The sequence below is a fragment of the Psychromonas ingrahamii 37 genome (assembly GCF_000015285.1).
Lineage (GTDB): Bacteria > Pseudomonadota > Gammaproteobacteria > Enterobacterales > Psychromonadaceae > Psychromonas > Psychromonas ingrahamii.
This window is the reverse complement of the sequence record NC_008709.1, coordinates 4,210,017-4,267,687: the sequence shown is the minus strand read 5'-3', so window position 1 is coordinate 4,267,687 and position 57,671 is coordinate 4,210,017. Positions and strand designations below refer to the sequence as shown.

Annotated in this window: 48 protein-coding genes and 3 tRNA genes (2 of these 51 cut by a window edge); 32 read left to right on the top strand and 19 right to left on the bottom strand. The window is 41.3% G+C overall.

Annotated features, from left to right (window positions below; translation table 11 throughout):
• The 16 genes from secE to tuf all read left to right on the top strand — a co-directional run.
• Positions 1 to 117, top strand: the end of a protein-coding gene (gene secE / locus PING_RS17845; protein WP_011771688.1) for a preprotein translocase subunit SecE. Its footprint begins 264 nt before the window's first position; the window shows 117 of its 381 coding nt (coding positions 265-381); its start codon lies beyond the left edge, outside the window; its stop codon occupies positions 115 to 117.
• Between the two features lie 9 nt (positions 118 to 126).
• Positions 127 to 678, top strand: a complete 552-nt coding sequence (nusG, locus tag PING_RS17840) for a transcription termination/antitermination protein NusG (RefSeq protein WP_011771687.1) — start codon at positions 127 to 129, stop codon at positions 676 to 678.
• A 159-nt stretch (positions 679 to 837) separates the two neighbouring features.
• Entirely contained in the window at positions 838 to 1,266 is a 429-nt protein-coding gene (gene rplK, locus PING_RS17835; RefSeq protein ID WP_041766687.1) for a 50S ribosomal protein L11, read from the top strand.
• Positions 1,267 to 1,270: 4 nt separating this feature from the next.
• Positions 1,271 to 1,975, top strand: coding sequence for a 50S ribosomal protein L1 (gene rplA, locus PING_RS17830; RefSeq protein ID WP_011771685.1), 705 nt, complete (start codon positions 1,271 to 1,273; stop codon positions 1,973 to 1,975).
• A gap of 284 nt (positions 1,976 to 2,259) precedes the next feature.
• Positions 2,260 to 2,763, top strand: coding sequence for a 50S ribosomal protein L10 (rplJ, locus tag PING_RS17825; protein ID WP_011771684.1), 504 nt, complete (start codon positions 2,260 to 2,262; stop codon positions 2,761 to 2,763).
• Positions 2,764 to 2,802: 39 nt separating this feature from the next.
• Complete coding sequence (gene rplL, locus PING_RS17820) at positions 2,803 to 3,168, top strand: 50S ribosomal protein L7/L12 (protein ID WP_011771683.1); 366 nt, start codon at positions 2,803 to 2,805, stop codon at positions 3,166 to 3,168.
• Between the two features lie 239 nt (positions 3,169 to 3,407).
• Positions 3,408 to 7,448, top strand: a complete 4,041-nt coding sequence (gene rpoB / locus PING_RS17815) for a DNA-directed RNA polymerase subunit beta (RefSeq protein ID WP_011771682.1) — start codon at positions 3,408 to 3,410, stop codon at positions 7,446 to 7,448.
• A gap of 73 nt (positions 7,449 to 7,521) precedes the next feature.
• Positions 7,522 to 11,742, top strand: coding sequence for a DNA-directed RNA polymerase subunit beta' (rpoC, locus tag PING_RS17810; RefSeq protein ID WP_011771681.1), 4,221 nt, complete (start codon positions 7,522 to 7,524; stop codon positions 11,740 to 11,742).
• Positions 11,743 to 11,945: 203 nt separating this feature from the next.
• The gene (locus PING_RS17805; protein WP_011771680.1) at positions 11,946 to 12,335 is read left to right on the top strand and encodes a RidA family protein; all 390 of its coding nucleotides are present in this window, start codon (positions 11,946 to 11,948) and stop codon (positions 12,333 to 12,335) included.
• Positions 12,336 to 12,438: 103 nt separating this feature from the next.
• A complete protein-coding gene (gene tusD / locus PING_RS17800) occupies positions 12,439 to 12,840 on the top strand; it encodes a sulfurtransferase complex subunit TusD (protein WP_011771679.1) in 402 nt (133 codons plus the stop codon).
• An 18-nt stretch (positions 12,841 to 12,858) separates the two neighbouring features.
• Positions 12,859 to 13,221, top strand: a complete 363-nt coding sequence (tusC, locus tag PING_RS17795) for a sulfurtransferase complex subunit TusC (RefSeq protein WP_011771678.1) — start codon at positions 12,859 to 12,861, stop codon at positions 13,219 to 13,221.
• Positions 13,222 to 13,385: 164 nt separating this feature from the next.
• A complete protein-coding gene (gene tusB, locus PING_RS17790) occupies positions 13,386 to 13,676 on the top strand; it encodes a sulfurtransferase complex subunit TusB (protein WP_011771677.1) in 291 nt (96 codons plus the stop codon).
• A 204-nt stretch (positions 13,677 to 13,880) separates the two neighbouring features.
• Positions 13,881 to 14,255: a 30S ribosomal protein S12 gene (gene rpsL, locus PING_RS17785; RefSeq protein ID WP_011771676.1), complete on the top strand. Its 375-nt coding sequence runs from the start codon at positions 13,881 to 13,883 to the stop codon at positions 14,253 to 14,255.
• An 83-nt stretch (positions 14,256 to 14,338) separates the two neighbouring features.
• Positions 14,339 to 14,809 (top strand): 30S ribosomal protein S7, encoded by a 471-nt coding sequence (rpsG, locus tag PING_RS17780; RefSeq protein WP_011771675.1) that lies wholly within the window; start codon positions 14,339 to 14,341, stop codon positions 14,807 to 14,809.
• Between the two features lie 72 nt (positions 14,810 to 14,881).
• Positions 14,882 to 16,975, top strand: coding sequence for an elongation factor G (gene fusA, locus PING_RS17775; RefSeq protein WP_011771674.1), 2,094 nt, complete (start codon positions 14,882 to 14,884; stop codon positions 16,973 to 16,975).
• Between the two features lie 74 nt (positions 16,976 to 17,049).
• Positions 17,050 to 18,234 carry an elongation factor Tu gene (tuf, locus tag PING_RS17770; protein WP_011771673.1) on the top strand — a complete coding sequence of 395 codons (1,185 nt, stop codon included), beginning with the start codon at positions 17,050 to 17,052 and terminating at the stop codon, positions 18,232 to 18,234.
• Positions 18,235 to 18,521: 287 nt separating this feature from the next.
• Here tuf and PING_RS17765 read toward each other — a convergent pair whose 3' ends face one another.
• The 5 genes from PING_RS17765 to PING_RS17745 all read right to left on the bottom strand — a co-directional run bounded on the left by PING_RS17765 (position 18,522) and on the right by PING_RS17745 (position 24,107).
• Positions 18,522 to 19,286 (bottom strand): phosphoadenylyl-sulfate reductase, encoded by a 765-nt coding sequence (locus PING_RS17765; RefSeq protein ID WP_011771672.1) that lies wholly within the window; start codon positions 19,284 to 19,286, stop codon positions 18,522 to 18,524.
• Positions 19,279 to 20,967, bottom strand: coding sequence for an assimilatory sulfite reductase (NADPH) hemoprotein subunit (gene cysI, locus PING_RS17760; RefSeq protein ID WP_011771671.1), 1,689 nt, complete (start codon positions 20,965 to 20,967; stop codon positions 19,279 to 19,281). The genes PING_RS17765 and cysI overlap by 8 nt, the downstream gene beginning before the upstream one ends.
• The gene (locus PING_RS17755) at positions 20,967 to 22,769 is read right to left on the bottom strand and encodes an assimilatory sulfite reductase (NADPH) flavoprotein subunit (protein WP_011771670.1); all 1,803 of its coding nucleotides are present in this window, start codon (positions 22,767 to 22,769) and stop codon (positions 20,967 to 20,969) included. The genes cysI and PING_RS17755 overlap by 1 nt, the downstream gene beginning before the upstream one ends.
• Positions 22,770 to 23,003: 234 nt before the next feature.
• A complete protein-coding gene (locus PING_RS17750; RefSeq protein WP_011771669.1) occupies positions 23,004 to 23,633 on the bottom strand; it encodes a TIGR04219 family outer membrane beta-barrel protein in 630 nt (209 codons plus the stop codon).
• Between the two features lie 36 nt (positions 23,634 to 23,669).
• On the bottom strand, positions 23,670 to 24,107 hold the full coding sequence (locus PING_RS17745) for a copper chaperone PCu(A)C (RefSeq protein WP_011771668.1): 438 nt from the start codon (positions 24,105 to 24,107) through the stop codon (positions 23,670 to 23,672).
• A gap of 141 nt (positions 24,108 to 24,248) precedes the next feature.
• Here PING_RS17745 and PING_RS20800 point away from each other — a divergent pair, with 141 nt between their 5' ends.
• The gene (locus PING_RS20800; RefSeq protein ID WP_157035404.1) at positions 24,249 to 24,389 is read left to right on the top strand and encodes a hypothetical protein; all 141 of its coding nucleotides are present in this window, start codon (positions 24,249 to 24,251) and stop codon (positions 24,387 to 24,389) included.
• A gap of 7 nt (positions 24,390 to 24,396) precedes the next feature.
• On the opposite strand, the gene ilvN is transcribed toward PING_RS20800, so the two are convergent.
• Positions 24,397 to 24,897: an acetolactate synthase small subunit gene (ilvN, locus tag PING_RS17735; RefSeq protein WP_011771667.1), complete on the bottom strand. Its 501-nt coding sequence runs from the start codon at positions 24,895 to 24,897 to the stop codon at positions 24,397 to 24,399.
• A complete protein-coding gene (locus PING_RS17730) occupies positions 24,890 to 26,614 on the bottom strand; it encodes an acetolactate synthase 3 large subunit (protein WP_011771666.1) in 1,725 nt (574 codons plus the stop codon). The genes ilvN and PING_RS17730 overlap by 8 nt, the downstream gene beginning before the upstream one ends.
• 570 nt (positions 26,615 to 27,184) lie before the next feature.
• On the opposite strand from PING_RS17730, the gene prfB reads away from it, so the two are divergent.
• The 7 genes from prfB (at position 27,185) to PING_RS17695 (ending at position 37,224) form a co-directional block, all read left to right on the top strand.
• Positions 27,185 to 28,283, top strand: a protein-coding gene (prfB, locus tag PING_RS17725) for a peptide chain release factor 2 (RefSeq protein ID WP_157035403.1) whose coding sequence is annotated in 2 segments (ribosomal slippage) — positions 27,185 to 27,259 and positions 27,261 to 28,283 — 1,098 coding nt in all. Because the reading frame shifts where the segments join, the coding sequence is not laid out codon by codon here.
• A 127-nt stretch (positions 28,284 to 28,410) separates the two neighbouring features.
• Positions 28,411 to 29,940: a lysine--tRNA ligase gene (lysS, locus tag PING_RS17720; RefSeq protein WP_011771664.1), complete on the top strand. Its 1,530-nt coding sequence runs from the start codon at positions 28,411 to 28,413 to the stop codon at positions 29,938 to 29,940.
• Positions 29,941 to 30,971: 1,031 nt separating this feature from the next.
• On the top strand, positions 30,972 to 31,904 hold the full coding sequence (locus PING_RS17715) for an ABC transporter substrate-binding protein (protein ID WP_011771663.1): 933 nt from the start codon (positions 30,972 to 30,974) through the stop codon (positions 31,902 to 31,904).
• Between the two features lie 247 nt (positions 31,905 to 32,151).
• A complete protein-coding gene (locus PING_RS17710; RefSeq protein ID WP_011771662.1) occupies positions 32,152 to 33,222 on the top strand; it encodes a quaternary amine ABC transporter ATP-binding protein in 1,071 nt (356 codons plus the stop codon).
• Positions 33,222 to 35,282 carry an ABC transporter permease gene (locus PING_RS17705; protein ID WP_011771661.1) on the top strand — a complete coding sequence of 687 codons (2,061 nt, stop codon included), beginning with the start codon at positions 33,222 to 33,224 and terminating at the stop codon, positions 35,280 to 35,282. The genes PING_RS17710 and PING_RS17705 overlap by 1 nt, the downstream gene beginning before the upstream one ends.
• 406 nt (positions 35,283 to 35,688) lie before the next feature.
• Positions 35,689 to 35,877: a hypothetical protein gene (locus tag PING_RS20795; RefSeq protein ID WP_157035402.1), complete on the top strand. Its 189-nt coding sequence runs from the start codon at positions 35,689 to 35,691 to the stop codon at positions 35,875 to 35,877.
• A 414-nt stretch (positions 35,878 to 36,291) separates the two neighbouring features.
• A complete protein-coding gene (locus PING_RS17695) occupies positions 36,292 to 37,224 on the top strand; it encodes a DHH family phosphoesterase (RefSeq protein WP_011771660.1) in 933 nt (310 codons plus the stop codon).
• 631 nt (positions 37,225 to 37,855) lie between these two features.
• Here PING_RS17695 and PING_RS17690 read toward each other — a convergent pair.
• From PING_RS17690 to rnr, 7 genes are all read right to left on the bottom strand, one after another.
• Complete coding sequence (locus PING_RS17690) at positions 37,856 to 39,595, bottom strand: P-loop NTPase fold protein (RefSeq protein WP_011771659.1); 1,740 nt, start codon at positions 39,593 to 39,595, stop codon at positions 37,856 to 37,858.
• A gap of 540 nt (positions 39,596 to 40,135) precedes the next feature.
• Complete coding sequence (gene rplI, locus PING_RS17685) at positions 40,136 to 40,588, bottom strand: 50S ribosomal protein L9 (RefSeq protein ID WP_011771658.1); 453 nt, start codon at positions 40,586 to 40,588, stop codon at positions 40,136 to 40,138.
• 16 nt (positions 40,589 to 40,604) lie between these two features.
• Positions 40,605 to 40,832, bottom strand: coding sequence for a 30S ribosomal protein S18 (gene rpsR, locus PING_RS17680; RefSeq protein WP_011771657.1), 228 nt, complete (start codon positions 40,830 to 40,832; stop codon positions 40,605 to 40,607).
• 9 nt (positions 40,833 to 40,841) lie between these two features.
• Positions 40,842 to 41,147, bottom strand: coding sequence for a primosomal replication protein N (priB, locus tag PING_RS17675; protein WP_041766680.1), 306 nt, complete (start codon positions 41,145 to 41,147; stop codon positions 40,842 to 40,844).
• A gap of 8 nt (positions 41,148 to 41,155) precedes the next feature.
• A complete protein-coding gene (gene rpsF, locus PING_RS17670; RefSeq protein WP_011771655.1) occupies positions 41,156 to 41,557 on the bottom strand; it encodes a 30S ribosomal protein S6 in 402 nt (133 codons plus the stop codon).
• A gap of 273 nt (positions 41,558 to 41,830) precedes the next feature.
• On the bottom strand, positions 41,831 to 42,571 hold the full coding sequence (gene rlmB, locus PING_RS17665; RefSeq protein WP_011771654.1) for a 23S rRNA (guanosine(2251)-2'-O)-methyltransferase RlmB: 741 nt from the start codon (positions 42,569 to 42,571) through the stop codon (positions 41,831 to 41,833).
• Between the two features lie 106 nt (positions 42,572 to 42,677).
• Positions 42,678 to 45,182 carry a ribonuclease R gene (rnr, locus tag PING_RS17660; protein WP_011771653.1) on the bottom strand — a complete coding sequence of 835 codons (2,505 nt, stop codon included), beginning with the start codon at positions 45,180 to 45,182 and terminating at the stop codon, positions 42,678 to 42,680.
• A 183-nt stretch (positions 45,183 to 45,365) separates the two neighbouring features.
• Between rnr and PING_RS17655 the strand changes: the two genes are divergently transcribed.
• From PING_RS17655 to PING_RS17645, 3 genes are all read left to right on the top strand, one after another.
• A tRNA-Arg gene (locus tag PING_RS17655) sits at positions 45,366 to 45,442 on the top strand.
• A gap of 41 nt (positions 45,443 to 45,483) precedes the next feature.
• A tRNA-His gene (locus PING_RS17650) sits at positions 45,484 to 45,559 on the top strand.
• 39 nt (positions 45,560 to 45,598) lie between these two features.
• A tRNA-Pro gene (locus PING_RS17645) sits at positions 45,599 to 45,675 on the top strand.
• Positions 45,676 to 46,585: 910 nt separating this feature from the next.
• Here PING_RS17645 and PING_RS17640 read toward each other — a convergent pair.
• Both PING_RS17640 and PING_RS21165 read right to left on the bottom strand, forming a co-directional pair.
• The gene (locus PING_RS17640; RefSeq protein WP_011771652.1) at positions 46,586 to 47,281 is read right to left on the bottom strand and encodes a hypothetical protein; all 696 of its coding nucleotides are present in this window, start codon (positions 47,279 to 47,281) and stop codon (positions 46,586 to 46,588) included.
• A 287-nt stretch (positions 47,282 to 47,568) separates the two neighbouring features.
• Complete coding sequence (locus PING_RS21165; protein ID WP_049752999.1) at positions 47,569 to 47,793, bottom strand: GpE family phage tail protein; 225 nt, start codon at positions 47,791 to 47,793, stop codon at positions 47,569 to 47,571.
• A gap of 1,460 nt (positions 47,794 to 49,253) precedes the next feature.
• Here PING_RS21165 and PING_RS17630 point away from each other — a divergent pair.
• From PING_RS17630 to PING_RS17610, 5 genes are all read left to right on the top strand, one after another.
• Positions 49,254 to 49,517, top strand: coding sequence for a hypothetical protein (locus PING_RS17630; RefSeq protein ID WP_198134720.1), 264 nt, complete (start codon positions 49,254 to 49,256; stop codon positions 49,515 to 49,517).
• A 2-nt stretch (positions 49,518 to 49,519) separates the two neighbouring features.
• Positions 49,520 to 50,884 (top strand): MotA/TolQ/ExbB proton channel family protein, encoded by a 1,365-nt coding sequence (locus PING_RS17625; protein WP_011771650.1) that lies wholly within the window; start codon positions 49,520 to 49,522, stop codon positions 50,882 to 50,884.
• A 66-nt stretch (positions 50,885 to 50,950) separates the two neighbouring features.
• Positions 50,951 to 51,580: a hypothetical protein gene (locus PING_RS17620; protein WP_011771649.1), complete on the top strand. Its 630-nt coding sequence runs from the start codon at positions 50,951 to 50,953 to the stop codon at positions 51,578 to 51,580.
• Positions 51,580 to 52,242 carry an OmpA/MotB family protein gene (locus PING_RS17615; protein WP_011771648.1) on the top strand — a complete coding sequence of 221 codons (663 nt, stop codon included), beginning with the start codon at positions 51,580 to 51,582 and terminating at the stop codon, positions 52,240 to 52,242. Before PING_RS17620 ends, PING_RS17615 begins: the two co-directional genes overlap by 1 nt.
• Positions 52,243 to 52,244: 2 nt before the next feature.
• Entirely contained in the window at positions 52,245 to 53,870 is a 1,626-nt protein-coding gene (locus PING_RS17610; protein WP_011771647.1) for an EH signature domain-containing protein, read from the top strand.
• Positions 53,871 to 54,314: 444 nt separating this feature from the next.
• Here PING_RS17610 and PING_RS17605 read toward each other — a convergent pair whose 3' ends face one another.
• The 3 genes from PING_RS17605 to PING_RS17595 form a co-directional block, all read right to left on the bottom strand.
• Positions 54,315 to 55,037, bottom strand: a complete 723-nt coding sequence (locus PING_RS17605) for a hypothetical protein (protein ID WP_157035401.1) — start codon at positions 55,035 to 55,037, stop codon at positions 54,315 to 54,317.
• Positions 55,038 to 55,119: 82 nt separating this feature from the next.
• On the bottom strand, positions 55,120 to 56,778 hold the full coding sequence (locus PING_RS17600; protein ID WP_011771645.1) for an alkaline phosphatase: 1,659 nt from the start codon (positions 56,776 to 56,778) through the stop codon (positions 55,120 to 55,122).
• A 9-nt stretch (positions 56,779 to 56,787) separates the two neighbouring features.
• Positions 56,788 to 57,671, bottom strand: partial view of an alkaline phosphatase gene (locus PING_RS17595; protein ID WP_011771644.1) — the 3' portion only. It continues 700 nt past the right edge of the window; 884 of the gene's 1,584 nt are visible here — the last part of the coding sequence; the start codon falls outside the window, past its right edge; it ends in the stop codon at positions 56,788 to 56,790.

Genomic DNA, 57,671 nt, shown 5'->3' with positions numbered 1-57,671 from the left:
GAAACAGTGCAGACAACATTAATTATCCTTGCCGTATCAGCAATTGTTGGTCTGATTTTATGGGGTCTTGATGGCGTACTTGTTCGCCTGGTCGCATTTATTACCACCGCAATTTAAGGATTTAATATGTCAGAAGAGCTACAAAAAAAGAGATGGTATGTGGTGCAAGCATTTTCAGGCTATGAAGGGCGTGTACAAAAAACATTACTTGAATATATTAAATTAAATGAAATGGAAGACTACTTCGGCCAAATTCTAGTCCCAACTGAAGAAGTTGTTGAGATGCGCGCCGGACAAAAACGTAAAAGTGAACGTAAATTCTTTCCAGGCTACGTGTTAGTTGAAATGGCGATGAATGATGATAGCTGGCATTTAGTGAAAAGTATTGACCGCGTGATGGGATTCATCGGCGGCAGTAAAGAGCGTCCAGCACCGATTTCTCAAAAAGAAGTGGATAATATTCTTAATCGTCTTCAAGAATCGCATGATTCTCCACGACCAAGAACATTGTTTGAAGCCGGTCAGATTGTACGTGTTACTGAAGGTCCTTTTGTCGACTTCACCGGAACGGTTGAGAAAGTTGACTATGAAAAGAGCCGTTTGAAAGTATCTGTTTCTATCTTCGGTCGTGCAACACCCGTTGATTTAGACTTTTCTCAAGTAGAAAAAGACAGTTAATTATTAGCAAAAGTGGTTTAAATAGCCTTAAAGGTTAAAAAAACAGCAAAAGATCTTGTGAAGGGTGGCAGATTACAGTTATAATCTGCCGCCCTTTTTAATCGGGAAGCTATTTTCATTCGGAAGATGGCGCTACACCCAAATATAGGTAGTAATATTATGGCTAAAAAAGTACAAGCATATATCAAGCTGCAAGTTAAAGCTGGTATGGCTAATCCGTCACCACCAGTAGGTCCTGCTCTTGGTCAACACGGTGTTAACATCATGGAATTTTGTAAAGCATTTAATGCAAAAACAGATGCCATGGAAAAAGGCGCTCCAACGCCAGTTGTCATTACAGTTTATGCGGATCGTTCTTTTACGTTCGTAACAAAAACGCCACCTGCATCTTTCTTACTTAAGAAAGCAGCTGGTATAAAATCTGGTTCTGCAGTTCCTAATAAAGATAAAGTGGGCAAAGTAACACAAGTCCAACTTGAAGAAATTGCAACAATTAAAGAATCTGATTTAACGGGTGCCGATCATGAAGCGATGGTACGTTGTATAGCGGGTTCGGCCCGTTCAATGGGTCTGGAAGTAGAGGGCTAATATCATGGCTAAATTATCAAAACGTATGAAACTTGTTCGCGACAGTGTTGACGCAAGTAAAGAATATGAAATCAATGAAGCTGTTGTTCTTTTACAAAAGCTAGCGACTGCTAAATTTACCGAAAGTATTGATGTATCAGTAAACCTCGGTGTTGATCCTCGTCGTAGTGATCAAAATGTCCGTGGCGCAACAGTATTGCCACACGGTACAGGCCGTACTGTACGTGTTGCTGTATTTACACAGGGTGCAAATGCAGAAGCTGCTAAAGCTGCTGGTGCCGATATTGTGGGTATGGACGATCTTGCTGCACAAGTTAAAGCCGGTGAATTGAACTTTGACGTCGTAATTGCATCTCCAGATGCAATGCGTGTTGTTGGTCAATTAGGTCAGATCTTAGGTCCTCGTGGACTAATGCCTAACCCTAAAGTTGGCACAGTAACACCTGATGTTGCAACAGCTGTTAAAAACGCGAAAGCGGGTCAAATCCGTTACCGTAATGATAAGAATGGTATTATCCATTCTACAATCGGTAAAGTAACGTTCACACCTGTACAAATCAGAGAAAACCTTGAAGCACTATTGGCAGCTCTTATTAAAGGCAAACCTTCAGGCGCTAAAGGTCAATTCTTGAAAAGAATTAGTCTATCTACAACGATGGGTGCCGGTCTAAAAGTCGATACATCATCAGTTAAAGCAACGGTAGCTTAATTTTTTTATACACTGCATATTTTTATTGAAATGTGATGTGTGTATACAAGGCGGTAAATTATCTGTATAATTTGTCGCCTTACTTTGGAGGGCCTTAGGTCCCTTCTGAGACCGTAGGTGTTTAGCCTTAAGTTAAACTTAATTTCCTACGTAGATGGTGCCGGACCCCAGACAGAATTATTCTACCTGGATCCGATTACCGAATTAGTGCCTCATTAATAATTTAATCTTGATGAGGGTGTTTAGCTGGGGTAAAACCCGGTGGAATCCAGGAGTAAAACCAAATGGCATTAGGACTCGAAGACAAAAAAGCTATTGTCGCTGAAGTCAACGAAGCTGCTAAAATCGCTTTGTCTGCTGTTGTTGCCAATTCACGTGGCGTAACAGTGGGTAAAATGAATGCACTTCGTGCACAAGCACGTGCAGAAGGTGTTAACTTACGTTTAGTACGTAACACATTAGCACGTCGTGCGCTTGAAGGGACCGATTTTGCATGTCTTGCAGATCTGTTTATAGGTCCTACGATCCTTGCTTTCTCAAACGAACATCCAGGTGCAGCAGCTCGTCTATTAAAAGACTTTGCTAAAGCTAATGATCAGTTTGAAATTAAGGGTCTAGCGTTTGAGGGTGAATTTATTGAAGCCGCTCAACTTGACCGTCTAGCAACACTACCGACATACGATGAAGCAATTGCGCAACTGATGGCGACTATGAAAGAAGCTGCAGCTGGCAAACTTGTACGTACTCTGGCTGCAATTCGCGACCAGAAAGAAGAATCTGCAGCATAATCGCTGTCATACTAATTATATTTAGATAGGAATTGAGTCATGTCTATTACTAAAGACCAAATCATTGATGCTGTTGCTGAATTATCAGTAATGGAAGTTGTTGAGTTAATCACAGCAATGGAAGAAAAATTCGGCGTATCTGCAGCAGCTGCTGTTGCTGGTGCCGCTGGCCCTGCTGAAGTTGTTGAAGAGCAAACTGAATTTGATGTTATAATGACAACATTCGGCGAAAACAAAGTTAAAGCAATCAAAGCCGTTCGTGCTGCTACAGGTCTTGGCCTGAAAGAAGCTAAAGACGCAGTTGAATCTTGCCCAGTAGCTATTAAAGAAGGTATCTCTAAAGCAGATGCTGAAGCTCTTAAAGCTGTGTTAGAAGAAATCGGCGCAACTGTTGAACTTAAATAAGCTATATTTTATAACTTATTAGCCATGTAAATGGCATTGGCTGGTGATTATTTAATCACCGGCCTTTTTGCGCTATAGGATACCGTAATTTCTCATTATTTTTTACGGTGTCGGACACTTAAGGTGATGTTAAAGAACGCATCATTAACACGAAAATAATGTTCGCCGTTGTCTAATAATAGAGGTCTAAAAATAGACCAGGACAGCTATGATCACTTATCAGCGAGCAAAGGAACCACATGGGTTACTCTTATACTGAGAAAAAACGTATTCGTAAGGATTTTGGTAAACGTCCACAGGTGATGGAAAAACCATACCTGTTGTCGATTCAACTAGATTCATTCAAACGATTCATTGAAGTCGATTTAACTGGAGAAGTTGGTCTTGAGGCTGCTTTTAACAGCATCTTCCCTATCGCCAGTTATTCCGGTACATCAGAATTGCAATATGTCAGCTACCGTTTAGGTGAGCCGGTATTTGATGTGAAAGAATGCCAAATCCGTGGAGTAACATACTCTGCTTCATTGCGCGTTAAATTACGTCTTGTTATTTATGATCGTGATGCACCAGCCGGCACGGTTAAAGATATTCGTGAACAAGAAGTATACATGGGTGAAATGCCACTCATGACAGAAAATGGTACTTTTGTAATCAATGGTACTGAGCGTGTTATCGTTTCGCAATTACATCGTAGTCCTGGTGTCTTCTTTGACCACGATAAAGGTAAAACGCATAGTTCTGGTAAAGTACTTTATAATGCACGCGTAATTCCATACCGCGGTTCTTGGTTAGACTTTGAATTTGATCCTAAAGATAACCTCTTTGTTCGTATTGACCGTCGTCGTAAACTCCCTGCAACTATTATGTTGCGAGCGCTTGAGTATTCGACACAAGAAATTCTGGCCATATTCTACGACACAACTAAATTTGACATCAAAGACGGTGTTATTTCAATGTCGCTAATTGCTGACCGCTTACGTGGTGAGATGGCGTTATTTGATATTGCAGCAAACGGCAAGATTTATGTTGAGCAGGGCAAGCGTATTACAGCGCGCCATATTAAACAGCTTGAAAAAGATAATATCAATACGCTTGACGTGCCAGTTGAGTACATTGCAGAGAAAGATCTGGTTGTTGCTAAAGATTATATCAGCAAAGAAACCGGTGAAATCATTGTTAGTGCCAACGACATATTAACGCTTGAAATATTAGCGGAACTGACTCAGTCAGGCATTACATCCTTTGATATTATTTATACTAATGAACTGGACTGCGGTTCGTTTATTTCCGATACATTACGTGTTGATAGTTCAAGTAATCGCCTTGAAGCGTTAGTTGAAATCTACCGCATGATGCGTCCGGGTGAGCCACCAACAAAAGACGCAGCAGAAGGTTTATTCCATAACCTGTTTTTTGCTGAAGAACGTTACGAGCTTTCTAAAGTTGGCCGTATGAAGTTCAACCGTCGTGTTGGTATTGATGGTGATGAAGGCGCTGGTATTTTATCCAAGGATGATATATTAAGTGTGATGAAAACACTGATTGCTATCCGTAATGGTGATGGCATTGTCGATGATATCGACCATCTTGGTAACCGCCGTATCCGTTGTGTTGGTGAAATGGCTGAAAACCAATTCCGTGTTGGTTTAGTCCGTGTTGAGCGTGCCGTAAGAGAACGTCTTTCTCTGGGCGATCTTGATGCGACTATGCCACAAGATTTAATCAATGCTAAACCTATTTCTGCTGCTGTTAAAGAGTTCTTTGGTTCATCACAACTGTCACAGTTTATGGATCAAAATAACCCGCTTTCAGAAGTAACCCATAAACGTCGTATTTCAGCATTAGGGCCTGGTGGTCTAACGCGTGAACGTGCCGGCTTTGAAGTACGTGACGTACATCCAACGCATTACGGTCGTTTGTGTCCAATCGAAACCCCAGAGGGACCAAACATTGGTCTGATTAACTCTTTGGCAACTTTCTCACGCACCAACAGTTACGGTTTCTTAGAAACACCTTACCGTAAAGTTGAAAATGGTAAACCAACAGATCAAGTTGAATACCTTTCTGCGATTGAAGAAGGTTCATTCGTCATTGCACAGGCAAGCGCCAGTATTGATGAAAATGGTTTGCTGGACGAAGAATTGATCCCTTGTCGTCATAAAGGTGAGTCTACCTTTTTGAGCCCTGCGGATATCGATTATATGGACGTATCACCACAGCAGATTATTTCTGTTGCGGCGTCATTGATTCCATTCCTAGAGCATGATGATGCTAACCGTGCCTTAATGGGTTCGAACATGCAACGTCAAGCCGTTCCAACACTACGTGCGGACAAACCGCTTGTAGGAACAGGTATTGAACGTCGTCTTGCAATCGATTCTGGTGTAACAATCATCGCTAAACGTAGTGGTGTTATTGATTATGTCGATGCATCACGTATTGTTGTTAAAGTTGATGATAACGAGCTCCTTCCTGGTGAAGCGGGTATCGATATTTACAATTTAACTAAATACACCCGTTCAAATCAGAATACCTGTATTAACCAAAAACCTACCTGTGAACCTGGCGAACCTATTGTTCGTGGTGATGTACTGGCCGATGGCCCGTCAACAGATATGGGCGACCTTGCTTTAGGCCAAAACATGAAGATTGCCTTCATGCCTTGGAATGGTTACAACTTTGAGGATTCAATCCTTATTTCTGAGCGTGTTTCACAGGAAGACAGATTCACTACAATTCATATTCAAGAGTTCTCATGTGTTGCACGTGAAACTAAATTGGGTAGTGAAGAAATTTCTGCCGATATCCCGAACGTTGGCGAAGCGGCACTAAGTAAACTTGATGAATCAGGTATTGTATACGTAGGTGCTGAAGTTAAACCTGGCGATATACTTGTTGGTAAAGTGACACCTAAAGGTGAAACACAGCTAACACCTGAAGAAAAACTATTACGAGCTATCTTTGGTGAGAAAGCATCAGACGTTAAAGACAGTTCTTTACGCGTGGCAGCCTCAACCTACGCAACGGTTATTGACGTACAAGTCTTTACTCGAGATGGTGTTGAAAAAGATAAACGTGCGCTTGAAATAGAAGAAATGCAGCTTAAAGCGGCGAAGAAAGATTTAACTGAAAAGTTCAAAATCTTAGAAAACGCAATTTATGAAAAAGCCTTAGCGATTCTTGTTGGTGCCGGTCAGGATGAAGCGCGTCTGCTACAGATGCCTCGTGCACAGTGGTTAGAAGTGCAGATTGATGATGAAACTAAACAGTCTTATTTAGATCAAATCATTACTCAATATGATGAAGTCAAAGCTGATTACGATAAAGAGTTTGATATCAAACGTCGCAAAATCACTCAAGGTGATGATCTTGCACCTGGTGTTCAGAAGATTGTTAAAGTGTATCTAGCTGTCCGTCGTCGCCTGCAACCTGGTGATAAAATGGCGGGTCGTCACGGTAACAAAGGTGTTATTTCAAACATCGTGCCCGTAGAAGATATGCCGCATGATGAGTTTGGTGTTCCTGTTGATATCGTACTTAACCCGCTGGGTGTACCGTCACGGATGAACATCGGTCAGGTTTTGGAAACTCACTTAGGTCTTGCTGCCAAAGGTGTGGGCGAAAAACTTGAGCGTATGATTAAATACCAGCGTGACATTGAAATTACTAAAGTGCGCGAATTCGTTCAGAAACTATACTCTTTCGGTGATGCGCCATGTCATGTTGATCTTAACGATTTTGATGATGAAGCGGTAATGCGTTTAGCTAAGAACCTGTACAAAGGGTTACCTGTTGCAACACCTGCATTTGATGGTGCCAACGAAGGCGAAATCCGTGAGCTGTTACGCATGGCTGATTTGCCTGAATCAGGTCAATTACAACTGACCGATGGCCGTACGGGTATTCAGTTTGAACGTCCTGTGACCGTTGGTTATATGTACATGCTGAAACTGAATCACTTGGTTGATGACAAGATGCATGCGCGTTCTACTGGCTCTTACAGCTTAGTAACACAGCAGCCGCTTGGTGGTAAAGCGCAGTTCGGTGGACAACGTTTTGGTGAGATGGAAGTATGGGCATTAGAAGCTTATGGTGCTGCTTACACTCTACAAGAAATGCTGACGGTTAAATCCGATGATGTTAACGGTCGTACTAAGATGTATAAAAACATCGTTGACGGCGACCATAGAATGGAACCGGGCATGCCTGAATCATTCAACGTATTGTTGAAAGAGATCCGTTCATTAAGCATCAACATTGAACTAGATGAAAGTAACTAAGCATTAAGCTGTAGTAAATATGTGGCGTCTTGAAAATTAAGGCGCCTAGTTTTAACTCCTATGGGAGAGTAGCGTGAAAGACTTATTAAAGTTTTTAAAGCAGCAAAATAAAACCAAAGAATTTGATGGTATTAAAATTGGTTTAGCATCACCTGAAATGGTCCGCTCATGGTCATTTGGTGAAGTTAAAAAACCAGAAACAATTAACTACCGTACCTTTAAACCTGAACGTGAAGGTTTATTCTGTGCGCGTATCTTTGGTCCAATCAAAGATTACGAATGTTTATGTGGCAAGTATAAACGCCTGAAACATCGTGGTGTTATTTGTGAAAAATGTGGTGTTGAGGTAACTCAGTCTAAAGTTCGTCGTGACCGTATGGGCCATATCGAATTAGCATCCCCTGTCGCTCACATTTGGTTCCTTAAATCATTACCGTCTCGTATCGGCTTAATGCTTGATATGACCCTGCGTGATATTGAACGTATCCTCTATTTTGAATCTTTCGTGGTGGTTGAACCCGGCATGACAGATCTTGAGCGTCGTCAAATTCTTCTTGAAGAAGAATATTTAGACATGCTTGAGCAGTGGGGCGATGAGTTTGAAGCTGTAATGGGCGCAGAAGCTATCTTCTCGCTATTAAAACAGCTGGATCTCGATCATGAGATTGCTGAAATGCGTGAAGAGTTGGGGACTACTAACTCTGAGACTAAGCGTAAAAAATTAACTAAACGTCTGAAACTGGTTGAGTCTTTCCACCAGTCTTCAAACAAACCCGAGTGGATGATCCTGACTGTATTGCCAGTGCTTCCGCCGGATTTACGTCCGCTTGTGCCACTTGATGGCGGTCGTTTTGCGACATCGGATCTAAATGACTTATACCGTCGTGTTATTAACCGTAATAACCGTCTAAAACGCCTACTAGATTTAGCGGCGCCAGATATCATCGTACGCAACGAAAAGCGTATGTTACAAGAGTCTGTGGATGCATTATTAGACAATGGTCGTCGTGGTCGTGCTATTACAGGTTCTAACAAGCGTCCTCTGAAATCACTTGCTGATATGATCAAAGGTAAACAGGGTCGTTTCCGTCAGAATCTACTCGGTAAGCGTGTAGATTACTCCGGCCGTTCTGTAATTACAGTAGGACCGACACTGCGTTTACACCAGTGTGGTCTTCCTAAGAAAATGGCACTTGAACTGTTCAAGCCCTTTGTTTACGGAAAACTGGAAGCATTAGGTCTTGCGACGACTATTAAAGCGGCTAAAAAGCTTGTTGATCGTGAAGGTGGTGAAGTTTGGGACATTCTGGAAGGCGTGATTCGCGAACATCCAGTACTGCTTAACCGTGCACCCACACTGCACAGATTGGGTATCCAGGCATTTGAACCCGTACTGATTGAAGGTAAAGCGATTCAGCTTCACCCGCTGGTTTGTGCGGCATACAACGCCGATTTCGATGGTGACCAAATGGCGGTACACGTACCGTTAACTATTGAAGCACAGCTTGAAGCTCGTACTCTGATGATGTCGACCAATAACATCCTATCGCCAGCAAATGGTGAGCCGATTATTGTTCCTTCTCAAGATGTTGTACTTGGCCTTTATTACATGACTCGTTCTAAGATAAATTCATTAGGCGAAGACATGTGGTTCCAAAGCGCGAAAGAAGCAGAAAAAGCGTATCGTGCCGGTGCTGTTGGTTTACAAGCTATTGTTAAAGTACGTATGAAACAAGTTCATATTGCTGATGACAAGAGCCGTACAGAAACAACTAATATTATCGAAACAACCGTTGGCCGTGCGATTTTATCGTTAATTATGCCAGAAGGTCTGCCCTTTGAGCTTGTTGATTTACCCATGGGTAAAAAGCAAATATCGACTGCACTGAATGCCTGTTACCGTCTATTGGGTATTAAGCATACGGTTATTTTTGCTGACCAATTAATGTATACCGGTTTTGAATATGCAACCTTGTCAGGTGCTTCGGTATGTATCGACGATATGGTTATTCCTACTACTAAGAAAACCTTAGTTGAAGCTGCTGAAGCTGAAGTTCAGGAAATTCACGAACAGTTCCAGGCAGGTCTTGTAACTGCCGGTGAGCGCTACAACAAAGTTATCGATATCTGGGCAAGTGCGAATGAGCAGGTTGCCAAAGCGATGATGGAAAACCTTTCTAAAGATACTGTTGTTAATAGCAAAGGTGAAGAAGTTCAACAAGATTCGTTTAACAGCGTTTACATGATGGCCGACTCAGGTGCACGTGGTAGTGCTGCACAGATTCGTCAGTTAGCGGGTATGCGTGGTTTGATGGCTAAACCCGATGGTTCAATCATCGAAACGCCGATCACAGCGAACTTCCGTGAAGGTCTAAACGTACTTCAGTACTTTATCTCCACGCACGGTGCACGTAAAGGTCTGGCCGATACCGCACTTAAAACAGCAAACTCGGGTTATCTAACGCGTCGTCTTGTTGATATCGCGCAAGATCTAGTTATCACTGAAAAAGATTGTGGTAGTGAAGATGGTCTGCTAGTTACACCGCTTATCCAGGGTGGTGATGTTGTTGAAGCACTTCGTGAGCGTGTGCTTGGTCGTGTTGTGGCTCAAGACATCATTAAACCGGGAACCAAGGGCGAAGTCCTAATTGCCCGTAATGTTCTGCTTGATGAAAAACTATGTGACCTTATCGAAGAAGCATCTGTTGACCAAGTTTGGGTACGTTCAGTTATCACTTGTCAAACAGACTTTGGTGCTTGTGCACAATGTTACGGCCGTGACCTTGCTCGTGGCCATATGGTCGGTCAAGGTGAAGCAATCGGTGTTATGGCAGCGCAATCAATCGGTGAGCCAGGAACACAGCTTACAATGCGTACCTTCCACATCGGTGGTGCTGCATCTCGTGCCGCTTCTGAAAACAATATTCAGGTTAAGAATACGGGTAAAATCAAACTGCATAACGCTAAGTTTGTAATTAACTCTGAGCAGAAAGTAGTTGTTACTTCCCGTTCAACAGAATTAACTATTATTGATAAATTAGGCCGTACTAAAGAAAACCATAGACTGCCTTACGGTGCCGTTCTTGAGAAACAAGATGGTGCTGAAATCACCTCTGGTGAAATCATCGCTAACTGGGACCCGCATACACATCCAATTATTACGGAAGTGGAAGGTACTGTTCAGTTCTTGGACTTTATCGAAGGTCTGAGCATTACTAAACAAGCTGATGAATTTACCGGTTTATCAAGTACTGTTATTATTGATCCGGCACAGCGACCTAATGCTGGTAAAGAATTGCGTCCGATGGTTAAACTTGTCGATCCACAGGGTAATGACTTGTTTATTCCCGGGACAGATGTTGCGGCTCAATATGCACTTGCTGCAAACGCCATCGTTAGTCTTGAAGATGGTGCAAAAGTACGAGTGGGTGATGCGGTTGCACGTATTCCTCAAGAAAGCTCAAAAACACGTGACATCACGGGTGGTTTACCACGCGTTGCCGATCTGTTTGAAGCGCGTACGCCAAAAGATGCAGCCATTCTTGCAGAAGTTTCTGGTACGCTTGCATTTGGTAAAGAGACTAAAGGCAAACGCCGCTTAGTTATTACCCAGGCAAACGGTGAAGCTTATGAAGAAATGGTGCCTAAATGGCGTCACCTGAACATCTTCGAAGGTGAGAAGATTGAAAAAGGTGAGGTTATTTCTGATGGTCCTGAATCACCACATGATATTCTTCGTTTACGTGGTATTAGCCCGGTTGCTAACTACATCACTAATGAAGTACAGGAAGTTTACCGCTTACAGGGCGTAAAAATTAATGATAAACACATTGAAGTTATCGTTAACCAAATGCTACGTAAAGGTACAATTACTGATAATGGTGATTCTGCATTCTTAGTAGGCGAACAGGCTGAAGTTGCACGTGTTGTGATTGAAAACCGCCGCCTGGTAGCCGAAGGTAAAGCAATTGCTACTTTTGATTATCAATTATTAGGTATCACGAAAGCATCTCTGGCAACTGAGTCGTTTATCTCAGCCGCATCTTTCCAAGAAACAACACGGGTTCTTACGGAAGCTGCTGTTGCCGGCAAGTGTGATCAATTACACGGCCTGAAAGAGAATGTTATCGTTGGTCGTCTGATTCCTGCCGGTACTGGTTTCGCTCATCATAGAGCAAGGGCCGCTGCGAAAGCTGCTGAACTGGCACCAAAAGTTGAAGAAACAATTGTAGATACGGGTACAGCTGAACAAAACTTAGCTGACTTGCTAAATGCTGTTGATTTTGGTGATTAATCACTAATTTCATCGTCTATAAAAAAGGTGCTTCGGCACCTTTTTTTTGTATCTGGGATACAGCTTTCGGCCGTTAGCTGTCGGCTGTCAGTTAGCCTCTGATCGCTGTTGGTTGACAGCTGATCGCTTTTTCCTATTGTTTTTCCTCATTATTTAATCCAATATATAGACACACTAATTAATCTATTAAGGATGATCGACAGATGACAACGAAACAAATAATAAGCACAACAAAATCACCGGCAGCAATTGGTGCATACTCACAAGCTGTAAAATTTGGCGAGTTAGTCTTTACTTCTGGCCAAATCCCTTTAATACCTGAAACCATGGAAATAGCGGAAGGCGGGATCAGTGAGCAGACTAAGCAGGTAATGGAAAACTTAATGGCTGTTTTAGCAGAAGCAAATGCAGATGCCAGCAGTGTTATAAAAACCACTTGTTATATTAAAAATATGAATGACTTTGCTGCTTTTAATACTGTTTACAGTGAATACTTCCCAGAGAATTCTCCAGCACGCGCTTGTGTTGAAGTGGCACGTTTACCGAAAGATGTTTTAGTGGAAATTGAAGCGATTGCTATTAGTAAAGCTTAAGGATTTTGAGCTTTGAGCTGCGAACTTCGTAACTCGGGGCTTGCAGCTGACAGCTGATAACTGACAGCTCGTAATTTGTAACCTATTAATAGAGTGTTTTAAAATGGAACAACAAAAAATTAAATTTTCAATTGTTGTATCTGGTGCGCCCTATGGTACAGAAAGCGGCAGTAGCGCTTATCAATTTTGTGCCGCTGCTATTTCGGCGGGACATCAAATTGCTGGTGTGTTTTTCTATCAGGAAGGGGTGTTAAACGCCAGTCAGTTAGTCAGTCCGGCGAGCGATGAAATTAACCTGCCGACATTGTGGGCAGCACTTGCTGGCGAATATCAATTCCCTTTGGAAGTGTGTGTCTCTGCGGCACTGCGGCGCGGTATCATCAATCAGCAAGAGGCTGTACAATTAGGGCTTACGCAGTTTAATCTGCAAGCGCCATTTGTTTTAAGTGGTTTGGGACAACTTGCCGAGCTTAGTGCAAATTGTGACCGTTTAGTGCAGTTTTAGGATTATAACGGGTATAAAATGGCGGAGAAAAAAGTAGGTGTTATCAATAGTAGTTCTCCACACGGTCGGGCAAATGGACGGGAATCCTTAGATCTGGCATTGGCCATGTCGGCATTTAATGAATCACTGTCACTTTTTTTTATTGATGATGGTGTATACCAACTCCTTAGCAAGCACGCTCCAGAGGCGATATTGCAGAAACATTATCAGCCACTTTTTAAAATGCTGGCACTCTATGATGTGGAAAATATTTATGTTTGTGACAGATCGCTTCGCGAGCGGGGACTCTCCATTGAGATGTTGGTGGTGGAAGTAACAGCTATCAATAAAGAACAGTTACAACAACAATTAAACGTCCAAGATCAATTGCTGAGTTTCTAATACCAATTCCACTAATTAGGTGGTCTATTTAGACGCCGGAAAAATGCATGAAAGCAAGGTATTGATTGAAGTAACTAGTTGTTCTAATTATTAAATCAATTACGAAGCTAGCATGCATTTTAACCAGTATAAATGAATATAAAATTAATGGATTTGGTATAATTATGATATTGCATACGGTAAAAACATCCCCCTTTCAAACATTGGCCATTAATAATTGTTTAAATCTATTGTCTGAACAAGATTCGTTATTATTAATGGAAGACGCGGTTATCGCAAGTCATGCTCAGCATGGTCAGTTTGCGCAACTAACATTACTTGCGCAACAAAATCGTCTGTTTGTTCTGCAGTCTGATCTTGATGCGCGCGGAGTGACCAATCTTATCGGTCAAGGCTGTGATTATGTTCAATTTGTCAATCTTGTGATTCAGCATAAAAGCCAGCTTGCGTGGTAAAAGTAGAGCTATCGGCCGTCAGTGGTCAGCTGTCAGTCTTTAACTGACAGCCAATAGCCGTCAGCTGTCAGCCTGTTTCCTCCTTTTGTGAGCAAAAACACAATTGCTTAATTATTGACTCCCTTTTGTATTCAGCGTAAACTCTTGCAACCCTTATTTAAGGGTTGATTTTTCACACACACACATTTTAGGAGCTATTTAAAGATGGCAACAATTTCACAATTGGTACGCAATCCGCGTAAGGACAAAGTTCAAAAAACTAGCGTTCCTGCGCTGGAAGCTTGCCCGCAAAAACGTGGCGTATGTACTCGTGTATATACAACTACTCCAAAAAAACCTAACTCGGCAATGCGTAAAGTTGCTCGTGTTCGTCTAACTAACGGTTTCGAAGTAACTTCGTACATCGGTGGTGAAGGTCACAACCTGCAAGAGCACAGTGTAATCTTGATCCGTGGCGGTCGTGTAAAAGATTTACCGGGTGTTCGTTACCATACAGTACGTGGTGCACTGGATACTTCTGGTGTAACTGCACGTCGTAAAGGTCGTTCTAAGTACGGTGCTAAACGGCCTAAAGCATAAGCTTTTCCGTAAGTAAGGCCAAACAAACACTATTTTATTTAATATGTTTTGGGTAAATTCCTGAAGCGCACGGAGAAAACAAGATGCCAAGAAGACGCGTCGTAGGTACTCGTAAAATCCTTCCAGATCCTAAGTTCGGATCAGAAGTTTTAGCAAAATTCGTTAACGTTGTAATGGTTGACGGCAAAAAATCTATCGCAGAAAAAATCGTATATGGTGCATTAGAAGCAGCTGCAAGTAAAAGCGGCAAAGTTGCACTGGATCTTTTTGAAGTAGCTCTTGAAAATATACGCCCAAGCGTCGAAGTTAAATCTCGTCGTGTTGGTGGTTCAACATACCAAGTTCCTGTAGAAGTTCGTCCTTCTCGTCGTAATGCGTTAGCAATGCGTTGGTTAGTTGAAGCATCACGTAAGCGTGGTGAAAAATCAATGGCATTACGTCTAGCTGGTGAGCTAGTTGATGCATCTGACAATAAAGGTTCTGCGGTTAAGAAACGTGAAGACGTTCACCGTATGGCTGACGCTAACAAAGCGTTTGCTCACTACCGCTGGTAGGAATCTAGCACAAGCTTTTGCTTGTGCTTTTCGTTTCGATAAAAGTTTAGTTATATTTAAAAGGACATCATTTTGTCACGTACAACTCCTATCGAGCGCTACCGAAACATTGGCATTGTTGCTCATGTCGATGCGGGTAAAACAACAACGACAGAGCGTGTATTGTTCTACACAGGTGTATCTCACAAAATGGGTGAGGTACATAATGGTGCAGCAACAATGGACTGGATGGAGCAGGAGCAGGAGCGTGGTATCACTATTACCTCCGCCGCGACGACGACATTCTGGTCAGGCATGCAGGGACAGTACGAACAACACCGTATCAATATTATTGATACTCCAGGACATGTTGATTTCACTATCGAAGTTGAACGTTCATTACGAGTCTTAGATGGTGCGGTTGTGGTGTTTTGCGCCTTGTCCGGTGTTGAACCTCAATCAGAAACCGTTTGGCGTCAAGCTAACAAATACCACGTTCCGCGTATTGTATTTGTGAATAAGATGGATCGGACAGGTGCTGATTTTGAAGCTGTAGTTGCACAAATCCAAGCTCGTTTAGGCGCAATTTGTGTTCCAATTCATTTGAATATTGGGGCAGAAGATGAGTTTAAAGGTGTCATCGACCTGATTAAAATGAAGGCGATTAATTGGATCGATACAGATCAGGGAATGACCTTTGAATATTACGACATTCCAGCTGATCTACAGGAGCGTGCAGAGCAACTGCACGAAGAACTTGTAGAAGTAGCGGCTGAAGCAAACGACTTTCTGACGGAAAAATACCTTGAAGAAGGTGCTCTTTCTATCGAGGAAATCAAAGCTGGTTTACGTATCCGTACGTTAAACAATGAAATTGTACTGGCAACCTGCGGCAGCGCTTTTAAAAATAAAGGTGTGCAGTCGGTGTTAGATGCTGTTATTGACTTTCTTCCTTCTCCTTCGGAAGTTGCCGCAATTAAAGGCATGGATGAAAAAGAGAATGAAGTTGAATGTCCAGCGACTGATGAAGCTCCCTTTGCTGCATTGGCGTTTAAAATTGCAACGGATCCCTTTGTGGGAACGTTAACATTTATGCGCGTATATTCAGGGGTGGTTAATTCAGGGGATCATGTTTATAACTCAGTGAAAATGAAGAAAGAGCGTTTTGGCCGTATCGTTCAGATGCATGCCAATGACCGTAAAGAGATCAAAGAGGTGCGCGCCGGTGATATCGCTGCTGCAATCGGCCTTAAAGATGTTACTACGGGCGATACGCTTTGTTCTCCTGAGCATAAAGTGATTCTTGAGCGCATGGAGTTTCCTGAACCGGTAATTCAAATCGCGGTTGAGCCTAGAACGAAGGCCGACCAAGATAAACTGACTATCGCATTAGAGAAGCTGGCTGCTGAAGATCCCTCTTTCCGTGTTGAAACGAATGAGGAATCCGGGCAGATCCTGATCTCCGGTATGGGTGAACTTCACCTGGATATTATCGTGGATCGTATGCGTCGTGAGTTTGGTGTGAACTGTAACGTGGGTCATCCACAAGTAGCGTATCGAGAAACTATCCGTAAAACGGTTTCAGTGGAAGGGAAATTTATTCGTCAGGGCGAAGGACCTAGCCATTATGGGCATGTCCATCTTAAACTTGAACCGCTTAAACCAGGTTCTGGCTTTGAATTTGTTAACGAAATTGTCGGAAAAACTATTCCAAAGGAATATATCCCGGCCGTTAGCAAAGGCTGTGAAGAACAAATGAACCAAGGTGTGCTTGCTGGATACCCAATGCTGGATGTGCGAGTGACTTTATTTGATGGTTCATTCCATGAAGTTGACTCAAGTGAGATGGCATTTAAGATTGCAGGTATGATAGGCTTTAGAAACGGGGCATTACAAGCTGATGCGACTATTCTTGAGCCTGTTATGAATGTTGAAGTAACTACGCCGGAAGATTGGATGGGTGATGTTGTGGGTGACCTTAGTCGTCGCCGCGGTATGATTGAAGGTATGGATGATGGCCTTGGCGGCGTTAAAATCGTGCATGCTAAAGTACCGCTTGCTGAGATGTTCGGTTATGCAACCGCATTACGCTCGGCAACTCAGGGACGCGCATCTTATTCAATGGAGTTTTCAGAATATGCGGACGCGCCTAAAAAAATAGCTAACGCAATTATTGAAGCGAAATAAAAAATAAATTAAACTATCATCTTTCCATGTGATGGCATGTGGAGAGGTATTAACTGATAAAGAAGGTACACACTGTGTCTAAAGCAAAATTTGAACGTAAAAAACCACATCTAAACGTTGGTACAATCGGCCACGTCGATCATGGTAAAACAACGCTAACAGCTGCTATCTCTGCTGTTTTAACTAAAGCACACGGCGGTGAAGTTAAAGATTTCGCATCTATCGATAACGCACCTGAAGAGCGCGAACGTGGTATTACAATCAATACCTCTCACATCGAGTACGATACTGATACGCGTCATTATGCACACGTAGACTGTCCTGGACACGCCGATTACGTTAAAAACATGATCACTGGTGCTGCACAAATGGATGCTGGTATCCTTGTTGTTGCTGCAACTGATGGTCCTATGCCACAAACGCGTGAGCACATCCTACTTTCTCGTCAAGTTGGTGTTCCTCACTTAATCGTGTTCATGAACAAATGTGACATGGTTGATGATGAAGAGCTACTTGAACTAGTAGAAATGGAAGTTCGTGAACTTCTTTCTGAATATGACTTCCCAGGTGATGACTTACCAGTTATCCAGGGTTCTGCTCTTAAAGCACTTGAAGGCGACCCAGTATGGGAAGCTAAAGTTATGGAACTTGCTGACGCTCTTGATACTTATATCCCGCTTCCTGAGCGTGATATCGACAAACCATTCATCCTACCAATTGAAGATGTATTCTCAATTGCTGGTCGTGGTACTGTTGTTACTGGTCGTGTTGAGCGCGGTATCATCAAAGTTGGTCAAGAAGTTGAAATCATTGGTCTACGTCCAACAGTTAAAACTACTTGTACTGGTGTTGAGATGTTCCGTAAACTGCTTGACGAAGGTCGTGCTGGTGAGAACGTTGGTATCCTTTTACGTGGTACTAAACGTGATGACGTTGAACGTGGTCAAGTTCTTGCTAAACCTGGTTCAATCAAGCCACACACTAAATTTGAAGGCGAAGTGTACATCCTAAGTAAAGATGAGGGTGGTCGTCACACTCCTTTCTTTAAAGGTTACCGTCCACAGTTCTTCTTCCGTACAACAGACATCACAGGTGCTGTTGAGCTTCCTGAAGGTGTTGAAATGGTAATGCCTGGTGATAACCTTAAGTTTGTTGTTGACTTAATTGGTCCAGTTGCTATGGATGAAGGTCTACGTTTTGCTATCCGTGAAGGTGGCCGTACTGTAGGTGCTGGTGTTGTTTCTAAAATCATCGAGTAATTTTTACTCCTTAGATTGAACAATGCAAGAAAGAGAGCTTAGGCTCTCTTTTTTTATGCGTGAAGGAAAATGAGAAAGCTGTCAGTCTTCTGCTTTCAGCTGTCGAGCTACGAGCTGTCGGTCTTCAGCTATCGGCTATTGGCTGTCTGCTGATGACTGATAGCTGTCCTTATTGCAGCGCTAAAAAAACGCCAGTTAAGGCGTTTTAAAATGTTGTGTTATGGCGGTAACGCTTCGAGCTGATGGCTTTCGGCTGACAGCTGACAGCCTTCAAGCCTTCCTGTTTTCTAAATCCCACTTCCTTGCTCTTCTACATCATCTTCATGCAGTCCGCATTCGCGTTTCAAACCAAAGAAGCGTGTTTCTTCTTCGCTCATGCCAGCTCCCAGAGGTTGAGACGTTTGCACATCGCCCACCGAAACATAACCTTGCTCCCAAAGAGGGTGGTACTCAAGACCATGATCGCTGAGATAGTAATGAACGTCTTTATTACTCCAATCAATAATAGGTAAAAACTTAAAACAACCATTTTGAATACTTAATACAGGCAGTTTTCCACGACTGGATGCTTGCGAGCGGCGTAAACCCGAAAACCAGGTTTTTGCATTAAGATCCTTAAGCGCGCGTTTCATTGGTTCAACTTTATTGATTAAGTTGTACTGAGTTAAGCCATCAACACCCTGCTCCCATAATTTACCATAGCGTGCTTCCTGCCAGGCACTGCTGTGCTCGGCACGATACGTTTTCAAGTTCAGATTTAATTTTTCAGTTAACGCATCAATAAACCGATAGGTCTCCGGAAACAGATAACCCGTATCTGTTAAAATAATCGGCGTATCCGCTTTTACCTGAGTAATTAAATGCAGGCAGACAGCTGCCTGAATGCCAAAACTTGACGATAAAACAAATTCACTTTCAAGGTGTTCAATCGCCCATTCAACGCGTTCACGGGCGGTTTTATTTTCAAGCAGGTCATTGGCTTCTTGTAAGGCTTCAGTCTGTTGCGCTTTATCTAAACTAAGTAGCTGGGTTAGATTCAATCTGTTAGTCATGAAAATCCTTAGAAGCGATAATAACTTCAGCTATGATAGCAGCGCGGATAACAAAATCACCAAAACATTCACCGCTTTCACGCTCATTTGCCCAACGACCAATTAACTCATCCATGGTCATTATAATGGCTGCTTCATCAATATTTTCTTTGTACATCTTAGGCAAGCGGGTACCGTTGGTATTACCGCCAAGATAAAGGTTATAACGGCCCGGCGCTTTACCTATTAAGCCGACTTCAGCAAGCAGAGGACGAGCACAACCATTCGGGCAACCCGTCACCCTTAAAATAATATGGTCGTCGCCAATACCATGCTTAGTGAGCAATGCCTCCACATCCGTGACTAACCCCGGCAGGTAGCGCTCAGCTTCCGCCATCGCCAGCGGGCAGGTCGGTAATGCTACACAGGCCATAGAATTAAAACGCTGCTTAGAGTGAGCATCATTGATCAGACCGCATTTACGCGCCAATGCTTCAATTTTTTCTTTTTCAGATTCCGGTACACTAGCAATGATCAGGTTTTGATTCGCTGTCATGCGGAAATCACCCTGATGAACTTTTGCAATTTCAACTAAACCGGATTTAAGCGGTTTACCCGGGTAATCCAGAATACGGCCATTTTCAATAAATACTGTTAAATGCCATTTCTTATCTGTCCCTTTTATCCAACCGATGCGATCGCCTCGTTCGGTAAATTCATAGGGGCGTGATGGCAAAAATTTAATGCCAGAGCGTGATTCCACTTCACCCTTAAATTTTTCTACACCATGAGTTTCTAAAGTGTATTTTGTACGTGCGTGAGAACGGCTAGTACGTCCACCTAAATCACGTTGGGTGGTGACCACTGCCTTGGCAATTTCTAAAATATCTTCTGCCGCAATAAACCCAAAATCATCTGCTTTACGCGGGAAAGTAGTTTTATCACCGTGGGTTATTCCTAAACCACCACCCACTAATACGTTAAAACCCACTATTTTTTCGTTTTCAACGATCGCCACAAAGTTAAGATCATTGGCGTGCACATCCACATCGTTAAAGGGAGGCAAAACAACGGTTGTTTTAAATTTACGCGGTAACATGGTTTCGCCATAAATTGGTTCTTGTTCGGTTTCATGCACTTTTTCACCGTCTAACCAAATTTCAGCAAAGGCATTACTGTGGGGTAATAACATTTCACTTATTTTCGTCGACCAGTCATATACCTCTGCATGCAGTTCAGACTGCATTGGGTTAGAGGTACAAATAACATTACGGTTAACATCACCCGCCGTAAAGATAGAATCAATGTTCGCTTTGAACTTAAGTTCCTGAAAAACTGACTTTAGATTGCGTTTATAGATGCCGTGATACTGGAACGTTTGACGGGTGGTCAAGCGGATACTGCCGGCATCGGTTAATTCACTGGCAATCCGGTCAATCTCTAATAACTGCTGTGGAGTAACAACCCCACCGGGTAAACGGGCGCGCAACAGAAAAGAGTATAAAGGCTCTAATTTCTGTTTTTTACGCTCAGCGCGATAGTCGCGATGATCCTGTTGATATAAACCATGAAACTTAACCAACTGAACATCATCAGGTATAAAGGCACCGGTAGTATTATCATTCAGTCCTTCCACTAATTTACCGCGAAGAAAGTTACTTTCAATTTTAATACGTTCGTTATCGTGTAATTTCTTGCTCATTAGTAGACATCCCTTTGGTAGCGTTTTGCTTGACGTAATTCAGTTAAATATTGCTCTGCATCTTCGAGGCTTTTCTTGCCTTGAGAGCCGATAATTTCGATTAATGTTTGTTGGACATCTTTGGCCATCCGGTTGGCATCACCGCAGACATAAAAATGTGCACCTTCCTGTAACCATTGATAAATTTCATGGGCATGTTCTTTAAGGCGATCCTGAACGTAAATTTTCTCAGCTTGGTCGCGAGAGAAAGCTAAATCCAGATTTGTTAATAAACCTGATTTTAAGAAACCTTGCCATTCTGTTTGATATAAAAAATCTTCAGTGAAAGTTTGCTCGCCGAAAAACAACCAGTTTTTACCCGTTGCCTCCGTTGCATCACGTTCCTGCAAAAATGCGCGGAAAGGTGCAATACCGGTGCCAGGTCCAACCATAATAACAGGTGTTTCCGGGTTGCTGGGTAAACGGAAGTTATGATTATCTTCGATAAACACCTTTACTTGTTGACCTTCCTGCAAACGATGCGCGAGGAATCCTGAAGCACCACCTTGGCGCACTTCACCCTCTTCATTCTCAAATGTCAGTGCAGCAACCGTAAGATGTACCTCCTGCTCGACTTCAGCTTGGCTTGAGGCGATTGAATATAAACGCGGACTGAGGTGGCGCAGTAAAGTCACAAATTTTTCAGCAGTAACAGCTTTACTGCCTTTTTTGCTGAGCACATCAATAATTTGATGCGTATTAGCAAAATCACGTAATTTATTTTTATCTTCAGCTAGGGTCAATAATTTTTTGTTCTTGGTTAACTTGGCATAACCTTCTACAAAAGCCGGATGGGTAGCGGTTAACTCGAAGGATTCAGTTAACGCCTGTTTTAAGGAAATATTTTTATCATCTATCTTAACTTGCTCTTGCGGATCCAGTTTAAGTTTTTTGATTAATGCATCAACCAACTGTGGATCGTTTTCAAACCAAACCCCCAATGCATCACCCACTTTATAATGCAGATCTGAGCCTTCTAAATCAATTTCAATATGGCGGACATCTTTTGCAGAGCGGGCACCGGTAATTTTTTGACTGGTTAGCAAACTCGCTGCAAAAGGGCTCTTCTTGTCATATTTATTGACACTTAAAGGGGTTTCGAGTGTGGCTTTAGAGGGGGCTACAAAACCGCCTTTTTCAAGTGTTTGTTCAACTTTATTTAATACTTTTTCGAACCACCCCGGGGTCTGTTGCTCGTAATCGATATCGGCATCTAAGCGATCGACAATAGCCGTTGCCCCAAGCGCAGCTAAACGTTGATCAAAATCTTTCCCTGTTTGACAGAAAAATTCGTAACTTGAATCACCAAGCGCCAATACCGCAAACTTTAAGTTGTCTAATTTTGGCGCTTTTTTAGTCGCTAAAAATTCATGCAAATCAATAGCATCATCCGGTGCTTCACCTTCACCGTTGGTACTTACCACAACAATAAGATGACTTTCATCTTTAATATTTTTAACCTTATAATCAGCCATAGAAATTAAAGTATGCGTGATACCTTTAGCAGCTGCCTGATCCGCCAATTGCTCTGCAACACCTTTACAATTGCCCGTTTGTGAGCCAAATAATATGGTCAGGTGTTGGCCCGAGCTAACAGCCGTTTCGACGGTTTCGACGGTTGCCGGGGTCTGGCTTATACCGGCGAGATAGCCGCTTATCCAGGCTGTCTGCACTGGGGTTAAATCAGTCGTCGCCTGTTGCAGATGTGATAACTGCAACTCAGATAAAGGAGAAGTTAAGGCCGAGATATTGTTAAAAGCCATGTTGCTATTTCCATAATTCCATTAAGTATGCAGATATACTACGGTCTTATTTGGCAATGGCGAAAGATTAAAATCTGATTTTTTATAACAAAATAGAATTTAAGGAAGAGGCTTATTCTAGGGCGGGTTCAGGAATGCTGTTTTGTTGCTCTTTTTTATCAGTATCTTATTAATAAAAGGGGCTGCAAAGCTGAGTTGCAATCCCTTTTTTTAATTTAAATTTTTTCTTTAAGCTTAGAAGTGCAGTGCTAATCCTGCGAAGAGGCCTTTATCTTCCTGCTTGAATTCACCTATAGTTGCATCCTGAAAACGGTAACCCGCGCGCACCGCGATATCTACAATTGAATCCGGGTTGAAAGTATAAGCCAGCCCGAACTGTGCATCAGTTGCTTTATCATCTGTTAGCGAGCCGTTGATTACTTCTGTAAAAGCATGTATGCCCGTACCGGGAACGAATAATTTTGCTGCACCATATGCTTGAGCTAGGTCTGATGTCAAATTTTGAAAATCAGCTTCCACACGTGTATATGCCAAGCCTAAATCAAACTGAAACAGTCCGTTATCAAAAAGTTGATAATACAAAATAGCATTTCTAGTCGAACCATCTGTGCTGCTTGAATCTGTGCTTTTTTTAGTGCTTAAGTCTGAATATTTAATTTTTGCATTGGGTAACAGAGGGATGAAATGTTCGATCGCAAGATAACCAGACAAATTGTTGGTGTCTTTCAGATCTTGATCCGTACCTGAAAAAGACTGGCTAGTCGTCGTTGTGCGGTAATCAATACCCGTGTATATATCTATCAGGGCGATGCTCGGCATGCACATAAGACTGGCGATAATAGCGGTAGCGATCTGTTTTTTCATTATATTCCCTTATTGTTGTTATTGGTTTTAGGTGTATTATTTTTGCATTTTAATTTTTTTAATAGGTGCTTCAAAAGTCAGCTGCTGGCCATTATCAAAAAATAAAGACAGTTTCACTGATGCGCCTTCTTTAAGAGGCTGTTTTAGATTAAGAAACATTACATGATAACCGCCTGGTTGCAATTTAACCGAGCTTTTAGTTTTGATAATAATCTCTTTAACCTGACGCATTTTCATTAAACCGTTATCCATCACATGCTCATGTAACTCGACACGATCTGCGATATCACTGCCGGCTGCAATCAGTTTAATGTCTTTTTTATCTGTATTTTTTATGACCATAAAGGCCGCGCTGTTTTTGCTGTTAGGCGGTGTCGCTCGAATATAAAGATCTCCAACGGTTAATGTGGCGGCAAACAGTTGTGAGCTTATCAGTAATAGTCCGGCGGCGAATAGTGAAATGAAGGTTTTCATTAAGAGTCCTTATTTTTGGCGAAAAAAAGATAATAGATAGCGACAGCGAATATTATCCACAGACCAAATTTAAAGATCAATGATAAAGTATTTAATAAAATAAAACTTAAGATCATAATAATTACAATGACGATTAAGCTTATGACCGATAGTCCAAACATAAACAGTACTAAGGCTGACAGTAATAATGCGCCGAGCTCGAACATAAAACGCCTTATTTATTTAGAAAAAATGCAAAGCCAGATTCCTGAACTTTGCATTGATGGTCATCTGGTCATTTAGTCAGAAATTAACCGCGTAATGCTTTTTCACCACGCGCAATACCACAGACGCCTGAGCGGACAACTTCAACAATTTCACTTGCATTATTAATCGTATCAAGAAACGCATCTAACTTAACGCCTGCCCCTGTTAATTGAATGGTGTAAAGATGCTGAGTGATGTCTACTATTTGACCTCGGTAAATATCACAGGTACGTTTTACTTCTTCACGATCTTCATTGTTAGAAGTACGTACTTTGATTAATAGTAATTCACGTTCAACATGTGGACCTTCTGTTAATTCAGAAACACGTAACACGTCAACTAACTTGTGTAATTGCTTCATCATTTGCTCAAGTGTCGCTTTACAATCAACTTCAGTTGTAATCGTCATTCTTGATAATGTTAAATCGTTAGTTGGTGAAACGGTTAATGACTCGATGTTATATGCGCGTTGTGCAAATAAGCCAACAACACGAGCAAGCGAACCTGGTTCATTTTCTAATAATACTGAAATAATACTACGCATCGGTTCTCTCCGTTTGACTCAGGTACATGTCTTGCATACTGCCGAACTTAACTTGCATCGGGTAAACATGTTCTTCAGGGTCTATAGCTACATCAATAAATACCACGCGATCTTTTAATTCAAATGCACGTTCTAATGCTGGCTCAAGCTCTTCAATCTTATCTACTTTGATACCAATATGGTTATATGCTTCAGATAATTTAACGAAATCCGGCACGCTATCCATATAAGAGTGAGATTGGCGACCGTCATAAAACATTTTTTGCCACTGTTTTACCATACCTAATGAACGGTTGTTTAATAGCAAGATAACAACAGGAATGTTGTATTGCATGCAGGTTGATAACTCTTGAATATTCATTTGAATAGAGCCATCACCCGTTACACATACAACAGGGCGATCTGGGAATGCTATCTTACAACCCATTGCAGCTGGTAAACCAAAGCCCATTGTGCCCGCTCCACCAGAGTTAATCCATTGGCGAGGTTCTTTAAATGGGTAATATTGTGCGGCAACCATTTGATGCTGACCAACGTCAGAAGTAACGATAGCATCGCCTTTGGTTACTTTATATAAACATTGAATCACTTGTTGTGGCTTGATGTGTGTTTCAGATGTTTGGTAAGCAAGGCAGTCTTTAGCACGCCATTCATTAATTTGATCCCACCAAGCATTAATACTTTCACTGTCATTCGTTGCTTTAGTTTCTTCAAGTAGGTCTAACATCTGCTGAAGTACAACTTCAATCGATCCTACAATTGGCAGGTCCGCATGAATGTTTTTAGAAATTGATGTTGGGTCGATATCTATCTGCATAATTTTTGCATTCGGGCAGAATTTATCAACATTATTGGTTACTCGATCGTCAAAACGAGCACCGGCAGAGAAGATAAGATCTGCGTTATGCATTGATAAGTTAGCTTCATAAGTACCGTGCATGCCTAACATACCGATAAATTGTTTGTGTTCACCAGGAAATGCACCAAGACCCATTAAGGTATTAGTTACTGGTAAATTTAATTTCTCAGCTAGCTCTAGTACTTGTTTTGATGCATTGGCAATAATCGCACCGCCACCGACATAAAAAACGGGCTTTTTAGCGCCTAATAATGCCGCTAATGCGCGTTTAATTTGTCCTTTATGACCGCTTAGCGTTGGTTTATAAGAACGCAGTTCAACGGATTTAGGGTATTCATAAGGAAATTTATGAAGGGGGCTTTGTACGTCTTTTGGAAGATCGATAACCACTGGACCTGGTCGGCCTGTTGATGCGATATAAAATGCTTTTTTGATCGCAATTGGAATGTCTTCAGCGGTACGGCATGAAAAACTGTGTTTTACCACGGGACGCGATATGCCGATCATATCTGCTTCCTGGAAAGCATCATCGCCGATCCAATTGGTTGGTACTTGACCAGATAACACAACTAATGGAATAGAGTCCATGTAAGCTGTTACAAGACCTGTAATACAGTTTGTTGCACCGGGTCCGGCTGTTACTAGTACACAACCCACTTTACCGGTTGCACGTGAGTATGCATCTGCCATATGTACAGCAGCTTGCTCATGACGTACTAAATAATGTTCAATTTTATCAGATTGAAAAATCGCATCGTAAATATCTAATACTGATCCACCAGGGTAACCGAAAATATGTTCAATACCTTCGTCTTGTAGTGATCGGACAACCATTTCGGCGCCGGATAACATCTCCATAACTTTCTCCTTTATACAATTGGTAAATTGCGTCACTTCCCACCTGTATTGGGTGAGGGTGAACCTTGATTACATGTGACCATGATTCATGACCTGCATTCGTGCTAGTTAACTTTACGTTAATGACAAATAATTGCACCAAATAAAAGGTAAAAAAATTAACTTAATTTTATTTTATTAGAAGCACGACAAAATATTAGTCAAGAAGGAGGGGATGAACAGCCTCGTTACCTCAATGACTTGAAGATACTGATGCCTGCATTTCCAAGTCGTTTGCTTATGTAAGTTATCTTAATGGCTAGATTTTTTCTTAATACTGCTTTTTATTTAAAAAATCGCGTCAACAGCAATTTGCATGTTAAAAAAGAAGGTAGCGTCAGAGGTCATTCAAGAGAATACTTTATGCTCAGTTGAGCAAAAATTAAAATGCTCTTACAGCGCTTAAATACCCGTTCAGCAAGTTTCAATGCGGGGTTTCAAAGGATATTTATTTTTGATCTACTCTATTTATTTGTGCTGATATTGGTTAAAATTCGACTCATTTTATCCTTAGACTAATTGAGATTTTTAATGTTCGAAGTAAATCCTATTTTAAATAAAGTAAAAGATTTAACTGAGCGCGCACAAGTACTTCGGGGGTATCTTTGACTACGACGCCAAAGCTGAACGTTTAGAAGAAGTGTGTCGTGAATTAGAATCACCAGAAGTATGGAGTGAACCGGAACGCGCGCAGGCATTAGGTAAAGAGCGCAGTGCCTTAGAGTTGGTTGTTGACACTATAGATGCGTTAAGTGCGGGAACCGAAGATATTCTAATGCTGGTTGAGATGGCCACAGAAGAAAACGATCAGGACAGTTTTGATGAAGCCCAAAAAGAAGTAAATGAGCTGGAAAAAAAATTAGAGGTGTTAGAATTTCGCCGTATGTTCTCCGGTAATCACGATGCTTGCTCCTGCTATTTAGATATTCAATCGGGCTCTGGCGGAACAGAAGCTCAGGACTGGGCAAATATACTCCTGCGTATGTACCTGCGTTGGGGAGAAGCACACGGTTATAAAACCGAGTTGATGGAAGTCTCCGCAGGGGATGTTGCCGGTATTAAAGGAGCCACCATTCGTTTTACTGGCGAATATGCTTTTGGCTGGTTACGCACCGAAACCGGTGTTCACCGCTTGGTTCGAAAATCACCCTTTGATTCATCAGGGCGCCGTCATACCTCCTTTGCATCTGCCTTTATCTACCCTGAAATTGAAGATGATATTGATATTCAGATTAACCCGGCGGATTTACGCATTGATGTGTACCGTGCATCGGGCGCGGGCGGGCAACACGTCAATACAACGGAATCTGCGGTACGTATTACCCACGTACCCACCAATATTGTGGTGCAGTGTCAAAATGACCGCTCACAACATAAGAATAAAGATCAGGCAATGAAGCAGCTAAAAGCCAAATTGTATGAACATGAATTGCAAAAGCAAAATGCCGAAAAACAAATCAGTGAAGACAGTAAATCAGATATTGGCTGGGGCAGTCAAATACGTTCATATGTTTTAGATGATGCACGTATCAAAGATTTAAGAACCGGTATTGAGAGTCGTAATACGCAAGCGGTATTGGATGGTGGCTTGGATAAATTTATCGAAGCCAGTTTGAAGTCAGGACTGTAGCTTTGAGTCGCGAGCCGCTAGCTCGAAGCTCATAGTTCGAAGCTCGTAGCCTTCCAGCTTTTTATGCCGTGGGGTCGAGAATCAGGTCAACAAACCAAATTAACAGTGAAAGATAATAGGAAATATCATGTCAGAGCAGAATCCAACACAAGCAGCAAAGCAAGCACCACAACAAGAGTTAAATGACATTATGGCACAACGCTTGGCCAAATTAGATGCCATGCGTGAAAAGGGACAAGCATTTCCGAATGACTTCCGCCGTGAAAATATCTCTGATGATTTACATGCACGTTATGATGATAAAACCAAAGAAGAGCTTGAAGAGCTCGCGGTTGAAGTCAGTATTGCCGGTCGTATGATGATGCGCCGTATTATGGGCAAAGCAAGTTTTGCGACTATTCAGGATATGGGCGGTCGTATTCAACTTTATGTGACCCGTGATAAGCTCCCTGAAAGTTTCTACAACACTGAATTTAAAAAATGGGATTTAGGCGATATCATTGGTGCAAAAGGGGTTTTGTTTAAAACCCAAACTAATGAATTAAGCATTAAAGTCTCTGAAATCCGTATTCTAACTAAAGCACTGCGTCCGTTACCCGATAAATTCCATGGACTTTCTGATACAGAAGCCTGTTACCGTCAGCGCTATCTGGACTTGATTGCCAATGACAACTCGCGCAAGACATTCCTGTTACGTAATAAAATCGTTAATGCTATCCGTCAGTATTTAAATGATCGCGACTTTATGGAAGTAGAAACACCCATGCTGCAATCTATTCCCGGCGGCGCAGCGGCAAAACCCTTTGAAACTTACCATAATGCACTTTCTTTACCCATGTACCTGCGTATTGCCCCTGAATTAAACCTAAAACGTTTAGTAGTAGGTGGTTTTGAACGTGTATTTGAAATTAACCGCAGTTTCCGTAACGAGGGCGTTTCAACCCGCCATAACCCTGAATTTACCATGATCGAATTTTATCAGGCCTATGCAGATTATATCGATCTGATGAATCTGACGGAAGAGATGTTACGCAGTATTGCAGAAAATGTATTAGGTTCAAGCATTGTCAACTACGGCGATCAAGTGTTTGACTTTGGCGCTGCTTTTATCCGCATGACCATGAAAGAATCCGTGCTGCAATACAATGAAGGCATTGAAGCTTCTGAACTTGAAAGCATGGCAAGCCTTAAAGCCTTAGCCGCACGTTTCAATGTGAATATTAAAGAGAACTGGGGTGAAGGCAAAGTCTTAACCGAGATTTTTGAGGAAACAACGGAACATAAACTGCTTCAACCAACCTTTATAACAGCTTATCCGGCTGAGGTTTCACCTCTTGCCCGCCGTAATGATCAAGATCCGAGTGTGACCGATCGTTTTGAGTTTTTTGTGGGCGGACGTGAACTTGCTAATGGTTTCTCTGAACTTAATGATTCTCAAGATCAAGCTGAGCGTTTCATGGATCAGGTTGCTCAGAAAGAATCCGGTGATGATGAGGCGATGTTCTACGATGCGGATTATATTACCGCACTTGAGCACGGTTTGCCGCCAACAGCGGGTGAAGGTATTGGTATTGATCGTCTGGTGATGTTATTTACGGACAGCCATACAATCCGTGACGTATTGTTGTTCCCGCATATGCGTCCACAAGCAAAATAACTGTGAAGATAGCTTTCAGTCATTAGCTGTCCGCTATCAGTTAAATTCAAAATAAGAGCCTCGTTTTTATGGGGCTTTTTTTTGTCTTTTTTCCTTACGCTTTCCACGGGTGTTGGTGTTGGTGTTGTTGTAGTTCAAATAAGTTATGCTTCTAAATGCTGAGGAAAAAATCCTCACTTTTAGCTAAATAGGTATTGTAATTGGAGGTGCATCGTTCCTCACATTCTGCGTGGGAATGCCTATCCAGTTAGGCTGTGTGCCAGTTGTTTGGTATAAGCGATTTGGTTGGTAGTAAGCTTTCGCTTACCATTTTTGATCTCGCACTGCCAACCTCTTTTTAACGCACCAGTACGGCTTTCACCTAGACGCATTGGTTGGGGTATTCATAAAAAAGTATGGGTGTCCAGTCTGTGCTATTCGTCCTGCTATTCGGGTGGTCCCGCTATTCTTATTAAATGTGTTATGATATGACCCGCTGACATGCGAGTCACCAAGTATTTTCTTATGCTTGAGCCATTCGAGCGCTTCCCTCCTGCGTTTCTCGAAGTCTCGTATTCAGATCGGTGGTCTGCCCACCCCCGGCCTTCTGTTTCTCCACACAGATCCTGCCTTCATCATATGCACCATAGGTTAACCTGAGTTTAGTGCGTCTCATTGCGGAACCTCATAGCTTAACTGTTACCGGTTAGAGTGCGCGCTTTTCCGCATTCAATCGTCGCCCCATCATGCTCTTGTCTGGCTAACGATACAACGCCTGTAAAACAGTCGTCATTATGAGCTTTAGAATTGCCATTCAAAGTGGCTGGCCCAAGCGGCTTTGCCCAATTACGTGCTTTTGAAGCAGCCCAAAGATGGCTCTTCCGCTACCGCACCGACAGAGCAGCCAGAAAAAGGGTTACAAGAGTTGATCTCAGTTACCTAAGGAGATCTGGCTTTAGTGCGGAAGATAACGAAACAGAACTTCGCCTGTAATCGAAGAAAGAAAGAAAGTAATGATTACCTACTGATAACAATACTATCTGGAAATATATATGAAATTTTTAAAAAAACTAGCTACTGCCGCTGCAGTTAGCTCACTAGTACTTGGCGCTACTGTAGCCCAAGCAGAAGACTCGAAAGAACCTATTGTTATTCCTACCCATAACTGGACGAGCCAAATCACCATGGCATACGTTATCGGTGGAATTTTCGAAAGCATTGGCGACAATGTTTCTTATGTACCCGCTGATAGCCAGGCGGTTTACGAATCGATTCGTAACGGTGACGTCACTATTGCTCACGAAATATGGCAGTCTACTTTTGGTAAGTCCTTCAACAACGCCTTAGACGCTGGCGGCATCATTGATGTAGGCAAGCACGCTGCTGTTTCTCAGGAAGAGTGGTGGTATCCTGCCTATGTTGGCGAGCTATGCCCTGGCCTACCTTCCTGGAAAGCACTAAACGATTGCTCCGAGTTGTTTGCAACAGCCGGCAGTGGTGGCAAGGGGCGCTATCTCGATGGGCCTATGGACTGGCATGGCCAAGAAACCCTAGACCGCATCGAAGCACTTGACATGAATTTTACCGCTAAGTTTGCCGGGTCATCTGGTGCACTTTGGGCAGAACTGGAGTCGGCAGCTAAAGACAACCGTGCGGTTGTGGTCTTTAACTGGTCACCTAACTTCACCGATGCCGGTGACGGTGGCAGCTTCGTTGAATTCCCCGCGTATAGCGATGGCTGTAAGGTTTCAGCTGGTGGTGATGGCAAATGTGGCTCTCCAGCGGCGGGTTGGTTGAAGAAGGCCGCTTATTATCAAATGCCTGCAAAATGGCCAGCAGCTTACAAAATCTTTAACCAAATCTCCTTTACTAAAGGTGATATCGGCAACATGGCTGCATTGGTTGACATCGATGGTATGAGCCACGAAGAAGCCGCTACTAAATGGCTGGCTGACAACGAAGCAAAATGGAAAAGCTGGCTCTAAGCCAAACCCTCTGACCTGAGTGCGCGGCATTCAGGTTAGGCCTGTGGTTCGTTATTCAATACAAGACCAGAGACCTTGATGCTTTATTTAGCCAAGGTCGCTGTTTATTGGGTCTATTTTTTCACCGTGACAGCAGAGCCGATGACTCAGTAGCACAATAATCTATTGCGCTTGTTAGTCCGACAGACCCATTGATCCCGCGCCAACAAACACATTTTTTAGCACCTCTTTTTATAGGAATTTAATTATGCCAATACCACCTCAGCCGGTCATTAAGTGTGAGTCTGTCTATAAAATTTTTGGCGACAACGCTGCAAAAATACTGGAACAGTCAGACGGAAAAGTAGAAACAGCATCATTACTTGAAGCCGGATGTGTCATCGGCGTTAACAATGCCTCTTTTGAAGTGCACAAAGGTGAGATACTCGTCATCATGGGCCTATCAGGCTCTGGTAAATCAACCCTTTTGCGCTGTATTTCACGCCTGTTCGACACTACTGCAGGCGATATATTTATTGATGGTGAAGACCTGCTTGCCATGAATGAAAAAGAACTTATCAACATTCGTCGTAACAAAATGGGCATGGTATTCCAAAGTTTTGCTCTCCTTCCTCACAAAACAGTGCTAGAAAATATTGCCTTACCATTACAAGTAAAAGGTATGAGCACCAATGACAGCATGGACCGTGCGATGGATATGGTAAATTTAGTCGAGCTCACCGGTCGTGAGAATTACTTCCCACGCCAGCTCTCTGGTGGCCAGCAACAACGTGTCGGCATTGCTCGTTCATTGGCTGTAGAACCTGATATCTGGTTCCTCGATGAGCCCTTCTCAGCTCTGGACCCTCTTATTCGCAGGGAGATGCAAGACGAGTTCTTACGTTTACAGACTGTATTACATAAGACCATATTATTCGTTACCCACGACTTTGATGAAGCGCTCCGCCTTGCCGACCGCATCGCCATTATGAAAGATGGTGTCATCGAACAAATTGATACCCCGGGCAATATCGTACTCAACCCCGCCACGGAATACGTCGCCAGATTTACCCGTGGCGTGCCACGCGAGCGCGTACTCTCCTGCCAAACCATCATGGAAGAATATGATGCCTCTGTAGAGATGAGTGACATCACTGTATCTGAACACGCCATTATAGACACAGTAGCAAAACCCGTGCTAACCGAGGTGCATCCAGTGGCTGTCACTGCTGCAGAAGGTAATATTGTTGGTGTGTTAAACCGCAACATCATTATGGACGTCTTGTTTGATGAAGCTAACAGCATGCCAGTGAATACATCAGATGAGAGCCAAACCTAATGCAATATTTTACCGGACATAAATGGACTCAGTTTGTCGCTTTATTGGCGGTGTTCTTTGCCCTTGTAATCGTCATCGACCCCGCCACTGGTGGTAACTTATGGCGCCTACAAGAGACCAGTTTCTGGCTGTTGCCTGACATTGTTAACGACGGTCTTAAGTTCCTTATTGATGACTTTTGGGTCGTAGAGATTTACGATCCTGAGTTAGACATCACCGAAGAATCGACCATGATACAAGAGTTTACGCGCGGCCTGTCTGGCGTGATTCTCTTTAGCATTAATTTGATTCGAGAACTGCTATTAGGTGGCGTTAAAACCGTGGTGGCTTTTACCAGCTGGGAATTTATCAGCGCAAACGAATGGGCTCGCATCCCAGCACTGCCATGGCCAGCGGTGGCTGCGGGTGCCTTTTTAATTGGCCACTATCTTGGGGGCCGTAGCCTGTCTATTTTAGCCGGCACCAGCACCCTTTACATTGCTGTATTTGGTCAGTGGACACCCGCCATGCAAACCCTTTCCTTTGTGTTAGTAGCGGTGCCCGTGTCGGTTTTCCTGGGATTAACCTCAGGTATACTGGCCTTTAAGAACAAAAGCTTCGAGTCCATCCTGACGCCACTGTTAAACGTGGCTCAATCCATGCCTCACTTCTCTTACTTAATCCCAGTGGTAGTATTCTTTGGCATTGGTGACCATGCGGGTGCTATTTCAACAATTATTTTCGCCACTCCCCCAATGATCCGCTTAACTATTTTAGGCCTTAAAAAAGTCTCTCCGGAGGTGTTGGAGGCTGGCATGATGAGTGGCTGCAACGCACGCCAACTGATGTTCAGGGTGCTCATTCCAACAGCACGCCATGACATTCTGATCGGCGTTAACCAGGTTATTATGCAGTGTTTGGCCATGGCCGTCATCGCCTCTTTTATTGGTGCAAAGGGGTTGGGCTACGACTTACTGGTGTCATTGAACATGCTCAATATAGGCCAGGCCCTCGAACTGGGTGTGTCTATTGTATTGATTGCTGTGGTTTTGGATAAGTTATCCCTGGCCTGGGCTAACAAGCAGAGCGATTACTTTGCTGAATTACCCTTCCATTTGCGTCACAAGCATTCGCTCGCCTTCTTGGGAATTTTGATCGTCACCTCTGCTATTGCCTACGCTGTGACGGTGGTTTTCCCAGACAAGGCTAACTACCTCTACTTCATCAATGATTCACAAGGGTTGACTACCGAAAAGTTCTGGGACTTTATCGTTGACTGGATCATCACCAACACTTACGACGCCGTGCAAAGCTTCAACTTCTTCATGATCACCTCAATTTTGATGCCCATGAAAGAGGCTTATCTATCGATGCCAGTCGCTGCAACCCTCTTTCTAGTTGCAGGCACCGGTTACATTGTTGGAGGCATTCGCTCAGCTATTATTGTGACAGCCTTGATTGCCTTTATTGCGTTAACACCCTGGTGGGACCAAGCCCTCATTACAGCCTATATGACCACCTTCGCGGTCATCATTTCTGTTACTATTGGTTGCAGTGTTGGCATTTTGTGCTCTCGAACCCCCCGAGCAACTAAAGTTATATTGCTGGTTTGTGACACCTTCCAGACATTCCCGTCGTTCGTCTACTTAATTCCCGTCATCATGTTGTTTGGCGTGAGTGATTTATCAGTGCTTATTGCGGTGATCGTATACGCTACTATCCCTGCCACACGTTACACCGTAGAAGGGTTGAGTAACGTGCCTAAATCCTTGCAAGAAGCAGGCTCCATGTCAGGGGTTAACCGCATGCAGCGTTTATTAAAAATTGAACTACCTTTGGCGTTCCCACACATCATGTTGGGCATTAACCAAACCGTTATCTTCGCTTTGTTTATGGTTATTATCGGCGCCTTTATCGGTACTGACGACTTAGGTCAGCTGATCATGCAATCCTTGTCTCAAGCCAACGCTATGGGCCAAGGCATTGTGCTCGGCTTATGCGTCGCCTTTATCGGCTTGGCAGTAGACCATTTGATCCATACTTGGGCAGAGCAGCGTAAGAAAGTGTTAGGGATTGCGTAGCCGAATTGGTTGGATTATTCGTAAAAAGGTATGGGTGTCCAATCTGAACTATTGTTATTTCCGCATATGCGTCCACAAACAAAATAATGGTTTGAGGCTTTAGGCCTCAATTTGCTATTTTGATATTGAGCCTCACTTAACCCTGGGGTTTTTTTGTCTTTTTTCTTTACGCTCCACGTGGGAATGTTAGTGAAACTATTTAGCTTGTTTGTTGGCCTTCGCTTGTAAGCGCTTGGTTTAACTTTATTTATTGGTATTCCGCTTTTGACGGCGGGTAGATGATGAGAAACCGAAACGCAGTTTCGCAGTTCGAGGGAGTCATGCTCTTTCAACAGCAAAAGAGTGCCACCCCTAGCCATTTTTTGATCTTGCACTGCCCAATCGCTTTTTAACGCACCAGTCCGGAATGCACATCCCTGTGCATGCCAGACCTGGTGAAACCGTCCGGGTTTCACTTGCTAAAGCGTTTGTTCATTGCAAGAAAAATGGAGGGGGATCATCTAGCTGCATTGGCTTGTTTGTTGGTTTTCGTTTGTGGGCGGTTGGTTTAACTTTCGTTGTTGGTGGTTTCGCCCTGACGGCGAGTAAACGTTGAGAAACCGAAACGCAGTTTCGCAGTTCGAATAAGTTATGTTTCTAAATGCCGAAAAAAAGTAGGCAAAAGCGTCACCCCTAGCCATCTTTTTATCTCGCACTGCCCAAATGCTTTTAACGCACCAGTTCGGACAGCACATCCATGTGCAGAGCTGAACTTACAGAAATCAACAAGGGCACGCAGAGCTTAGCCCGCTCATAATCCTGAACTGCCGTTCAATTCGCTCTATGATTTCTGTTGCTAAAGCGTTTGTTCATTGCAAGAAAAATGGAAGGGGATTTCCTAGCCGCATTGGTTAGATTATTCGTAAAAAGGTATGGGTGTCCAATTTATCTTCAATTTATCTGTTAGTATGTTTTAATAAAGAGCGAATGTTTAATAATAAAAATAAATTATATCTAATGGAGATAATAGATGTCGGATAATAAAAAATATCGTTTAGTTACTCGTAGTGATTTTGATGGTTTAGTGTGTGCTATTTTACTCAAAAATATTAATTTAGTTGACGACATTCTTTTTGTTCACCCTAAAGATATGCAAGACGGAATTATTGAAGTAGGGCCAGATGATATTTCGACCAACTTACCTTATGTTGACGGTATTCATCTTTCCTTTGATCACCATCATAGTGAAACACTGCGTAATGAAAAACGAGATAATCATATTATCGATCCTGATGCTCCTTCAGCTGCTCGCGTTGTTTACGATTATTACGGCGGAGAAAAAACCTTCCCCGCTAGCTGGAAAAGTATGATGAATGCAGTAGATAAAGCTGACTCTGCTCAATTCAATAAAGAAGAAGTGTTACATGCTAAACGCTGGGAACTGCTTAATTTCATTATGGATTCTCGAACAGGTTTAGGTCGCTTCAGAAATTTTCGTATCTCAAATTACGAACTCATGATGGCTCTAATTGAATTTGGGAAAGATCACAGCATTGACCAGATACTAGAACTTCCTGATGTTAAAGAACGAACCGATCTTTACTTTGAGCACGAAGAAAAATTTAAAGAGCAGATTAAACGTTGTGCTACGGTTCATGGTAACTTAGTTATTCTTGATTTAAGAGAAGAAGAAATTATCTACTCAGGTAATCGTTTTGTTATTTATGCATTATTTCCACAATGTAATATTTCAATTCATATTATGTGGGGCCTTAAAAAGCAAAATACAGTTTTTGCTACCGGTAAATCTATTTTTGACCGTAGTTCAAAAACCAATGTTGGCGAGTTAATGCTTAAATACAATGGTGGCGGACATAATGCAGCGGGGACTTGTCAAGTTCCACATGATCAAAGTGAAGCTGGTCTTGCAGAACTAATTTCAGCTATTAATGCAGATGGTTAATCGTTTCAACACTAAACGATAAATCATCGTAAAACTCCTTCGATTAAAGCTATGTTACTTTTTCTCGAAGGAGACATTTATATTCATAATGACAGCCCAACAAACCTCTCCGATGACTTCCTTTGAAAGCGATATCTAGCGTAAACACTAGCAAGTAACTGAACAGTCAGAGCTTAGCCGAATTGGTTTGTCATAGGCCTTCGCTTGTAAGCGCTTGGTTTAACGTTATTTGTTGGTATTCCGCTTTTGACGGCGGGTTACTTTTCTTTCAACAGCAAAAGAAAAGTAACCAAAAGAATGCCGTTCCGAGACGTTTTTTATTCTTGTCTGCTCAATAACTTCTTAACGCACCGGCTCGGACAGCACATCCATGTGCAGAGCCGAGCCTAATGAAATCATCCATGATTTCCTTTGCTAAAGTGATTTCTCAGACAAGAAAAACGTACGGAAATTGCCTAGCCGCAGTGGTTAGATTATTCGCAAAAAAGTATGGGTGTCCAATTTATCTTCGCTCATAATCCTGAACTGCCGTTCAATTCGCTCCATGATTTCTGTTGCTAAAGCATTTGTTCATTGCAAGAAAAATGGAAGGGGATCACCTAGCCGCATTGGTTTATTTCATTATGATTAGCTAGTCACGCGAATTTTTGGCTTGAATATCTATGAGATGTTTAAGGGTCTTACCGGAAGTGTGGAGTAATTTGGTTAATTCTCCTTTTTTAAAGCTGCTTTCCATTTTCTGCAGCTTTTCCTCCAGCATTTTTTTAATACCCTTTAAATTAATAAGTTCCTGATCGTAACTATTGCTAGTAAGTACTTCATATCGCTCACCTAATGCGATATTGAATTCTTTTATATCAATAGCATCCCAGTTTTCTATGCATTGATTCAGAAACTCAGAATCGGTAAAAGATAAAACCTTATTAGACTGTGAGCTGTGAATCTCAGTCTCTAGGGCGTTCTTCCATGAATGTACCATTACATCTTTGAAAGCCTTTGTTGCTATATTTTGAGATTTATTACTAGCACTGGCGGATTTTTCTCTTAATATATTCTTCAATTCTTGGTTATCTATGCTGCTAATCCAGCTAGTGTAGCCATCATTTGGGGCGAAATCGATTATGTTTTTGAACTCATTAATCGTAACCCAGAGATCTTCTTCTGTATCATTAATATAATTAAATCGGGAAAAATAAAGCAGCATATGGCACGCTTTTCCCCATTGCTCAAAGTTAACAGTCTCTTTAGACATAATGCATTTTTTAAGTAAAGCGATTCCGAGTACAAATTCTTCTTCAGTACCGTAGATATAATTCCCTGTAATCATGGAGTTTAATGGATCTTTTTTCTTTGGGAGATTCAAATCATTGATTATATTTATTTTTAATTTTTCGCCAAAGCAATAGTCTAGAGTATTTAGTACTGTATTCACATTGCCTAATATTATCGATAACTCCTTTTCTTTCATTGAGGGGGGGTCAGTTTTTTTGCCTTTATTGTCAAGGTGTATTTTTATTATTTCGGAGCGTACCACGTTTTTACTTATTTCTTTTTTTGTATAATGCTTTTCATAATGTGCGAAGCAGATTGCTAGAATAGTCGAAGTAGCTATTTTCGCTGAGGGTTCCTTAATGATCTCATTTGATTCTTTAATTTTTTGCAGCACGGGTTTTAGCCTAAAAAGAGCGCGCTTAAGTACTCTTAGGTTTGTATAATCTAAACGTATTACTTCGTTTTTAATATTGATTTTATTTTTTTCAAATAGTTCTATTCCTTCAATAGCTATATTGACCATCTCTTCGGGTGATGTTTTATAGGGAATGATGTCGACAAATGCTTTTTCTAACATAGTGTTAGTCGTTATTTTTTTCGCATTAGCGGCAACAATAATTTTAATCTGATTGTTTTCCGCTAGCTCAATACACTCCCCGAGTAGCAATCCTGTTAATTTATCGTCTGCAACTCTCTCGAGATCATCGAGTATCAAAGTAAAACCTTTAATTCGTCCTAATGCAGCATGCTTGATCATACCTGTCAGGCTATTGGCTATCGCGCCAAGATTGCTTGCGTTACTTTCTCCCAATACACTGCCAAGTTTAGTGAAGATAGTACTTAAATCTTTAAAGCCAGTGGAAGCATCTTTATCATTCATAGAATAAACAGAAAGCAATTTATCTCTAAAGTCATTTAAATCTGATATGCCATAAAGAGAAAAGAAAACTACTTTTTTGTCTTTATTTTCAAAGTGAGGGATTAATTTATTTTTTATAAAATAAGTCTTACCTGAACCCCAGTCGCCATCAATTAAAATCATTGGTGGCATAGAGTCGTCTTTAAATAAGTTTTCAATTCGCTTAATTATATCGGTCATGGCAACCTTCGAAGGGGGTATTGAGTATTTCAATCAACATAGCATAACTGATTGTTTATACACGGTGTAATCTCAAAAATTTCGAAAATGAAATTATTGAGCAGATAATCAAACCAATGTGGCTACGAAAATTTCCGTACGTTTTTCTTGTGCTGAACAAGTGCTTTAGCAAGAGAAAACATGGATGTTTTCTCTAACCTCAGCCAGTACAGGGACGTAATGTCTGAGGTGGTGCGTTAAAAAGCGGTTGGGCAGTGCAAGAATAAAAAACGTCTCGGAACGGCACTTTTTGGTTACTCTTTTCTTGCTGTTGAGAAAAAGTAACACGCCGTCAGGGCGGAAGACCAACAATGAAAATTTAGCCATCAGCTGCAAGCGAAAGCCTACAAACAAAAAAGTCAGCAGCGTAATTTTTAAGGAAAGGATCTGGAAAAGAAAGTCACCGTCAGGGAAAAAAAGAAAAGAGAAGGGGGGATTTTAGGCAAAAAAATACCCGCTCGAAAGCAGGTATTTTTATAATCTTAGTTTATCAAAACTGAATTATTCAGCTTGAACAACTTCAATTTTAACAATAGTAGACACTTCAGAGTGTACTACTACAGCAATTTCGAATAAACCAGTGTTGCGTAAAGCGCCTTCAGGAAGACGAACTTCACTTTTAACAACAGGTACACCAGCAGCAGTGATTGCAGTAGCAATATCACGCGTACCGATTGAACCGAATAGTTTACCAACATCGCCGGCTTTAGATGCGATAACAACCGCTTCTAATGCAGCTAATGCAGCGCCACGTTTTTCTGCAGCAGCAAGGTTAGCAGCTTGCTTAGCTTCTAATTCAACACGACGTGTTTCAAAAGCTTCTAAGTTTGCTTTGTTTGCTGGAACAGCTTTTTGTTGTGGAAAAAGAAAGTTACGTGCGTAACCTGATTTAACAACAACTTTATCGCCAAGTTTACCAAGGTTAGCAACTGTATCTTGTAGGATAATTTCCATAATCTATAGCTCCTGTTTACTTGTGTAAATCTGTGTATGGTAAAAGTGACAAGTAACGTGCACGTTTGATGGCGCGCGCTAGTTGACGTTGGTATTTAGCACATGTGCCAGTAATACGGCTAGGTACAATTTTACCACTTTCAGTGATGTAATTTTTTAACGTAACAACGTCTTTGTAATCAATTTCGCTAACACCTTCAGCGGTGAAACGACAGAACTTACGACGGCGGAAGTAACGAGCCATGGTATTTCCTCAAATTTGTTCTATGTACTGAGCATGCAACACGAGTTTTCCAAGCTTATTTGCGCTTTGATGAAAAGTGATAAAACCACTTACTCTTATTTGCATCCCTTTCGATAATTTATCTTTTAACTGACTGGCAAGTATTCCACTTGCTGCAACGGGCATATAACAAAAAACGTTGCGTGGTAATTCAGCCTCTTCTTGCATAGAACGATGTTCAATCACTAAATTACAGTGTTGTAAACCGCTAGGACTTTTTTTAAATGTAGGCTTTTCAGTTACTACACCCGAAAGTCGCAAAAAGTTATCAGTCACTAAGTAGCTTATGCTTCAGCTGTTGCTTCTGCTTCTGGTTCTGCTTTCACTTCTGGACGTGGAGCACGAGGAGCACGTTCAACACGCTCTTCTCTTGCTTTTGCCACTACAGAAACTTCAGTCACAGCAGTTTTAGTACGCATGATCATGTTACGGATCACTGAATCGTTGAAACGGAAAGCATTTTCCAAATCATCGATTACGTTCTGTCCAGCTTCAATGTTCATAAGAACATAGTGTGCTTTGTGTAGTTTGTTGATTGGGTAAGCCAATTGACGACGGCCCCAATCTTCTAGACGATGAACTGTACCGCCAGCTTCTGTGATAGAGGCTGTGTAACGTTCAATCATACCATTAACTTGTTCACTCTGATCAGGGTGAACCATAAATACGATTTCATAATGACGCATATAAAAATCGCTCCTTACGGGTTATTAGCTTCTTGATTTGGCTCAACCGTACCAATAGAAGCAAGGAACAAAAAAGGTGGTTGATTTAAGGCGGTAAAGTGTACAGTTTAGCGTTTGTTGGCGCAAGCAGTTATTTTGATAATAAGGGAATATTTGCGAAGCATTATATCTGCTTGAAAGAGGACACTAGGTCAAAGCTCGAAGCCTTGCCGCTATCGGCTATCAGCCGTCAGCCGATAGCTGATAGCTGATAGCTGATAGCCGAAAATTTTGTTATCCGCGCTGACGAACCACTTCAAACAAGCAGACACCGGTTGCTACCGAGACATTTAAGCTGGAAACGGCTCCCGCCATTGGCAGTTTAATCAGCTGGTCACAATGTTCACGTGTTAAACGGCGTAATCCTTTACCTTCCGCGCCCATCGCAAGTGCCATGCCGCCTTCTAGTTTACAGTCATAGAGGCTTTGTGTGGCTTCTCCCGCTGTACCATAAATCCAGACACCTTTGTCCTGTAATGAACGCATCGCTCGAGCCAGATTAGTGACATGAATTAAAGGCACTGATTCTGCTGCTCCACAGGCGACTTTACGCACTACGGGGGTTAAGCTTGCTGAATTATCTTTAGGGATAATCACTGCATGCACACCGGCTGCATCTGCACTACGCAGACATGCACCTAGATTATGCGGATCCGTTACACCGTCTAAAATAAGTAAAAAAGGCGGTGCAGTTAAACTCTCCAATAAACTGTCTAAGTCATTATCGTTTAAGACCTTGGCCGTTTTAACGCGGGCGATAATACCCTGGTGTTGCTCTCCTTCCGACTTATCATCCATGGCTTTACGGTTCATTAATTGGACGGAAATACCCCATTCATTTAATTTAGCAATAATATTATTAAGGCGTTCGTCCTCACGTCCTTTTAATGCATAAACTTCAATAAAACGTTCTGGTTGTTTCTCTAATAAGGCATCAACTGAATGGATGCCATAAAGTAATTCACTTTTGCTCATATTTTCTCTAATTCTATTTGTTGATAATAGCTCAAGACTCGCAGCTCGAACGCCTGAAAGCTAGAAAGCTTGTATCTCCTAGCTCGCCGCTCGTAGCTCCTAGCTGTTAGCTATTTATTTTGTTTGCTTGTTTTATTTTATTACGGCGATCAGCACGACCTACTTTTTTAGCTGTTGCCGTGGTTTTTTTTGTTTTTGATGATGCGGTGTTTTTTTCGCCCTGTTTTATCGTTCTTTTTCTTTTGGGCTTGTTGGCTTTTTGCTCTTGCTTAGCGGGTTCTTTTTCAACCGGCTGATCGCTTTTTTTAGCGTTATCATTTGCGCGACCTTTGCCCGCCGCTTTTGACCGTGCCCGTTTATCTATCGGGCGATCGTTTTCACGCGCGGCCGTATTTTGAGCTCGTTTTCGTTGTCCCGCTGCCGCTTGATCCGCTAATTCAAAATCGATTTTTTTATCATCTAAATTAACTGACAACACTTTCACATCTAATGCATCACCGATCCTAAAGGTACGTCCCGTACGCTCACCTTTAAGGGTTTGTTTGCCTGCATCAAAGATATAATAATCAGACAGTAAGCTTGTCACATGGACCAAGCCATCGATTTGAATACCCGTTAAGCGTACAAAGAAACCAAAGTTGGTGACAGCGGCAATAGTGCCGTGCATTACATCACCAACATGATCCTGCATATATTCACATTTTAAAGCGTCACCTACATCACGAGTGGCATCATCGGCGCGGCGTTCAGTCATTGAACAATGCTCGCCTAAGGCACCCATCTCTTCATGTAGATAATGATATCCGCCGGTATTGGTCCATTTTGATTTCAACTGACCCTTTGCCTGATGTTCGATTAAATATTTAATGGCACGGTGTAAAATCAGATCCGGGTAACGACGAATAGGAGAGGTGAAGTGAGCGTACTCTTCTAACGCCAAGCCAAAGTGTCCGAGATTTTCATCTTGATAGACAGCTTGTTTCATTGAGCGTAATAACATGGTTTGTAAAAGCTCACTGTCTTCACGACCCGCAAATTCTTCAGCTAATGCCGCATAATCACGCGGTGCCGGTTTCTCTCCACCGGCAAGGCTTAAACCAAGCTCTGACAAAAATGAACGGAAGTTAACTAATTTTTCCTGACTGGGAGTTTCATGAACGCGGTATAACGCAGCAGCTTCTGCCTTGCCAATTAAACGTGCCGAAGCAACGTTTGCCTGAATCATGCATTCTTCTATGATCTTATGCGCATCGTTACGTGTTATTGGCTCGATAGATTCTATTTTACGGTTTTGATCAAAAATAAAACGCGTTTCTAAGGTTTCAAACTCCATTCCACCTCGAATCTTGCGTGCGCGCTTGAAGGCTTTATAAAGGTGCTCTAACTCTTCGATATGAGGCACTAAAGGTTTGTACTGCTCGCGCAGTGTCTGATCACCCTCTAAAATGGCCGCTACTTTAGTATAAGTAAAGCGTGCATGAGAATTCATTACTGCTTCATAGAATTTGTAATCCGTGAGCAGTCCGGCTTTAGAAATAACCATTTCACTGACCATACATAAACGATCGACCTGCGGATTTAACGAGCACAATCCATTAGATAATATTTCCGGCAACATAGGCACAACCTGGTCGGGGAAATAGACCGAGTTACCACGATTAATCGCTTCTTTATCTAAAATAGTACCGGGTCGAACGTAATAGCTTACGTCTGCAATAGCTACCCACAGACGCCAGCCGCCACCGGCTTCAGCTTTACAGAAAACCGCATCATCAAAATCGCGCGCATCTTCGCCATCTATTGTGACCAGTGGTAATTGGCGTAAATCTACACGCCCTTGTATCGCTTCTTCAGGCACAGTTTCAGTAAAGTTTTCTAATTCTTTGTCTAAACCTTCAGGCCATTGATGCGGGATATCATGAGTACGCAGTGCAACCTCAACTTCCATACCGGGTTCCATATCTTGACCCAGTATTTCAGTGATTTTACCTTTTGCAGTCAAACGAGGTTTTGGACGCTGGAGAATTTCCACTACGACTATTTGTCCGTGGCGGGCACCGAGATTGTTATCTTGATTGATGAGAATATCTTGATTGATGCGAGAATCATCGGGCACCACGACAGCGATGCCGTCTTCGACAAAATAACGGCCGACAATAGGTTCTTTACGTTCTTCTAATAAACGTACAAAACGCGCTTCGGTGCGACCTCGCGAATCAACTTTAACCGGTTGGACAAGGACTTTATCGCCGTGAAAGAGTAAACGCATTTGATGTGCGGGTAAAAAAAGATCGGCACCTTCTTCTTCAGTTTTCAAAAAACCAAAACCATCTTTGTGGCCAATCACTTTACCTTTAATTAGATTCAATTTGTCCGGGAGTGCATAAGTCGCATTACGGCACCAGACTAATTGCCCATCACGTTCCATCGCTTTTAAACGACGACGCAACCCCTCGGCTTCCTCTTCACCGCTTAAAGAAAAAGCGTTAAACAGGGCATCACGGCTAATAGGTTTTGCTTGTTTTTCTAAATATTCTAAAATAAATTCACGACTTGGCACTGGATGCTCGTAAGTTTGCGCTTCGCGATCTAGGAAGGGGTCTTGGGTCATAATTGAAGACTCTATTTGTGGGTAAATTATTGAAAGTATATCTGAAAATACGGAAATCGTCTGATTAATGTTCCCGTGAGAGGTTATTTACAATAAAAAACACTAAAAAAAACCAAAACTTGCAAAAAACACTAGACAGACAGTGCCGCAATCAGTAGTATTCGCGCCACGCTAAAGACGCGAGCACCCGTAGCTCAGCTGGATAGAGCGTTGCCCTCCGGAGGCAAAGGTCACAGGTTCGAATCTTGTCGGGTGCACCATTCTTTCGGTTGGTAAGTAAATAGTATAATAAGTTTTAGTGGCGGATGTAGCTCAGTTGGTAGAGCCCCGGATTGTGATTCCGGTTGTCGCGGGTTCAATCCCCGTCATTCGCCCCATCTTTTCTCGATGTAAAACAAGAATGTAAAATAAGTTCTCGGTGATTAGCGCAGCTTGGTAGCGCACCTGGTTTGGGACCAGGGGGTCAAAGGTTCGAATCCTTTATCACCGACCACATTTAAAGAAACCGCACTTGTTGCGGTTTTTTTTCGTCTGGAGTTTGAGCGTGCACTTTAATTAGTGTGCTTTCCTAAATTTATAAAGAGTTGGACCAGAGGGAATAATAATTAGTTTGCCCATACACTGAGCTGTCGCTCAATGGGCTCCATTTATCACCGACCACATTTAGAAAAGCCCGTAACGCTGCAAAGTGTTACGGGCTTTTTGCTTTTAAGTTTCTCACAATAAATAACTCAAACGGCTTCTTTTGATTAATATTATTTGTTCTAGCAAGGACTTCTTCACCGTATAATTTGAACACTTCTCCATAAGCAAAATGTTGTGACCATAAACTGCTCCTGTCCATATCCTGTGAGTACGTGAAGCAAAACAACGCTAATCTATTACGTGTATATCCAAGTAAAAGCTTATGTGCCAGCATCGACTGAACTGAGTGGTTTTTGCTTGATCGGTGAATTTACTGTCTACCTCTGGTCTTTTTTCTAAATATATCTAATTTTAAACATTTATAGAAAGATCAGCGCGATCTTTTAAAGGTATTTTAGAATTGCTATTTTGATTAATATTAATATTGAAATGGCTCATTCAGTTGATTGTTTCGTTGGAGGAAGTCGTAAATGTTATAAGAGACTTTGCACACTTTTGCGGCTAGAAAACTGAGGCTTTCGCCCCATCCAAGCGCCTCACCACTGTGCGTACCGAGGCTAGTGGAAAGAAGGGCAACACAGAGCTTATCCCGTTCATAAACCTGAACTAGCGTTCAATTCGATCCTGTTTCTACTTGCTAAAATAGATGCTCATTACAGAAAAAATCGACGGGGAATTCGTAGCCGCATTGGTTTGGTTTATTTATAAAAAGATTTGGCTGTCCCCGAATTCGTTCACCATAAGCTTATGGTGATATGCTAAAATTCAGAAACGAACTCGCATACACCACTAGGAAGAGTCACGCTTTTATTTTCTTTGATAAGCCAAAACAACCTGAATTCATCTTGCCAAGAATCATCGACATGTTTCAAAAAGTGATTTCGTTTGTGACTATGAGTATACTGACATGAACGCATAACTCCTTTTCTCCCCAACTGCTTATCAATCACCCCACAAAGTGCCTTAATATCATTCACTTTGACACATGCTTTTTTATCGAGCTTATATGCAACTTCATTATTAAACGAATTACAAAACGATAGTATTAAGCCATCTTGTTTATAATAATGAGCATTTTTCATGTTCGGTATTTTCATACCGTTTCCGCGACAATTTGTCATAGTTAGGCTACGTACATTCTCAATTCTAATTCCGATATTTTTTAATGATGGAATTGGAATTGGTGATTCATGTATTAAATTTTCATCTGGAGTCATAATTCCAGAACGGGTATCACTCAAATATGTACTGGCTAATGCTATTGGAATATCACCACCATTGACCCAAGTATCAACATGCTCTATTTTTGTTAAATAAAGGTATTTAACAACTTGCCCATCTGCAGTACTGATCAACTTTCCACTCTTCAAACTGAACTTTTTTTCTTTTTCTTTGGCTCTATTTTTTTTATCATTTATTTTTTTATTCCTATTTTTTTTACTATTTATACTCATAACTGCTCCTAATCAACTTAGACAATGAAAAGCTTCTTAAACTCTACGAAGATGAACATATAATTAATCTAATCACAGCAACATCAAACTTCATGATATCTTACATCAGCACTTGAAATTGATATTTATTTCATAAGAATGCAATCCAAACCATAACGCTAACAGCGAATTCCGTTCAATTTCAAACAACAGTACATTATCAAATAGCCAAACATTAATACCATAGTATTCAAGCAGGCCTATGGCGAGAAAAAAATAAAGGAGCTAAATAGCCTATTTTTTGTTATTTACTCTTCTGTTTTACTGCGTTTGTCGGCTTCATCTCTAAATAGTAATAATTCATCTAATGTGAGCTTATCTATCTCATTGGACTGCCAGTGAAAGATGATTGCTAAATCGACGTAGAGCGACAGGGAGTCTATATGCATGGAAAAACTGGCCACCGCTTGTTGGTTGAAAGAAAAGGAAATATGATAAATAGACTCAAAACCTATCAGGTATTCGCTAGTCATTTATCAGTTCTTCGCAGTCAGAGAGCTTGTGCATGCGGTGATGTCTTTTACACGGAACTCGGGAGGTCCAACTCGTTGTTTGTTAAATAAACAGTTTATTGAGAAGCTTGATTAGCGTAGTCGATAAATATAACGAGTTAGAAGTCAGACAAACTCATAGTAGTGAAAAAGAGCTTTAGTAAGTCAAACCTGGATGGTTCCACTAAGTATGCCATGCACAGGGATGTGCATTCTGGACTGGTGCGTTAAAAAGTGGTTGGGCAGTGCAAGATAAAAAAATGGCTTGGGCAGCTTTTCTTTGGCTGTTCAAAGAAAAGTGACACGCTGTCAAAGGCGGAAAACCAACGACGAAAGATAAAATATCAGCTCACAAGCGAATAGGAAAAAGGTAGGTCAGCCAAACCTTTTTGACGGATGCGAGTTCAATCCCCGGCATTCGTCCCATCTTTTCTAGATGTAAAACTAGATTTTCGGTGATTAGCGCAGCTTGATAGCAGAATAAGTAGTTTACTCGTACACTGAGCTGTCACTTTACAAGATTGCTCAGATATTAAGCTTCGCTTATTCGCTGCTCCATTTGTCACCGACCACATATAGAAAAGCCCGTAATATTGTAAAATGTTACAGGATTTTTAGTTTTCACAATCAGCCACTTACATAGCCTCTTCCTATAAAAATTATCCGTCTCTATAGTTTCTTTTTCATTGCCCGCGTTTTGACGGGATAAAGTTGCGTGGCATAAACTGCTGCTGTGCATATCCTGTGAGTATGTGATGCATGTATATTCAAGAAAATAGTTATATGCCAGCATCAACCAGAACTTATTGGTTTTTTTTGCTTAGTAAATTTACTGCCACAACTGATCTTCCTATAAATATATCAAATTTTTCAATATTTATAGGAAGATCAGTTATCTCGTTTAAAGAAATTGTAGAGCTGCTATTTTAATTGAACTTGAAATATGGTCCAGTCAATTAATCGTTTCTTTTCTGAATAGGCTAATTCAACTGCTATATCAAATCCTCACCCGAATGCTAAAAGTTATTATCAGTATTATGCTAGTTCTATAATTACTCACATGGACTTTTCGGTAAAAACAAGCCAAAGAATCATGAAAACGAAACAGAACCCACTATTTATAATAAATAAATATGCTATAAATATATCAAATAAATAACTTTTACTTGTAAGGTAAGTGCTAATAATCGGCTACGTAACAGCCTCAAATAGCTTAAGAGGGAGCGGTAATGCTCTAAATAAACTGCCCTAAAAAATCATCATAGCCTTACTACTTATAGGTATTAAATTTGACTGCCTAATCAAAATTTTTCTTTTTTCACTCTATAAATTGGCGAAGAGTAAACCGTTATATTGGTGTATTCACTATGCAAAGAAGCCCGAAAATAATATTAATAAATAAAATCGTCAGATTTAACCATGCTTGGAAGGCCTCTAAGGATATGTTTGGGGATAAATCTAATATAAGTCAGGCATTACGGGATCAAAAAGCATGTTTGCAGGCTGAATTATTAAGAGATCATGAAGGGGTATATTTGGTGTTAGATATGGAAACTGAATCAGAAGAGCCGCTATACAGTATTAAGTTATTACAAGAAGTTAAATTGCAAGGTGCTTATTTTAAGGATGATGCTGAACACATACCGGTACGTGTTGCAGACAAGTTATTTACAGCACAAGAATTAATAAAATTAATAAAGAGGTAAAAATGCTAGAGACAACGATCAATATATTTTCAGACGCAATAAACAATAGATTAACTTTATGCATTGTCGCTCTCATCATATTATTATTTATTGGAACTCTATTTCTAGAGTATAAATATTACAAAAAATCAAGTTTAGACTTAAGTAATGTTGTATCAGATTTTGAATTAGTTGCGGATAAAATAAATAATAACGAGAGTTTAACAGAGAAAGAAAGCGGTATAAAAGCCCAGTATTTCTCTACGTTAAAAGCAGAAGATACACGTACTTTATTATCTAATTACCCAGAAAAACTTCTAATAAAACCAGCATCAAGTGGTTACAGTTTTATGGCAAGTGTGTTAACAACGATAGGTGTAATAGGAACATTTTTAGGAATAGTTATTGGACTTTCAGGTATTCAGGAAAAATTAAATGCTAGCTCTACAGAGATGTTCGAAGGCGTAAAAACCTTGCTGGGAGGAATGGATACAGCATTTGTTACATCACTAGCTGGCTTATTATTCTCAATTCTTTTGGCGTGGGGATCACGACATTACAATAAAAAAAATGTTGGACATTTTTTTGGTATTAGAGATGATTTTAATAAATTATTCCGTGCAGAAAGCATTGCTGATTTTTTACAAAAAATGTCTGGAGGCGCTCAAGACAAAGTCGTTGAAAAACAGCTTCAAGCTGCTGAGAAAAGTGCCCAGGCTTCAGAAGCATTATTGCAGATGGGAAGCTCATTGGAAAAAGCCGCTGATAATTTTGATGCTGACAAAATTGGTCAACACCTTTCTACAAGCTTAGACAAAATATTCACTACTGAAATGGTGCCGGTTTTCACTGAGATAAGTTCAGAGTTAAAATCTTTGCGTGAAATAAAAGAAGATAATAGTGAAAAGATAATACAAGCCATAATGACTGAGTTAAGGGCTGAAGTAATTGAACCATTATCTAATCAAATATCAGAGACGTCATCACTTGTAAAAGATTCAACATCAGCTGTTACTAAGTTGCATGATGAATTAGGTGGAATTGCAACAAAGCTTGCGATGGCTGTGGCAACTATTCAGACTTTCCAGAAAGAGACTCTTGAAGAGTTAAAAGAATTTTCAAGCGATTTGCGTGTTATTTTGGGCGGATTTCAAAATGATACCAAGGTTATTTTGGAGGGTGTTGCCGAGCAATTAGAGGGGGCAGTTAAATCAAGTGTAGATGTAATGAATAAACAGAAAGTTGCATTCAAAGAAAGTGCAGACCAAGCTGCTACTACTTTTAGTGGGATTCGAGAGGAGTTAGAGCAGTCTTTAGATACTCAGGGTAAAGTGCAAAAAGAGATGTTAGATCAGACTGCTGAGCGTGTACACACTATTATGTTATAAAGTCAAAAGTCTAATTCAGAGCAAGCTAGCATCCTTAAGCAAGTTGGAAAAACTGCGACAGAGCTGATGGATAATGCACGTGAAAATTTAGGCGACACATTATCTAATGTCGATAGAGTATTAATTGAAACCAAAGAAACAGTAACAGAGCAGTTGGATAACTTTAGAACTACATACCAAGAAAGTTTGAATGCTTTCTTTGAAGAGCAAAATAATCTTTTAGAGAACACATTAGGCCAACAAAGAGATGGCTTAGCTCAAGTTGTAGAGGATTGTAACCAGGTCTTTATAGAAGAGTACACTCGTAGAAAAGAGATTGGAGAAGATTTAACCAAAAATGTACAGAAAATGTCTGAAGTAAATAAGACAATTAACAAATTAGTTCAAGCAGTTCAATTATCTGAAAGTTCACATATTAATCAAATTGAACAGACTTCAAAAACCATCGGATTGCAAGTTGCAAAACTTGAAAAAGCATACTCTGGCTCTTCTGAGTTATTTGCCGAATTGTTACAGCAAATCCCAGATGAATTAAATAAGTACTTCGAACGTGCAAATAGTAGCCATGAAGATTTTTTTAACGACATGGATAAAGCCTCAGCGAAAATTCATACTCGCTTACTACAATCAGCAGAATATCTTATATCGGCAGAAACTCAGCGCAAAAGTATCTCGAATAATGGGAAGGTTCAATAATGAATTTAAAGCAACCATTTGTAATATATAGGGAAAATGAAAATAATACAGAAGGAACTGACTGGTTATTGATAAGTGACTTAATGTCGGGCTTATTAATGATTTTTGCTTTATTAGTGGTAGTAACTTTATTCCAATTAAAAATCACTCAGGAGCAGATACAAAACAAAAGGGTGATTGTTATTCAGGCATTACAGGAGCAATTTAACGCAAATGGAATCAGTGCTGAAATAAACCCTGAAACTGGAGATATAACACTCCTTGATTCCGTGCTATTTGATTTTAATAAGAAACAATTAAAGCAAGAAGGAAAAGATTTTTTAATAAAATTTATTCCTGTTTATAGTGGTGTGATTTTTTCTGAAGATGGCATCAGCGATGAAATTAACCGTGTCATTATCGAAGGGCATACAAGCTCAGATGGTTCTCTAGGTTATAACATGCAATTGAGTCTGGGGCGTGCTAACAGTGTTTTTCAGTATATTCACTCTATGCCACATGAAAGCAACAAAGAGGCGTTTTTACAAAAAATCCAAGTTGCAGGAAGGGGACCTATGGATGCTAATTCACACCACTCTGAGCTGGAAGATAGAAAAGTGATATTTAGAATGCAATTCAAATCAGAAGATGCTTTCAGTAAAGTATTAAAGTTGAAAAAGTAAGCATGGGGGAATTATTTAAAATAAACCAGCCAAAGCGTATTAAACCAGTCGCTATGATGGAGGCAGCTTTTTCTATAGATAATTGTAGTAATGAAAGTATTTTTGAAAATTTAGTTTTACCTCAAGTCCCCCCCAGAGACGTAAAACAATTAATACAATTGGTCATGTCTTCTCAATCAGAAAAAATATCATTATTAGAATGGTTTAGTATTTTTGATAATGAAAATTATTTTAAGCAACTTTCCGGAGAAGCTTTAATTAATACTCAAAAAGCACTTTGGAAGTGTATTCTCGAAATCCCAAAGGTTACAAATATTGCTTTATGGCGTATGTGTTTATATTTTGATAAGCAATATCATATGATGCCATTATTGATAATGGATGCATTTCAGAAGCATGATCGACAAATCAGGTTATTAGATAAGCAAAGAGGCTTAGTCTTAAAGGCTTTAAGTGAGCAAAAAGCAAGTAAAATCGCATATTTTAGCTTGCAGATTGGCAATAAACCCGAGGATTTCTTAGCTTGCTTAGGCTTACCAAACCAAATCTCATTGGTTGTAAAAGCTCAGGAAGAGTTAGAAAATGTTTTAGTTGAGGTTTGGAAACCAGAGTTATGTGACAACTATGTAAAGATTATTAAGCAATACTCTTATTTGCAAGCAGACACTGCTGTTACAAAGCTCTTATCGCTAAATAAGGAAAAGGCTTTAAATGAGTCACCTGTACTTCTAGATCATTTAAAAGAAAAATATGGGCCTTCAAGTGCGAGCTCTCGTTGGGGGATGTTATCATTACAGGCACAACATCAATTAAGGGCCGTAATTGGTGCTGGGTGGTTTGCGGAGTTTAAATTATTTATTTTCCAGCTTACCTCTCAAGAGTTAGCCAAGGCACTATCTCTGTCTCCTAAAGATATTAACCAGCTGCAAAAGAGAGTCACTTTCTGGTCTAATTATCAAAGTCGATTCCATAGCTTTAGAGTGTTTTTGCCATTAAAAACAGCGACAATCATAAAAAATAGCAGTTTAAGCCTACCTGAGCACACATTAATTGAAAGCGGTTGGGATTTAAAAGAAACTGAATTGTGTTTCTTAGAATTTGATAATCATATTGTTGTTGAATATTTAAGAGGAAATGCAAGTGGCCTCAAACTTTATGATAAATCAGAAATATCCATTTCAAAATTATTAACAAATGAAAAACTTAAAGTCTCCAAATTAGCAGAGATTGAATTCAAGAAAGAGCATGACCATCTGTTTTGTTGGCAAAACTCTTGTGAGAATATGTTGAGAACCGAATTTGAGATACTGCCTGATGATGAAATTACTAGTTTTTTAATCGGTGGGAAATCAGATGTTAGACAAAACTATGATCATGTAACAGGGTTGCCCAGATTAAGTAGAGAAGATAGATCGGAACGGCAGAGGTGTTTAGGTCGGTCTAAGGGGAAGCGACATGAAAATAAAGCTCGGGAATTCTCCACTGAGGTTCAATTAAATTCAAAAGGGCTCGATAATAATTGGATCGAACTAGAATACTCAGAAGGAAAAAACACTATTCGTGCTGGCGCTAAGTTTCCCAATAAGAAAAAACCAATACTCTCACTAAGAAAAACTAAAGCTTGGTAAAGGTATAGTAAGCAAAATTCATAATGATGAGTTTATTATTGTTAATTTTTCTGGTGTTACCCATACTAAATTTCCAATACCTGATTTTAGTAGAGCTGATGCTTCATAATTAATTTCTGGACCCCGATTTTATCCAGAGGTTGAGTTATTAGCTTTTTTCTTCTCAAATACGTATTTTCATGGTTTAGAAATCTAACTAAAAAGAATCGCGACAACTGGATTGTTATTCCGGTTGTCGCGGGGTCAATCACCGACCACATTTAAAGAAACCGCACTTGTTGCGGTTTTTTTTCGTCTGCAGTTTATTAATGCGTTTGGTATTATTGGTAGGGTGCATTCTATGCACCGTAAACGGTAATCGGTGCGCGGAGCGCACCCTACGAGCTGAGAGCAGAAGGCTGATCGCCGATAACTGATGGCTGATAGCGAAATAGGGCATCATGCTTACATATGATCCCCATCTGCATTATAAAAACCGCTATGGGAGTGTTCGATAAAACCCTGGTTGATCATCTTGGCTAAAAAGGGATCGGCTTCATTATCGCCAATATCTGCGTAGTCGGTTAACTGATAGTGTTCACGTTGATCGTGATTCTGTTGCAGCTTTTGTGGGTCTGTAATTAACTCTGTTAACTCCCAGACAGTAAGCTGTTGGCCTTGCCTAATCGTTAGCTTAGTCGGTAACTGATAGTGTGGATTCCAGTTTAATCGAATTTGTGTCTGTGCTGTTTGCTTGCTCTGATAAACAATGTTTTCAGTGCAGCCTGTATTAATGCTTTTTACTTTTTGCAGCTGTTCAAGTAAAGAGGGGGCAATCATCTGATATTTACTGAGCCAATGGTTGGCATTCTGTTTGAAATCTGGCATATCTGCAGCTTGGTATTCTATGCCCCTTTCAAATTGATCAAAATAACGCGTTAATTGAATTCTCTGGTTGCTTAATAAGCGCCATTGTTCACTAACAGCCTGCGCTGAATAGGTATAAATAACTTGCTTTGGGCTGCGCCAAAGTTGCAGTGTTTTTTGCTGAGCGGTATTTTTACCGTCTGATTGGCTGTTGGTTATTTGATAGATAGCGCCAATATTTTGGAACTCTTCCTTGCATAATTCTGCACTGTGAGTGGTGAATGAAATAAGGATAAAAAATAAAACCGTAAGTCTCTTCAAAATATAATCCTGAAATAATAATGAAGGGGCAAAAGCCCCTTTGATAATGAGAAGCATAAAAATATGCTCTGCTCAGATTGTCTTACGGTAGTTTCTGATCTGCTTTCGTGACTAAGTCTCCGGCAAAATCCATAACATGGAATAAAAGACTTTGTTCGTAGTTACCGCTGACCAGGTGCGCGCCAGGACCCGATGCAAAAACCGCGACATCTTCACCTGAATGTGTTTCAGAAGATAATGGAACCAGTGCTTCCTGGTGGAATCCGCTGTTGCTCGTATCAATATTACTTAAATCCACTCGTCCTGTTACCGGAGCATCAGCATAGGCCGCATCAGCATTTGTAACCCCTACGCCTAAATCTCTAAAGCCGAGTCCGTTTGTGTAACCTACTGTGGTGTAAGGAAGATCATCTGCCGCTAAAGCTGGCTGTGTTTTTCCTATGCTAACCACTTTACCTAAAATAGGATTGCCACGCTTAGGGTATCCGGCAATGGTAAACACATGGCCATGGTCGGCGGTGACAATAATTAAGGTCTCTGCTGGGTTGCTGTTTTGCATGGCAAGTTTAACTGCGTTGGATAATTCAATCGTATCGGTTAACGCGTTATAAGCACTGCCGGCATGATGTGCATGGTCAATACGGCCTGCTTCGACCATTAAAAAGTAGCCCTGAGTATTATTGTCAAGAATCGCCATCGCTTTTTCGGTCATTTGTGACAGCGAAGGTTCGCCGGAGATATCGTTATTTCTATCAGCTTCGTAGTGCATATGTGATTCATTAAACAGGCCAAAAACACGCTCAGTATTTTCAGTGTCTATGGCATCAAAGCCCGCTTGGTCAAAGATATATTGGCCATTACTATAGGCTGTTTGCCATTCTGCCGTTAGATCCCGTCCATCGCTGCGGTCACCTTCTGTTGCACTGACTGCATCGGGGCTATTAAAGCTGGCATCTTTGGGTAAGAAATGTCTGCGACCACCGCCCATGACTACTTCAAGACCATTAACATCGATCCCTCTATAGCGTGCTTCAAGGTTACTTTCAAAGTTAACCAGTTGATCTGCGATATCTTTACAGCCAGCTGTGACAGCGGCTGCCGGCATATCGGAAATATCTTCCCAATTGCGATCTGCAGATTTAGCATAAGTGGCAGCTGGAGTAGCATGAGTGATTCGGGCAGTGGAGATGATACCTGTTGATTTACCGGCGATTTCAGCCAGTTCCAGTGAGCTGACCAGTTCGTTGCCTGCTGCACTTGTACATTCTCCACGAATGACTTGTTCACCAACACCAATAACGCCTTTATCGGTCTTAACGCCAGAGATAATTGCGGTCATCGTCCCGGCTGAATCGGGTGTTTGTGCATCGACATTGTAGGTTTTGGCAAATCCTGTAAAAGGCATGTTTTCAAAGCTAAGACGGTTTTCCTCTCCCAGCATTCCTTTGTTTTGGCCTTCTAAAATCCGCGCAGCCGTTAGCGTTGAAACGCCCATACCATCACCAACAAATAAAATGATATTTTTGGCTTGTCCGCGTGTTTTAACGATATTATCGATCTGTGCTTGCGCATTTTTAACTTGCTGCTGGCCATCTATATACCATGCAGAGCTGCTGTTTTCAGTGATTTGTTGCTTTGATAATTGCTGTGTTTCCTGCAAATTATTACACGCGCTTAACGCGAGTACGGCAACAGCGATTAGACTCGGTTTAAATAGACTTATGTTATTGTTAGTTTTCATATCGTTACCTTATTCCTTGCCAACTAAATCTAATGCGTTTTCGATAATGTGATAAATCACGTTCTGTTCAATATTTCCCTGGGCCAACTGCGCACCGGGACCGCTAGCATATAAAGCGACGTCTTCACCGGAATGGGTTTCGGAACCAAGCGGCACAGTCGCTTCTTGATGAAAGCCGCTACTTTCTGTATTAACCGCGTTTAAATCTACACGTCCGGCAATGGCAGGACTGTCGTAGCTGACGTCAGCATTAGTTTCTGTCCCTAAATCGCGAAAGCCTAGACCATTGCTGTAACCTAAAGTGGTATAGGGTAAATCATCATTTGCAAGGGTTGGGGTATCACTGCCGATACTCACTACTTTACCAAGGATAGGATTACCACGTTTTGGGTAGCCTGCGATGGTAAATACATGACTGTGATCAGCGGTGACCATAATTAAGGTCTCTGCCGGATTGGTTTGCTTGATTGCCTGCTGTACCGCTTCACTTAACTCAATAGTATCAGTCAGTGCACCCGCCGCATTACCCGCATGATGAGCGTGATCGATACGACCTGCTTCTACCATTAAAAAATAACCTTTATCGTTATTATCAAGGATATTGATTGCTTTACCGGTCATTTGTGAAAGAGAAGGCTCTCCGGCAATATCATTAGTCCGATCCGCTGCATACTGCATATGTGATTCGTTAAACAAACCGAGAACATGGCTGCTGCTTTCCGTGTCGATAGCATCAAAACCGGTTTGCTCATAGACATAGGTACCGTCTTTATAAATATTTTGCCATTCACTGGTTAAATCACGCCCGTCGGTGCGATCTCCCTCTTTTTCACTGCTTGCGTCCAAGCTGTTAAAGGCTGCGTCTTTAGGTAAAAAATGACGTCGACCACCGC

Bases quoted from the DNA above. Each gene is read 5' to 3' on its own strand.
- nusG (WP_011771687.1), top strand. From the start codon at position 127: ATGTCAGAAGAGCTACAAAAAAAGAGATGGTATGTGGTGCAAGCATTT.
- rplK (WP_041766687.1), top strand. From the start codon at position 838: ATGGCTAAAAAAGTACAAGCATATATCAAGCTGCAAGTTAAAGCTGGT.
- rplA (WP_011771685.1), top strand. From the start codon at position 1,271: ATGGCTAAATTATCAAAACGTATGAAACTTGTTCGCGACAGTGTTGAC.
- rplJ (WP_011771684.1), top strand. From the start codon at position 2,260: ATGGCATTAGGACTCGAAGACAAAAAAGCTATTGTCGCTGAAGTCAAC.
- rplL (WP_011771683.1), top strand. From the start codon at position 2,803: ATGTCTATTACTAAAGACCAAATCATTGATGCTGTTGCTGAATTATCA.
- rpoB (WP_011771682.1), top strand. From the start codon at position 3,408: ATGGGTTACTCTTATACTGAGAAAAAACGTATTCGTAAGGATTTTGGT.
- PING_RS17805 (WP_011771680.1), top strand. From the start codon at position 11,946: ATGACAACGAAACAAATAATAAGCACAACAAAATCACCGGCAGCAATT.
- tusD (WP_011771679.1), top strand. From the start codon at position 12,439: ATGGAACAACAAAAAATTAAATTTTCAATTGTTGTATCTGGTGCGCCC.
- tusC (WP_011771678.1), top strand. From the start codon at position 12,859: ATGGCGGAGAAAAAAGTAGGTGTTATCAATAGTAGTTCTCCACACGGT.
- tusB (WP_011771677.1), top strand. From the start codon at position 13,386: ATGATATTGCATACGGTAAAAACATCCCCCTTTCAAACATTGGCCATT.
- rpsL (WP_011771676.1), top strand. From the start codon at position 13,881: ATGGCAACAATTTCACAATTGGTACGCAATCCGCGTAAGGACAAAGTT.
- rpsG (WP_011771675.1), top strand. From the start codon at position 14,339: ATGCCAAGAAGACGCGTCGTAGGTACTCGTAAAATCCTTCCAGATCCT.
- PING_RS17765 (WP_011771672.1), bottom strand. From the start codon at position 19,286: ATGACTAACAGATTGAATCTAACCCAGCTACTTAGTTTAGATAAAGCG.
- cysI (WP_011771671.1), bottom strand. From the start codon at position 20,967: ATGAGCAAGAAATTACACGATAACGAACGTATTAAAATTGAAAGTAAC.
- PING_RS17755 (WP_011771670.1), bottom strand. From the start codon at position 22,769: ATGGCTTTTAACAATATCTCGGCCTTAACTTCTCCTTTATCTGAGTTG.
- PING_RS17750 (WP_011771669.1), bottom strand. From the start codon at position 23,633: ATGAAAAAACAGATCGCTACCGCTATTATCGCCAGTCTTATGTGCATG.
- PING_RS17745 (WP_011771668.1), bottom strand. From the start codon at position 24,107: ATGAAAACCTTCATTTCACTATTCGCCGCCGGACTATTACTGATAAGC.
- PING_RS20800 (WP_157035404.1), top strand. From the start codon at position 24,249: ATGACCGATAGTCCAAACATAAACAGTACTAAGGCTGACAGTAATAAT.
- ilvN (WP_011771667.1), bottom strand. From the start codon at position 24,897: ATGCGTAGTATTATTTCAGTATTATTAGAAAATGAACCAGGTTCGCTT.
- PING_RS17730 (WP_011771666.1), bottom strand. From the start codon at position 26,614: ATGGAGATGTTATCCGGCGCCGAAATGGTTGTCCGATCACTACAAGAC.
- lysS (WP_011771664.1), top strand. From the start codon at position 28,411: ATGTCAGAGCAGAATCCAACACAAGCAGCAAAGCAAGCACCACAACAA.
- PING_RS17715 (WP_011771663.1), top strand. From the start codon at position 30,972: ATGAAATTTTTAAAAAAACTAGCTACTGCCGCTGCAGTTAGCTCACTA.
- PING_RS17710 (WP_011771662.1), top strand. From the start codon at position 32,152: ATGCCAATACCACCTCAGCCGGTCATTAAGTGTGAGTCTGTCTATAAA.
- PING_RS17705 (WP_011771661.1), top strand. From the start codon at position 33,222: ATGCAATATTTTACCGGACATAAATGGACTCAGTTTGTCGCTTTATTG.
- PING_RS20795 (WP_157035402.1), top strand. From the start codon at position 35,689: ATGCACATCCCTGTGCATGCCAGACCTGGTGAAACCGTCCGGGTTTCA.
- PING_RS17695 (WP_011771660.1), top strand. From the start codon at position 36,292: ATGTCGGATAATAAAAAATATCGTTTAGTTACTCGTAGTGATTTTGAT.
- PING_RS17690 (WP_011771659.1), bottom strand. From the start codon at position 39,595: ATGACCGATATAATTAAGCGAATTGAAAACTTATTTAAAGACGACTCT.
- rplI (WP_011771658.1), bottom strand. From the start codon at position 40,588: ATGGAAATTATCCTACAAGATACAGTTGCTAACCTTGGTAAACTTGGC.
- rpsR (WP_011771657.1), bottom strand. From the start codon at position 40,832: ATGGCTCGTTACTTCCGCCGTCGTAAGTTCTGTCGTTTCACCGCTGAA.
- rpsF (WP_011771655.1), bottom strand. From the start codon at position 41,557: ATGCGTCATTATGAAATCGTATTTATGGTTCACCCTGATCAGAGTGAA.
- rlmB (WP_011771654.1), bottom strand. From the start codon at position 42,571: ATGAGCAAAAGTGAATTACTTTATGGCATCCATTCAGTTGATGCCTTA.
- rnr (WP_011771653.1), bottom strand. From the start codon at position 45,182: ATGACCCAAGACCCCTTCCTAGATCGCGAAGCGCAAACTTACGAGCAT.
- PING_RS17640 (WP_011771652.1), bottom strand. From the start codon at position 47,281: ATGAGTATAAATAGTAAAAAAAATAGGAATAAAAAAATAAATGATAAA.
- PING_RS21165 (WP_049752999.1), bottom strand. From the start codon at position 47,793: ATGACTAGCGAATACCTGATAGGTTTTGAGTCTATTTATCATATTTCC.
- PING_RS17630 (WP_198134720.1), top strand. From the start codon at position 49,254: ATGTTTGGGGATAAATCTAATATAAGTCAGGCATTACGGGATCAAAAA.
- PING_RS17625 (WP_011771650.1), top strand. From the start codon at position 49,520: ATGCTAGAGACAACGATCAATATATTTTCAGACGCAATAAACAATAGA.
- PING_RS17620 (WP_011771649.1), top strand. From the start codon at position 50,951: ATGGATAATGCACGTGAAAATTTAGGCGACACATTATCTAATGTCGAT.
- PING_RS17615 (WP_011771648.1), top strand. From the start codon at position 51,580: ATGAATTTAAAGCAACCATTTGTAATATATAGGGAAAATGAAAATAAT.
- PING_RS17610 (WP_011771647.1), top strand. From the start codon at position 52,245: ATGGGGGAATTATTTAAAATAAACCAGCCAAAGCGTATTAAACCAGTC.
- PING_RS17600 (WP_011771645.1), bottom strand. From the start codon at position 56,778: ATGAAAACTAACAATAACATAAGTCTATTTAAACCGAGTCTAATCGCT.